At 62.9% G+C, this 56202-nt stretch carries 58 protein-coding genes (2 of these 58 cut by a window edge); 20 read left to right on the top strand and 38 right to left on the bottom strand.

The features are described from left to right. The 18 genes from ssb to ACF07D_RS07630 all read right to left on the bottom strand — a co-directional run. Positions 1 to 99: the 5' portion of a single-stranded DNA-binding protein gene (gene ssb / locus ACF07D_RS07545; protein WP_391504472.1), read on the bottom strand. 399 nt of this gene lie to the left of the window's left edge; the window shows 99 of its 498 coding nt (coding positions 1–99); its start codon is at positions 97 to 99; the stop codon falls past the left edge of the window. Then, positions 96 to 350, bottom strand: coding sequence for a glutaredoxin domain-containing protein (locus ACF07D_RS07550; RefSeq protein ID WP_391504473.1), 255 nt, complete (start codon positions 348 to 350; stop codon positions 96 to 98). Before ACF07D_RS07550 ends, ssb begins: the two co-directional genes overlap by 4 nt. Further along, positions 351 to 584: a hypothetical protein gene (locus ACF07D_RS07555; RefSeq protein WP_391504474.1), complete on the bottom strand. Its 234-nt coding sequence runs from the start codon at positions 582 to 584 to the stop codon at positions 351 to 353. It lies immediately after the preceding gene. Next, the gene (locus ACF07D_RS07560; protein WP_391504475.1) at positions 577 to 1122 is read right to left on the bottom strand and encodes a hypothetical protein; all 546 of its coding nucleotides are present in this window, start codon (positions 1120 to 1122) and stop codon (positions 577 to 579) included. Before ACF07D_RS07560 ends, ACF07D_RS07555 begins: the two co-directional genes overlap by 8 nt. Positions 1123 to 1139: 17 nt before the next feature. Next, positions 1140 to 1805, bottom strand: coding sequence for a hypothetical protein (locus tag ACF07D_RS07565; protein WP_391504476.1), 666 nt, complete (start codon positions 1803 to 1805; stop codon positions 1140 to 1142). A gap of 18 nt (positions 1806 to 1823) precedes the next feature. After that, the gene (locus ACF07D_RS07570) at positions 1824 to 2369 is read right to left on the bottom strand and encodes a hypothetical protein (protein ID WP_391504477.1); all 546 of its coding nucleotides are present in this window, start codon (positions 2367 to 2369) and stop codon (positions 1824 to 1826) included. A gap of 1013 nt (positions 2370 to 3382) precedes the next feature. Next, on the bottom strand, positions 3383 to 3628 hold the full coding sequence (locus ACF07D_RS07575) for a hypothetical protein (protein WP_391504478.1): 246 nt from the start codon (positions 3626 to 3628) through the stop codon (positions 3383 to 3385). Continuing rightward, a complete protein-coding gene (locus tag ACF07D_RS07580) occupies positions 3612 to 4040 on the bottom strand; it encodes a hypothetical protein (protein WP_391504479.1) in 429 nt (142 codons plus the stop codon). The genes ACF07D_RS07575 and ACF07D_RS07580 overlap by 17 nt, the downstream gene beginning before the upstream one ends. Further along, a complete protein-coding gene (locus tag ACF07D_RS07585; protein WP_185986381.1) occupies positions 4033 to 4332 on the bottom strand; it encodes a hypothetical protein in 300 nt (99 codons plus the stop codon). The genes ACF07D_RS07580 and ACF07D_RS07585 overlap by 8 nt, the downstream gene beginning before the upstream one ends. A gap of 106 nt (positions 4333 to 4438) precedes the next feature. Next, positions 4439 to 5209, bottom strand: a complete 771-nt coding sequence (locus tag ACF07D_RS07590; RefSeq protein ID WP_391504480.1) for a recombinase RecT — start codon at positions 5207 to 5209, stop codon at positions 4439 to 4441. Beyond that, on the bottom strand, positions 5202 to 5435 hold the full coding sequence (locus ACF07D_RS07595; protein ID WP_391504481.1) for a hypothetical protein: 234 nt from the start codon (positions 5433 to 5435) through the stop codon (positions 5202 to 5204). The genes ACF07D_RS07590 and ACF07D_RS07595 overlap by 8 nt, the downstream gene beginning before the upstream one ends. Beyond that, positions 5435 to 6400 carry a YqaJ viral recombinase family protein gene (locus ACF07D_RS07600; protein ID WP_391504482.1) on the bottom strand — a complete coding sequence of 322 codons (966 nt, stop codon included), beginning with the start codon at positions 6398 to 6400 and terminating at the stop codon, positions 5435 to 5437. Before ACF07D_RS07600 ends, ACF07D_RS07595 begins: the two co-directional genes overlap by 1 nt. After that, entirely contained in the window at positions 6393 to 6680 is a 288-nt protein-coding gene (locus tag ACF07D_RS07605) for a hypothetical protein (RefSeq protein ID WP_391504483.1), read from the bottom strand. Before ACF07D_RS07605 ends, ACF07D_RS07600 begins: the two co-directional genes overlap by 8 nt. Before the next feature lie 134 nt (positions 6681 to 6814). Beyond that, entirely contained in the window at positions 6815 to 6997 is a 183-nt protein-coding gene (locus ACF07D_RS07610) for a hypothetical protein (RefSeq protein ID WP_391504106.1), read from the bottom strand. 315 nt (positions 6998 to 7312) lie between these two features. Then, positions 7313 to 7624: a hypothetical protein gene (locus ACF07D_RS07615; RefSeq protein WP_391504484.1), complete on the bottom strand. Its 312-nt coding sequence runs from the start codon at positions 7622 to 7624 to the stop codon at positions 7313 to 7315. Positions 7625 to 8074: 450 nt separating this feature from the next. After that, positions 8075 to 8506 (bottom strand): hypothetical protein, encoded by a 432-nt coding sequence (locus ACF07D_RS07620; protein ID WP_391504485.1) that lies wholly within the window; start codon positions 8504 to 8506, stop codon positions 8075 to 8077. Further along, positions 8503 to 9348: a phage antirepressor KilAC domain-containing protein gene (locus ACF07D_RS07625; RefSeq protein ID WP_391504486.1), complete on the bottom strand. Its 846-nt coding sequence runs from the start codon at positions 9346 to 9348 to the stop codon at positions 8503 to 8505. Before ACF07D_RS07625 ends, ACF07D_RS07620 begins: the two co-directional genes overlap by 4 nt. Further along, a complete protein-coding gene (locus ACF07D_RS07630; RefSeq protein WP_391504487.1) occupies positions 9345 to 10217 on the bottom strand; it encodes a hypothetical protein in 873 nt (290 codons plus the stop codon). Before ACF07D_RS07630 ends, ACF07D_RS07625 begins: the two co-directional genes overlap by 4 nt. Positions 10218 to 10710: 493 nt before the next feature. On the opposite strand from ACF07D_RS07630, the gene ACF07D_RS07635 reads away from it, so the two are divergent. The 5 genes from ACF07D_RS07635 to ACF07D_RS07655 all read left to right on the top strand — a co-directional run bounded on the left by ACF07D_RS07635 (position 10711) and on the right by ACF07D_RS07655 (position 14857). Beyond that, entirely contained in the window at positions 10711 to 11040 is a 330-nt protein-coding gene (locus ACF07D_RS07635; protein WP_391504488.1) for a helix-turn-helix domain-containing protein, read from the top strand. A gap of 1 nt (position 11041) precedes the next feature. Then, on the top strand, positions 11042 to 12163 hold the full coding sequence (locus ACF07D_RS07640) for a tyrosine-type recombinase/integrase (protein ID WP_391504489.1): 1122 nt from the start codon (positions 11042 to 11044) through the stop codon (positions 12161 to 12163). 685 nt (positions 12164 to 12848) lie between these two features. Continuing rightward, entirely contained in the window at positions 12849 to 13067 is a 219-nt protein-coding gene (locus ACF07D_RS07645; RefSeq protein WP_391504490.1) for a hypothetical protein, read from the top strand. 59 nt (positions 13068 to 13126) lie between these two features. Beyond that, positions 13127 to 13690, top strand: coding sequence for a DUF4352 domain-containing protein (locus ACF07D_RS07650; RefSeq protein ID WP_391504491.1), 564 nt, complete (start codon positions 13127 to 13129; stop codon positions 13688 to 13690). Positions 13691 to 13921: 231 nt separating this feature from the next. Next, positions 13922 to 14857, top strand: a complete 936-nt coding sequence (locus ACF07D_RS07655) for a threonine/serine dehydratase (protein WP_391504492.1) — start codon at positions 13922 to 13924, stop codon at positions 14855 to 14857. Positions 14858 to 14955: 98 nt separating this feature from the next. Here the strand turns inward: ACF07D_RS07655 and ACF07D_RS07660 are convergent, their stop codons facing one another. Beyond that, a complete protein-coding gene (locus ACF07D_RS07660) occupies positions 14956 to 15228 on the bottom strand; it encodes an Rv0909 family putative TA system antitoxin (RefSeq protein ID WP_119284286.1) in 273 nt (90 codons plus the stop codon). Positions 15229 to 15481: 253 nt separating this feature from the next. Here ACF07D_RS07660 and mgtE point away from each other — a divergent pair, with 253 nt between their 5' ends. After that, the gene (mgtE, locus tag ACF07D_RS07665) at positions 15482 to 16834 is read left to right on the top strand and encodes a magnesium transporter (RefSeq protein ID WP_119283819.1); all 1353 of its coding nucleotides are present in this window, start codon (positions 15482 to 15484) and stop codon (positions 16832 to 16834) included. Here the strand turns inward: mgtE and ACF07D_RS07670 are convergent. Then, entirely contained in the window at positions 16831 to 17499 is a 669-nt protein-coding gene (locus ACF07D_RS07670; protein ID WP_391504493.1) for a TetR/AcrR family transcriptional regulator, read from the bottom strand. The two genes, mgtE and ACF07D_RS07670, sit on opposite strands and share 4 nt — an antisense overlap. A 145-nt stretch (positions 17500 to 17644) precedes the next feature. Between ACF07D_RS07670 and ACF07D_RS07675 the strand changes: the two genes are divergently transcribed. Then, the gene (locus tag ACF07D_RS07675; RefSeq protein WP_391504494.1) at positions 17645 to 19099 is read left to right on the top strand and encodes an MDR family MFS transporter; all 1455 of its coding nucleotides are present in this window, start codon (positions 17645 to 17647) and stop codon (positions 19097 to 19099) included. 5 nt (positions 19100 to 19104) lie between these two features. On the opposite strand, the gene ACF07D_RS07680 is transcribed toward ACF07D_RS07675, so the two are convergent. The 3 genes from ACF07D_RS07680 to ACF07D_RS07690 are packed head-to-tail and all read right to left on the bottom strand — an operon-like array spanning position 19105 to position 21996. Further along, complete coding sequence (locus ACF07D_RS07680; protein WP_391504495.1) at positions 19105 to 19707, bottom strand: type II toxin-antitoxin system PemK/MazF family toxin; 603 nt, start codon at positions 19705 to 19707, stop codon at positions 19105 to 19107. 2 nt (positions 19708 to 19709) lie between these two features. Beyond that, positions 19710 to 20774 (bottom strand): cell division protein ZapE, encoded by a 1065-nt coding sequence (gene zapE / locus ACF07D_RS07685; protein ID WP_255809708.1) that lies wholly within the window; start codon positions 20772 to 20774, stop codon positions 19710 to 19712. 10 nt (positions 20775 to 20784) lie between these two features. Then, a complete protein-coding gene (locus tag ACF07D_RS07690) occupies positions 20785 to 21996 on the bottom strand; it encodes an alpha/beta hydrolase family protein (RefSeq protein ID WP_391504496.1) in 1212 nt (403 codons plus the stop codon). 87 nt (positions 21997 to 22083) lie between these two features. On the opposite strand from ACF07D_RS07690, the gene ACF07D_RS07695 reads away from it, so the two are divergent. The 4 genes from ACF07D_RS07695 (at position 22084) to ACF07D_RS07710 (ending at position 27327) form a co-directional block, all read left to right on the top strand. Beyond that, complete coding sequence (locus ACF07D_RS07695; protein ID WP_119283825.1) at positions 22084 to 22704, top strand: DUF3000 domain-containing protein; 621 nt, start codon at positions 22084 to 22086, stop codon at positions 22702 to 22704. Further along, positions 22701 to 23867 (top strand): HRDC domain-containing protein, encoded by a 1167-nt coding sequence (locus ACF07D_RS07700; protein ID WP_391504497.1) that lies wholly within the window; start codon positions 22701 to 22703, stop codon positions 23865 to 23867. The genes ACF07D_RS07695 and ACF07D_RS07700 overlap by 4 nt, the downstream gene beginning before the upstream one ends. 126 nt (positions 23868 to 23993) lie before the next feature. Then, complete coding sequence (locus tag ACF07D_RS07705) at positions 23994 to 25187, top strand: thiolase family protein (RefSeq protein ID WP_391504684.1); 1194 nt, start codon at positions 23994 to 23996, stop codon at positions 25185 to 25187. A 4-nt stretch (positions 25188 to 25191) separates the two neighbouring features. Further along, the gene (locus ACF07D_RS07710; RefSeq protein WP_391504498.1) at positions 25192 to 27327 is read left to right on the top strand and encodes a 3-hydroxyacyl-CoA dehydrogenase NAD-binding domain-containing protein; all 2136 of its coding nucleotides are present in this window, start codon (positions 25192 to 25194) and stop codon (positions 27325 to 27327) included. 293 nt (positions 27328 to 27620) lie between these two features. On the opposite strand, the gene dxs is transcribed toward ACF07D_RS07710, so the two are convergent. The 6 genes from dxs to dut form a co-directional block, all read right to left on the bottom strand. Further along, positions 27621 to 29552, bottom strand: a complete 1932-nt coding sequence (gene dxs, locus ACF07D_RS07715) for a 1-deoxy-D-xylulose-5-phosphate synthase (protein WP_391504499.1) — start codon at positions 29550 to 29552, stop codon at positions 27621 to 27623. 67 nt (positions 29553 to 29619) lie between these two features. Beyond that, positions 29620 to 29919 carry a hypothetical protein gene (locus ACF07D_RS07720; protein WP_391504500.1) on the bottom strand — a complete coding sequence of 100 codons (300 nt, stop codon included), beginning with the start codon at positions 29917 to 29919 and terminating at the stop codon, positions 29620 to 29622. A gap of 216 nt (positions 29920 to 30135) precedes the next feature. Then, positions 30136 to 32805, bottom strand: coding sequence for an aconitate hydratase AcnA (gene acnA, locus ACF07D_RS07725; RefSeq protein WP_391504501.1), 2670 nt, complete (start codon positions 32803 to 32805; stop codon positions 30136 to 30138). Between the two features lie 66 nt (positions 32806 to 32871). Further along, positions 32872 to 33651, bottom strand: a complete 780-nt coding sequence (locus ACF07D_RS07730; protein ID WP_391504502.1) for a DUF3159 domain-containing protein — start codon at positions 33649 to 33651, stop codon at positions 32872 to 32874. Continuing rightward, entirely contained in the window at positions 33648 to 34298 is a 651-nt protein-coding gene (locus tag ACF07D_RS07735) for a DUF3710 domain-containing protein (protein ID WP_391504503.1), read from the bottom strand. Before ACF07D_RS07735 ends, ACF07D_RS07730 begins: the two co-directional genes overlap by 4 nt. A 19-nt stretch (positions 34299 to 34317) precedes the next feature. Next, on the bottom strand, positions 34318 to 34779 hold the full coding sequence (gene dut / locus ACF07D_RS07740) for a dUTP diphosphatase (RefSeq protein ID WP_119283834.1): 462 nt from the start codon (positions 34777 to 34779) through the stop codon (positions 34318 to 34320). A 106-nt stretch (positions 34780 to 34885) separates the two neighbouring features. Here dut and ACF07D_RS07745 point away from each other — a divergent pair, with 106 nt between their 5' ends. Beyond that, positions 34886 to 35350 (top strand): DUF3093 domain-containing protein, encoded by a 465-nt coding sequence (locus ACF07D_RS07745; protein ID WP_391504504.1) that lies wholly within the window; start codon positions 34886 to 34888, stop codon positions 35348 to 35350. Here ACF07D_RS07745 and ACF07D_RS07750 read toward each other — a convergent pair. Beyond that, entirely contained in the window at positions 35347 to 35640 is a 294-nt protein-coding gene (locus ACF07D_RS07750) for a DUF4193 domain-containing protein (protein ID WP_119283836.1), read from the bottom strand. The two genes, ACF07D_RS07745 and ACF07D_RS07750, sit on opposite strands and share 4 nt — an antisense overlap. A 187-nt stretch (positions 35641 to 35827) precedes the next feature. Here ACF07D_RS07750 and sepH point away from each other — a divergent pair, with 187 nt between their 5' ends. Beyond that, positions 35828 to 37165 carry a septation protein SepH gene (gene sepH, locus ACF07D_RS07755; protein ID WP_391504505.1) on the top strand — a complete coding sequence of 446 codons (1338 nt, stop codon included), beginning with the start codon at positions 35828 to 35830 and terminating at the stop codon, positions 37163 to 37165. 15 nt (positions 37166 to 37180) lie between these two features. Here the strand turns inward: sepH and ACF07D_RS07760 are convergent, their stop codons facing one another. Then, a complete protein-coding gene (locus ACF07D_RS07760) occupies positions 37181 to 38422 on the bottom strand; it encodes an alkaline phosphatase family protein (protein ID WP_391504506.1) in 1242 nt (413 codons plus the stop codon). 9 nt (positions 38423 to 38431) lie between these two features. On the opposite strand from ACF07D_RS07760, the gene ACF07D_RS07765 reads away from it, so the two are divergent. Beyond that, the gene (locus ACF07D_RS07765) at positions 38432 to 40903 is read left to right on the top strand and encodes a DNA topoisomerase (ATP-hydrolyzing) subunit A (protein ID WP_391504507.1); all 2472 of its coding nucleotides are present in this window, start codon (positions 38432 to 38434) and stop codon (positions 40901 to 40903) included. A gap of 107 nt (positions 40904 to 41010) precedes the next feature. Here the strand turns inward: ACF07D_RS07765 and ACF07D_RS07770 are convergent, their stop codons facing one another. The 3 genes from ACF07D_RS07770 to ACF07D_RS07780 all read right to left on the bottom strand — a co-directional run bounded on the left by ACF07D_RS07770 (position 41011) and on the right by ACF07D_RS07780 (position 45046). Further along, positions 41011 to 41898 carry an ankyrin repeat domain-containing protein gene (locus tag ACF07D_RS07770; RefSeq protein WP_391504508.1) on the bottom strand — a complete coding sequence of 296 codons (888 nt, stop codon included), beginning with the start codon at positions 41896 to 41898 and terminating at the stop codon, positions 41011 to 41013. A 130-nt stretch (positions 41899 to 42028) separates the two neighbouring features. Beyond that, positions 42029 to 42940, bottom strand: coding sequence for an SMR family transporter (locus ACF07D_RS07775; protein WP_391504509.1), 912 nt, complete (start codon positions 42938 to 42940; stop codon positions 42029 to 42031). 12 nt (positions 42941 to 42952) lie between these two features. Further along, positions 42953 to 45046 (bottom strand): type IIA DNA topoisomerase subunit B, encoded by a 2094-nt coding sequence (locus ACF07D_RS07780; RefSeq protein WP_391504510.1) that lies wholly within the window; start codon positions 45044 to 45046, stop codon positions 42953 to 42955. Between the two features lie 199 nt (positions 45047 to 45245). On the opposite strand from ACF07D_RS07780, the gene ACF07D_RS07785 reads away from it, so the two are divergent. Further along, positions 45246 to 45470, top strand: a complete 225-nt coding sequence (locus ACF07D_RS07785; protein WP_119283842.1) for a hypothetical protein — start codon at positions 45246 to 45248, stop codon at positions 45468 to 45470. A 138-nt stretch (positions 45471 to 45608) separates the two neighbouring features. Here ACF07D_RS07785 and ACF07D_RS07790 read toward each other — a convergent pair whose 3' ends face one another. Together ACF07D_RS07790 and ACF07D_RS07795 are read right to left on the bottom strand one after the other, a co-directional pair. Continuing rightward, positions 45609 to 46865, bottom strand: coding sequence for an RNA polymerase sigma factor (locus ACF07D_RS07790; protein WP_119283843.1), 1257 nt, complete (start codon positions 46863 to 46865; stop codon positions 45609 to 45611). Between the two features lie 112 nt (positions 46866 to 46977). Further along, positions 46978 to 47913 carry a proteasome assembly chaperone family protein gene (locus ACF07D_RS07795; RefSeq protein WP_391504511.1) on the bottom strand — a complete coding sequence of 312 codons (936 nt, stop codon included), beginning with the start codon at positions 47911 to 47913 and terminating at the stop codon, positions 46978 to 46980. Positions 47914 to 48073: 160 nt separating this feature from the next. Here ACF07D_RS07795 and lpdA point away from each other — a divergent pair, with 160 nt between their 5' ends. Together lpdA and sucB are read left to right on the top strand one after the other, a co-directional pair. Beyond that, positions 48074 to 49447, top strand: a complete 1374-nt coding sequence (gene lpdA / locus ACF07D_RS07800; protein WP_391504512.1) for a dihydrolipoyl dehydrogenase — start codon at positions 48074 to 48076, stop codon at positions 49445 to 49447. 47 nt (positions 49448 to 49494) lie between these two features. Further along, on the top strand, positions 49495 to 51285 hold the full coding sequence (gene sucB / locus ACF07D_RS07805; RefSeq protein WP_391504513.1) for a 2-oxoglutarate dehydrogenase, E2 component, dihydrolipoamide succinyltransferase: 1791 nt from the start codon (positions 49495 to 49497) through the stop codon (positions 51283 to 51285). 128 nt (positions 51286 to 51413) lie between these two features. Here the strand turns inward: sucB and ACF07D_RS07810 are convergent, their stop codons facing one another. Beyond that, positions 51414 to 51974: a hypothetical protein gene (locus ACF07D_RS07810; RefSeq protein WP_391504514.1), complete on the bottom strand. Its 561-nt coding sequence runs from the start codon at positions 51972 to 51974 to the stop codon at positions 51414 to 51416. Between the two features lie 184 nt (positions 51975 to 52158). Between ACF07D_RS07810 and ACF07D_RS07815 the strand changes: the two genes are divergently transcribed. The 3 genes from ACF07D_RS07815 (at position 52159) to glnA (ending at position 54862) form a co-directional block, all read left to right on the top strand. Then, entirely contained in the window at positions 52159 to 52848 is a 690-nt protein-coding gene (locus ACF07D_RS07815) for a DUF4191 domain-containing protein (RefSeq protein WP_119283848.1), read from the top strand. A gap of 3 nt (positions 52849 to 52851) precedes the next feature. Next, positions 52852 to 53268 carry an RDD family protein gene (locus tag ACF07D_RS07820; RefSeq protein ID WP_391504515.1) on the top strand — a complete coding sequence of 139 codons (417 nt, stop codon included), beginning with the start codon at positions 52852 to 52854 and terminating at the stop codon, positions 53266 to 53268. 169 nt (positions 53269 to 53437) lie between these two features. Continuing rightward, positions 53438 to 54862: a type I glutamate--ammonia ligase gene (glnA, locus tag ACF07D_RS07825; RefSeq protein ID WP_119283850.1), complete on the top strand. Its 1425-nt coding sequence runs from the start codon at positions 53438 to 53440 to the stop codon at positions 54860 to 54862. 258 nt (positions 54863 to 55120) lie between these two features. Here the strand turns inward: glnA and ACF07D_RS07830 are convergent, their stop codons facing one another. Next, positions 55121 to 56202: the final stretch of a bifunctional [glutamine synthetase] adenylyltransferase/[glutamine synthetase]-adenylyl-L-tyrosine phosphorylase gene (locus ACF07D_RS07830; RefSeq protein ID WP_391504516.1), read on the bottom strand. It continues 1939 nt past the right edge of the window; only the last 1082 of its 3021 coding nucleotides appear in the window; its start codon lies beyond the right edge, outside the window; the stop codon is at positions 55121 to 55123.

Consider the following 56202-nt stretch of genomic DNA (forward strand, 5'->3'; position numbering starts at 1 on the left):
CGACGCGACGCGGACTTGGCACCAGGGTTTCCCGGCCTGCGAGATCCTGGGCTCGATTTCTGAGACTACGTTCCCAATGATCGTGCTGATGGTTGTCATGCGTTCTCCTTCTCGAATCGTGCTGCGGTTTCTTTGATGCGGTCGGGCTGGAATCCTGACCACATGTCGTCTGCGCTGTCGCCTACGGTGACGACTGGCGCGGCGAGGAACCCGAGTTCTTTAACGGCGGCGAGGTTGCCGGGCTCGGTGATGTCCTCAAGCACGTATGGCACTTCGAGGGCGTCGAGCAGGGTCTTCGTCATGGTGCATTGCACGCAGTTGGGTTTCGAGTAGACGCGAACGGTCGTCATTCAGTGGCCTTTCTTTCGTGTTGTGTGTCGCGCCCACCCAAAGCAGGCAGCGATAGTGGCGGCTGCCCCGAACGGGAACAGGCCGTGGGCGGGCGCCGGGATGACCGGCTGCCCTGTGATGTGGAGGATCACCGTTGCAAGCCATGCGGCGAGGATGACCGATGAAACGATGAAGGCCACGACAGCTGCTGCTCTCGTGGCCTCACGCTCGCGCGGGGTGATGTGGTCATTCACTGGGCACCTCCGGCCAGATCTGCGTCCCACCGACGATGCTGCTGTCTTTCAGCGTCGCGGTTCCTTCGTGACAGCGATCGTTGTAGACGAACCTGCCGCCCTTCACGAGCGCGGAAACATCTGTGTCGGGGAAGTCGTCGAAGCGGATAAGCCAGAGCTGGCCGTCTCGAGCGTCGTGCCAGGAGCGAGATTCCGGGTGAGCAGCGAAGTAGGTGTGAGCAGCGTCCGCCATGTCGCCTCGGTACTCGCTCATCTGCCCTTCAACGTAGAGCTGCGAGACACCAGTTAGCTCGTCCAGCACCCGGACACATCGCTCAGCATCGCAGAGGTAAACAACGATGTCCGGCCGCTCGGGGTCGCGCCAGCGTCCGAGTTCCTTGTCGCGTTCATGCTGGAAGAACTCACGCAGCGTTTCCACGTCTCCGAGGTCGACCGTAGTTCGTGCGCCAAGGCCTGATATTTCGAGGACGGTGCCTGTCATCGATCGGGATTTGATCGCGACGGTACGCCCTGTTTTGGCTGTGAATGTGTCACTCACTGGTCTTCTCCTGTCCTTCAACGAACCAGAAGGTTTGGCTGGATGAGCCCGTTGAACTTACCGATGCTCACACGGACCACACCAGGCTTGTTCGGGTTGTCTGACTTTCCCGCGGTGAACCGAATCGGCACGCCACGGCGCCACTTCTTCGCATAGCCAGTCACCCGCTCGATGAACTCTGGCCCCAGATTGACCGGCACCACTTCGGTTGCCATCTCGTGCACGTCAAGAAGACGCTCCGCGATTGGCGGGAAGGTCCCCGTCACGGGCCTGAATTGCTGCATGCGCTCAGGCTTTCCCTCAAGCAAGATCTCGACCATAACGGCCTCTTCCAGCAGGTCTGGGCCACTGACACCAGGGGTAAGCCCCGTGATGCGAACTTGGTAAGCCTCCGGGCGCATCCCAGCAAAGTGCCCCACAAGCGTTCGCGGATTTGTCCTCGCAATCCAGTCGAGAGCTTGCCGCGGCACCATGATCGGCCCCGATGCTTTCTGGCTCAGCGTGAACGCCCCCACTGTGTAGCGGTCAGTAGCGACAATGCGATCCCCTTCAAGGTTCGCGGTCGTAATGACCGGGGTTACGTCATCCTTCGACGCGTGCGGCAGCACGGCAGCGCAAGCCTCGATCGCTTCCATGAGTGGCAGCGTGACGCTCGGCTTCTCGGTTTCCTGTTTCTTGGTCACGATTGTTCTCCTGTCTGTTCAGAAGGCCGCGCGGGTTCGCACGGCCTCGACTACTTCTTGCTGGGCCACAGTCAGCGGCCCGTTAAACGGCTCACCCATCACCGCGGCACCGATCGCCGCGAGCACGAGAGCGTCCGCCTGGTCGTTCCCGGAAACGTCAACGTCTGGATAGCGTTTGAAGACCGAGGCGAGCACCGCATCTTTCGCCGCGTTGCCCTTCCCCGTCGCGTACTTCTTCACCTGAGCCGGAGTGACCAGCAACGGCGGCTCAAACCCGCACCCCGCTAACGCATCAACGAACATCCACCAGCCACCAAACATGCGGTCGAGCGACGAGGACGTTGCCGCGAACGCTGGCGTCTCTAGAACGACTTGAGCTCGTTCTGGTTCGACTCCGGGGTTCGCCCAGAAGTCGATCTCGTAGGCGATCCCGTTCACCCGTTTCGGGAACTCATGCCAGACGGCCTCCTTCTTGGATTTCACGGTGATGCATTCGGCTTCTCCGTCCTGGATCGAACACACGCCAGTAGACGTGAGACTGAAATCAACGCCCAGAATCGTCATGCGCTCCTCCTCCCTTTCGTTCTCTTCATTCGTTCGCGGGTCTTGCGCTGATATGCCGCACGTCCCCGGATGCTCCTGCAGGTCTTGCACTGCTTGTACGTCACCGCACCCTTGACGTACTCGTCGTATGCTCCGGGAATCAGGCGATGCCCCTTGCTGCACAGGGGGAACCCAGAAACCCAGGTGGATGCTTCCTCTGTCAGGTGCTGGAGGCGTGCCGCTCCCGGGGAGCGCAGCGATGGCCGTTCGTGATGGAGGCTGGCGCTTCCAACTGGGAAGCGTTCTTGTTCGAGGGCGGATGCGTCGCGAGTTTCGAGGAACAACGTGAATGCGTCTTCCTCGGAGTGGCTCATGATTCGTCCTCCTCTCTCGCTTCGCACGTGTTACACGTTCCGTCTTTGAGCCATTTGTGTTCGTGGGGCTTCGGTGGTCGCGGGCGTGCGTCCTCGGCTGCTTCCCATTCCTCGAAAGCGCGACGGTCACGCCCGCACGGGCCGCAGCTTTCCCCGTGCTCCCAGTGGGGATGCTTTTCGCAAATGGGGGTGGGTGGCCCCCCTCCCGAAGAATCTTTAGATTCTGAGGGGGTCGGGCCGGGCCGGGTCGGGCCGGGTCGGGTAAGAGCGGACTCCGGCGGGACTGACGCGTCTGTCACATCGGTGTCCCGTTGGGACTCTTTCGCTTTCCGTTCGGCGTCCCGACGAGCCTTCTCCGCACGCCAAGAAGCCTTCCTCTCACGCTCCTTCTTCCGGCCTTCCTCAAGCTCCGCCTTCGTCGGCTGATACTCACCCCAATTCGTGAACCGAGCACCATCCTCATACCGCTCCCAAAGACCAGAACGCACAAGCCACTCCACAGACTCAGGCCGAGCGCCCCACTCCTCGAGCATGAACTCAGGCACAAGCCCATCAAGCTCCTCCTGCGCAGACCAAGTGCCAGAAATCACCCACAAACCGGCAGCCTCAATACGATGGGACCGCGGGATCTGCATGAGCTTCCGCGACGAGTGGAACCCGTCATCGACCTTGAACCACGCCAACGTCTTCCTCCTTCCTTTCGATTGATGCGAGCATCCCCGCCTCGATCAGCGACCCCCAGTGCCCGTACCAGACCGCCTGATACCGGAGCGCGTACAGATAGACGGCGACCTGGCTATCGCGGCGGGCGCGAGCATGATGGGTCGCACCTTTCACGAGCTCGCTAGTGCGGTGCGTGCAAGCGAGGACGCGGGCGTAAGCGGCCTGCCTATCGGTCAGGGTCACGGTGCTCCTCCTCTCCTGCCATAAGTGCTCGAGCTTGTTCCTCAGTGATTGGTTTCCACCAGGCGCCGTCGACGGGTGCGTCGTAGTAGAGCACCCAGCCGACGCCGTGCCGCTTCGCAGGCCACTCGGCAGGGTCAGCCCACCTGGGTGCAGAGAACCCCGCCGCAATCGCTTGGGCGGGGTTCTCCGTCTTCCAGATGTGACAGCCACAGCCAAAGGCACTGCCGAGCAACTGCAGATTCGCGACGGTGGTGTTCCAGGCGTCCCGGTTCTGCCGGTGGTCCCGGTCGGTGGGACCAAAACGCCCGCACCGCTGGCACTGGCCAAGGTCACGGGCGGTCACTATCTTGTAGGCGTCTTGCTCCTGTTTCCGGGTGAGCTTTGGACGTTTCTGCGTCGGCGGCCTACTCACGGAGCCCCAACGCCTCACGGATCTCAGGACGAACGTGCAAGCCCGCGAACTCGTCAAACGGCTCCGCATTGTTGTAGCCGTAGATCGCATCTAGCGGTTCCGCAGCCTGCCACCCGTTGCCATCCAGAGCCTGCGAAAGTGCGATCAGGTTGGCGATACGCTGCTGCTCCACCAGGGCGAGTACGGCATGAGCAATCGCCGCATTCGACGCGTCCGTTGCGAAGTTCCGTCCGTCCCCCGAACCACGCAACGCCTCTCGCGCTTCTGCCGCGTGGTCGATTCGTTCGGTCATGATTCCTCCATTGGTTTGTGCCTGCACACGCAGGTAGACGAAAGGCCCGGGTCGATACCCGAGCCATCACATGTGCTGCACGACGGCAGCGGCGTATACGGAGCACTCACTCGCCCACCACTTCCGCGTCCTCGACGTCATGCTGGATCGTGAGGTCTTCTACGCCGTCGACCTTCTTCACCGACGCTTGATCGGCAGAAGCAGCCAACGCGATGCTCTGTGCTTCGACCTGTTTGGGGAGCATCTTCTGAAGCATCCGCAGCCCGGTCTTCTTGAACATCTCGCCCTCGTCAGACTTCCATGGGGTCTTCTCCCAGAAGCGCGGCCGGTGCCGTTCACGCATCGTCTCCGCGTCGAGGTAGACATACTGTGATTCGTCGTACCCCTTGACCTTGACGTAGGCGACCACGCCGACGACAGCACCCCGATCGGCGCGCGCTTTCTTGAAGTCGTAGAACTCGCCGCGTTCGCTGTTCGCGCCCTCATCGAAGTAGTCCGCCTCGTGAACGAGAAAGGCCCCTACTTTCGAGTAGAGGCCTGTGTTCATGATGAGCTGGATGTATCCGCCGTAACCGATGATTGGGAGCACTTCCCACACGTCACCCCGTTTGCGTGGCGTGAGGTGGAACTGCGCGAGCGGCCCACCAACAGGGAGCTTCAACTGGGCCGCGAGGAACAGCGCCCCAAACAGTGTCCGGGTGTCGCACTCACGTAGTTTCGGTGTCTGCTTGATTGCGGTGAGCGCGTCCTGTGAGAACTTCGCCGCATCCATCGTTTTCCCGAGCGCACGCTGAAACTCAGGCTCATACTTCGTGAGGTAGTCCTCAATGGTCGGGTTCTTCTTGACCGCTACAGCGGCCTGCGTGAGGTCACTCATTGGTATCTCCAATCGGCTCGAACCCGAGCCACCCGTCGTACAAAACAAAATGCCCTATCTGGTCACCTTCACCGTCGCTGAACGGGCGCGTGATCTCGATGCGAGTGACAATGTCCGCGCGCTGCTTGTAATCCCCAGCGTCACTACAAAGCAGGCGCTCCCACTCGCGGAGCCGTCTTGCAATTTGCATCAGCTCTTCAGCATTCAGAGGAATGTTTAGCCCCATTACTTCTTAACCTTTCTAAGTACGTTCCGGCCTGCACCGGTTTTCACGAGCTCGTCATACAGCTCAGGATGGAGATTCTCTACGTCAGCGACAGACACCGACCGGCGCCCCTTGACAGGCTTGATCTCGTAGATTGGCTCCCCCATGTGCGTGATGTTTTGGGCGGCGCCGGCATAGTTCAAGACCGCGACCTGTGTCTCGTCGGCCTCTGCCCGCAGCACTTTCGCTTCCTTCTCGAGTGCGAGCGCATCCGACAGCAACACATCACGTCGGTCGAGCGCCTCCACCAGCAAGTCAGTGAGTTCCACGTCACGGTCGGGGTCTGGTGTGTGGAGCGACGCATGCTCAGCTGTCGTCGTTGCTGGCGGCGGCACGTCCTTCAACACGTGCTCGTGCCAGAACTCGCGTGTCGCAGGGATGAGGTGGTTCTGAATGAACTCGTCATCCCGCTCCACACGGAAGAGCCTGAACCGCATGTCCCCACCCAGCAGAGCCGAGTACCCAAATGGGCGGTTATACACGAACATCTCGGTTTGCAACTGCGCCTGCACAAGGATCGGCGTGCCGTCCTCCCAGTCCTTCACCCCGTAAAAATGCGCAGTCTTCATCTGCACTGGAACATCGATTCCGTCTACGGTGAGGCGGCGATCCAGTGAAGCATGCAGCCAAGGGCACTCAACCGAGCGAACCATCTGAGCAGGCAGCACGGGCGTAAACTCCGGCCGGAACTTCTCGATGATCGTTTGCATCAGCTTCTCGGCCTCATGCCCGATTGCCGCGCGCTCCGGGTCGAAGAACGTGTCTACGCCCTTCTTCGACCGGTACACGTCCAACGCGGTCGCGTACGGCGACAGCCCGAGAACCGCGGCGACCTCAGACGCCCCAAGGCTGTTGCGTCGCTCCTGCGCCCACTCAGGCGAATCAGACACGACTTCTACGACCTCGTACTTCCTCGGTTCAGTCATTGAATGCCCGCTCCTCTCTCATCTGGTCGCCCTCGTAGTCGTTCTCGGCAGGCCACCAATGCTCATGCTCAGAGACAGGCAGGTCGGCCTCGAGGTCTGGCTCCGCGTACGGGATCACCTGCGACGGACGCTCTCGTGCAGCCCACCCGCATTTGCAGTCGGGGTGATGCCCGAACGGGTTGTTCGACTGCGGGCACTGCGTCTTGTGCGACGGCGGCGGCGCACCATACAGGCCAGCACCGTGTTTACCTTCGGTTGAGATTGCGTCTTCAGCGGTCATGCCCGCCTCCTAAGAGTGTGTGGAGGACTGTCTTTGTCCTCGAAATAAGAAACCGCCCACGTGCTTGCTTGTTTTCGAGCAGCAGGTAGGCGGCAATAATCGGGATAAGCCACAACATTTCCGGTGGCGCATAATCAGGCAAGGTCGATCTCCATCCCGTCAGCGACGCTCAGCAGCACCGCTCCAGCAAACGCCTCGACCGTGTCGTACTGCAGGCGCCGCTCCACCGTCGCGAGTACCTGCTCAGCTACCCGATCGTTGTCGAGCTCTGCGACCTTCCCGACCAGCCGGGCAACATTCGTCATCATGATGTCCATGTGTGCACTCCTTCCAATACGTGTGGTCCTCTTGGCGGGTGTCGATCCCGCATCGCAGCCGGATGGTTGCTGGCGTCCATGTGCGCCCCACTTCTAGGTCAGTGAGGGTGGCTGCGACCACAGCTGGTGCAAGAGGGTGTTGTGCGGGCGGTGCCGGTCAGAGTCGTTCCATCCCTGACCGGCTTGTCTAGGCGATCCCGCATACGCAGGCGTTCCCGTCAGCGGCCACCCGACCGCTCGCCCCGTGGGGGTCTTTCGTGCCCGTGGGAGGTACTCCGCCTCCACAACCGATCACAGGCTCACGGGCTGCGCGGACTAGATACGCGGAGGCCAGCTCCACTGACCATCTGCATGTCCCGCACCAGCATCCGGCACCCACAGCACGTCTGTACCGTCGAGAAGTACCTTCAGGTTTGGATTGCCGCTTACTGCGATGCCTACAATGATTGCTGCCTGCGCGTCCCCCGCAACTACGGGGAACCCCACATGTACCTGAACGCCAGTCGCAAGTTCGCGGTGTTCTTCGAGATGCGCTTCGGTGTCGCTTCGACGCTTGTTCACCGATTCCGCATCCTCACGGCTCAGCCGATAATGCACGACGCGCCCAATCGTTGGGTCTTGACTCATGACAACCTCTTTCTCTTTGTTTTCTCGCTGTCGTGGCGGGCGAGGGTTCGAACCTCGCGTGTGACCGGGTAGCCCAGACATCACACGGCACCGTGCACCGCCTGGCCGAACGAACGGCCATAAAGCTCTAGACGCTTCCACCCGAAGGTGTCCACGGCGCGACAGCGATTCCGCCGCGACTCGCCTGATTACCTCTCCCGAGGTTCGGCATCCCAAACGCTTCAAGCTCGCACGGTGAGTCACTACCCTCACCGCGCCATCCGCGCCGGTTATCTTCTATTCAGTTCAATGCCCGATATGTCAGTCATGGGACGCCCGGTGAAGGGGGCCCTCGTGACGGTGGGCGGCTGTTTAGGCCATGTCGTGAACCGGACGGTTTTGAGGCCGACCGGCCCGATTTTGGGTAAAGCGTGGCTAGCCCTATATCGCAAGGGCCAAGAAAAGGTCGTGTTAGGCGGCGTAGCCGAGAGCTACGTCGCGCTGCCGCGCGAGCTCCTTAACCTCTGCCTGCTTCTTCGCGATCCGCGCCTCGAAGCGTTCAGCAGTCCGACGCATATTCGCAGCCGTCACGGACTCCCACACAGGCGTGCACTCGACAACGATCGCCTTGCCACCCCAGTAGTTGATGATGTCGACGCGACGCTGGGCCGTGCTGCGTGACTTGTAAGGCACGTTCGTTTTCGGCCAGAAGAACGGCTTATGACCATCCGGCCACACCTCACCCTCGCGAGGCTCCGTGCCCCACCTCTCGAGCGCGTACTCACGCCAGCCCGCAGGCTCAGAGACAGGCTCGAAACAGTCGCAACCATCGTGGTCGTAGCACTCCTCATACTCGACACCCGTGTCGGCCCACACAGCCATGTACAGTTTCTGCCCGATCATGCTGCGATCTCCTTCTTCGGAGCGAGCACGCTCCCATAGTTCTTCAAATGAGCGACTGCGGCGTCCCAAAGGCGTCCGTACCCGCGCGGAGTCAGCCTTGCCGACACCTTCACGAAGGATCCGTGATTGTTTGTGTCGACAGTGGTGTCCTTGGGTTTCACCCAGCCGGCCTCAATAGCTCGGGCTGTTGGCTGGTTGTTGCGCACCGTGTTCCCTCGAATGATCAGGCCCACGTAGCCGGCGAGGTCGAACACGTCGCCCTGCAGCACCTTCACTCCGGGGTAGTTCGATGCGGCATGCACCTTGAGGTCGTTCGCGAGGTCTGTGATTGTGCGCAGCCCGTCGGCCTGCCTGAACGTGTCAGCCTGCGCGGCCTTCGGCTCAAGCTCTGTCACCTTCGCTTCGAGGGCCTTCACCCGATTCGTCGTGATCGCGAGCGCCTGAGCCACGATCTCGTCCTCACTCATACGAGGCGCAATCTCGGCTGCGCGGGTCTGGATCGCAAAGTACTGCTGCGCAGCCGCCACTTCCGGTTTCGCGCCGTCAGCGTTCTGGAAGAGGATGTAGCAGGCATACCGTGTGAGCTCGATATCCTCGACCTCACGGCGGGCACTCTTGCCTGTCTCGATCATCTTGGTGACCCCAACGAAATGATCCGCGGCGTTCAATCCGCTCGCATTCACCGATGCCACAGCACGGTTGATCGCCTTCGTCCAGTTGCGCCAGTCCGCGTACCCGGCGAACGGCATCAGATCGCGTGCCGACCACACCTCACCGTCTGTGAGAGTGATGACCTTGAGCTGGTCTAGCTGGGCTTCAAAGCCGCCCTCGATCGCGTTCACTTTGCGCTCTCCCAGTAGAAGCCAGCGGTTTGGCCGTAGCCCGCGTTCAGTTCGTCTGCAACCGACCGCGCCGCGGCTGGGCTTGTGCAAGAAACAGCTTTGTTTGCATCTCGGTCATAGACCAGCGCGCCCAGCACAACAAACCTGGGCGTGGAAGATGCAGGAGACACACCCTCCACACCAGGGGCAGCATCACTGCTGCCGCCCTCCTGTACGGTCATGGCAGGAGCATCGGAAGTGCCAGCTTCCGACTCCGCTACGACAGGAGAAGAAACATGAGTGCAGAGACGAGCATCACCCAGAGCCTCGAAAAGGTCCGAGAAGAGGTCACCCGCGCAAGCGAATCGATCGCGGGAGCAGCGTCGATCATCGAAGACCTCTCGGACGATAGCGCCGAGAAGGCCGCCCTCGAGAGCCTGACCGAGGCCGTCGCCGCTCTTCGAGACGCTTTCAGGGAGCTCGCCGGAGAGTGACTCGGGCCGGCGGGTGCCACCTGCGTGACTCCTGTGGCGCCCGCCCCAGCCCTGCCCCCGTGCGACCTCAGCGGCAGCGGCATCAACCTCGGCTTCAGCTTCCTTGGCTGCAAGGTAGGCTTCTGCGGCTTCACGCTCGAGCGCCATCGCGGCCTCAGCGCGGGCAACCCCGGCAGCTTCGAGAGCTTCCTCTGCTGCCGCTCTTGCCTCTTCCGCGAGCGCCCTAGCAGCATGATCTTCAGCTGGCTTGGCGACATACCTCGAGCGCACGCCACCCGGCCCGATCACGCGCACGTGCTCCGAAATCAGGCCTGCGGATTCGAGCACCCGAACGGTCTCGTTCTCCGCGATCTCCCGCATTTCTTCGAGCAATGCGTTACGCTTTTTCTTGAACATGATTCTCTCCCTAGGGGTTTGTGTTCTGGCCCGGTGTGACAGCACCGGGCTTTCTGCTTCCGCGACGCTCATGCGGAGAGCCGCGGAAGCTCGATGGGCTCGGCGACCTGCGACATGTGTTCGCATTCTTCGCCTTTCGACCACGCATCCGCACAGGGCTCTTCAATTAGCCAGCGGCCTCCTGGGACCCGCTGCCGCCCATGCAGGAGCCCCTCATTTAGGGATATGCGCACGGTAACTGGATGCTTCCGGTACTGGTCGGCGACCTCTTTGGAGGTCAAAAGGTTTGGCTTCTTCAGCATGGATACCCCTTGTCTGAAACTCGATTCCGCTACAGCAACTTGCTTGCGTTACCGAAACCATACACAGCATGCTTCCGCAAACGCAAGCTGATTCCACTTTCGGAACAGTGGAGGCGGGGCAACTCGCGAAAACCAAACCGAATACGGGAAATCATTTGCGTTTGCGGAATTTCGTGAGTACTCTTATCCACATGGCAAAGAAACTCGACTGGAATCGCTACCTGGACAACCTCGCCGGGAACCCGAAGGACAACCAGATTGCAGCGGCCACCAAGCTTGCACCTTCAACGATTAGCCGCTGGCGAGCTGGCCAGGCACCAAATCCTTCGCACGCCGTGGCAGTCGCCCGCGCCTTCGGAGGGCACCCTCTTGGCGCACTAGTTGCCGGCGGCTACCTAACCAACGACGATCTCGACGCCATCTTTGACGGAAAGGCGATCGCGCAACTCATGTCCGTGGATGACTTCGACACCGCGTTCCTTGCGGCCGAGGTAGCGCGCAGGCTGAATCAGGCGAAGTAGCATGGCGTGGACAGTCAAGCGCGACTCTGGCAAGTGGCAAGGCAAGTATCGCGACCGCGAGGGCAAGGAACGTTCCGCGGGAACGTTCTCGACCCGAAAGGCGGCGCGTGATGCCGCCACACTGGCGGAAACTGGCCCCGACCGGAGCACCATCACTTGGGGTGCGTGGACGACGCAGTGGTGGCCGACGCGCTCTGTTGAGCCTTCCACGATCGATACCGAGAAGCGACTGCTGCGGAAGCACATCGAGCCAAAATGGGCAAAAGTTCGCCTTGCGGATATCACCCGGCACGAGGTTCAGGCTTGGGCAACTGGGCTGGCTGAAGACCCACATAATCTCGCGCCAGGATCAGCTCGGCGAGTACTGGGGATCTTTGTATCGTCGCTCAGCGGCGCAATAGACGCTGGCCTCTTGGATTCGAATCCAGCGGTGAGGATCAAGATGCCCCCCGCGCCGCAGGGGCGTGAAGTGTTCCTGACGCACGAGCAGTTCGATCTGTTGCTGGACAAGATCCCGCACCAATCCGACGCAGCTCTTGTGCTCTTCCTCGCAAGCACCGGGCTTAGGTGGGGTGAGGCGGCAGGCTTGCACTGGCACAATCTCGACACCGAGCGAGGGATCGTCACGGTATCTGACACCCTCAGCCTTGGAGAGATCAAGCCTTACCCCAAGGGCAGGCGCCAACGCCACGTGCCTGTGTTTGACTGGGTCACCAAGAGTATCGAGCGGCCAGCAGAGATTGCGCCTTGCAAGGTGCCACACCGCGAGGGGAAATGCAGATCGGGCCTCGTCTTCCCCAACGCGGACGGGAAGGCGCGCGATGACCGCAACTTCTCGCGCCGTGTGCTCGCCCCAGCTTTGAAGGAAGCGAAGCTTGCCAAGCTCGGGGTGACCCTCCACGACTTGCGGCACACGTACGCATCGTGGCTAGTGCAGGGAGGGGTGTCTCTCGAAAGGATTGCGGACCTCTTGGGCCACGCGTCACTGACCACCACCCAGATTTACGCACACTTGGCCCCGGCCAAGCACGATGAACTGGAGAACGCCCTGCGGCCGAAGCGGGTCGCAAACGGGTCGCAAACCTCGAAAACACCGCAATATTCGGGACTACGCGCCGTTTGAGCCAGGGCGCACAAACACCTGGTCAGGAGCCATAAAGAAACACTGCAATACTTCCGACTCCAGTACCGTGTTGTCATTCACACGGAAGAGGTCGTCAGTTCGAGTCTGGCATCGCCCACAAGTGAAAGCCTCCGGTACGCCGGAGGCTTTTTGCGTGCGGACAATTGCGTGCCCGTGACAACCCGTAACTCGTTGTAACGCGGCAGACGCGCTCTTCCGACTGAATGTCAAGTGCCAAAGAAGTCTTCGAACATGGATTGCAGCCAAGCCTGAGTCGTGCGCCCTTCGCCCTGTCGGGGGCAAAAGAGGGCGTTTGACGCTTCTTCCACACCGCGAGGCGTTGATCCTGGCGGCAACGTCCGCCTAGGCCCCTGCAACAGTAGAAGTCTCAGCTTCCGGACGCACACCGTATCTGCGGATACGCTTGTCCGTACCTGTCGAGCACCAGGGGCCATTGCTTGAGGAAGTTGAAGCGGCCTGTCTGTGCCCCGTGATCCAACATGGAGCCACGCCCGTCCCATGCGACCTCGCAGAGGTCGTGGGACGGTTAGTGTCCGACTTGTCTGATCCAGCTGAGCTCTTCCAGAGCCAAGTCGCTGAACTCACAGCCAAGGTGCTCAGTAGACTACAGGTGGCGAGCTGCCCATGGACTCGCAGATCCATCCGATCCGTCCGCCGTTTGTGTGTGGAGGCAGCATACAAGCTGAGCGTTGCACTTCTCACCGGGCTTCGCGCAGCCGCACCAGCGACTACTCCCGTATCTCTTGAGACATCTGGAACCTACGGCATCGCGCTGTACCAGATGATCGGGCTCTTTGTTGCGGATGAGATCAACATCGAGTGCGGCCAGCGGGTCTTCACAGCGACCGCGGAGTTCTCGAGGCGGACCATCTCCGATTACTAACAGATAACTATCTTGCCGCAACGCCTAGGGCCACTCAGCGGGGCTGACAGCATTGAAGTATGGATAAGAAACTCATTGCGACTGGTCTCGTTGGTCTTCTACTCCTCTCTGGTTGCTCAAGCAGCCCTTCAGTGGAACAGCCGTCTTCATCAGAACAAGAGCAGACCGCCCCCGAAGCACAAGAAGCCGCGAAGGAAGGCACTCGCGACAACCCATTCCCGATTGGCTCGGCCGTGACAGACGGCGACTGGACTGTCACCGTCAACAGCGTCACGCTCGACGGCACCCAGGCGATCGCCGACGAGAACCCCTTTAACGAGGCCCCGGCTGAGGGGTCGCAACACATGCTTGTCAATGTAACAGCGACGTACAATGGCGATGACGCGGACGGCGCGATCCCTATGCTCACGCTCGAATATGTCACCAAGGACGGCAACACGATCAACAGTTTCGACAAGATGATCGTCCCACCCGAGCAGTTCAATTCGATCGAAACCCTCTACGCAGGGGCTTCAACGACTGGGAACTTCGCTTTCGAGATCCCTACCGCAACCGCGGGCGAAGGGACGCTCGCGTTGAAAGCAGACATGCTCGGCGACAAGGTGTTTGTCGCAGTTCAGTAACCGTGTTCGACAAAGCCCCGCTCTTATGGGCGGGGCTTTTCGGTGGGAGAGGGGCGGGACATCCTTCCGAGCCCACAGGCCATCCACAGCCCCTGGGTTGCCGGTCTCATCGCTCAGCCACTGGCTACGGGACTTGCGGCAAATATCCACAAGGATGCTGGCAGCCCGAATCAGGCGACTTTGTAGACTGGGTCGCGACGAATCACGCCGCGCTGCACGCAAAGGAGCACAATGATCACTCGAGCCGATGTTGAGGCCGCTCAGGCGCGGATCGCCGGGCTCACGCGGCGCACTCCCCTTGTCGCAGCTGAGCCAGTTGGCGGCGAGAAACTGTGGATCAAGGCCGAGTATATGCAGCACTGCGGAGTCTTCAAGACTCGTGGCGCGTTCAACCGTCAGCTTGCCGCCAGAGAGCGAGGGGAGCTCGACCCGGCAGTTGGCATCGTCGCGGCGTCAGGCGGCAACGCCGGCCTCGCGAACGCGTTCGCCGCGACACGGCTCGGGGTGCCTGCCACGGTTTTTGTGCCCGAAAATGCGCCAAGCGTGAAGGTTGAGAGGCTGCGCTCATACGGCGCCACTGTCGTGCAAGCGGGAACCGAGTACGCGGAAGCGTACGAGGCCGCGCAGGATCGCGTAGAGAATACTGGCGCGCTGTTCTGTCACGCCTACGACCAGCCAGAAATTGTGGCGGGTGCCGGCGTCATCGGTCTTGAGGTGCTCTCCGATTTGCCGGACGTTGACACAATTGTCGTCGCCGTTGGCGGTGGTGGGCTATACGCAGGCATTGAGGCGGCTGTCGCCGAGGCTGACGTTCGCATCGTTGCGGTTGAACCCGTCGCGATTCCGACCCTCCATGCAGCGCTCGCCGGCGGGCCCGTCGATGTTTCCGTGTCTGGCGTCGCGGCTGACTCCCTTGGCGCGCGCAGGATCGGCGAACACGGTTGGGCGGCTGCCACTTCGAGGCGCCCACGCAGCGTACTTGTCGAGGAGGAAGCGATTCTGGAGGCCCGACAGCATCTCTGGTCTGAGTACAGGATGCCTACTGAGCCGGGGGCTGCGGCAGCGTACGCAGCGCTCTTGGCGGGTGCATACATTCCAGCCGCTGACGAGCGCGTTGTCGTGATTGCGTGCGGCGCGAACACTGACCTCGCGACGCTGGCTCAGTAGCCTACGCAACAACGACCTCGCCGCTCCCGCAGCAGGGAACGGCGAGGCCGTGTGGTTCGCTTGGAAGGACCGAGTTACCGGTCCCCCATCAGTGCGTGTTACTTCTCGTTACCGAATGAGTCGTCGAGCTTCTGCTTGATCTCGTCAACCTTGTCGGCGTGCTGGCCTCCGGTGACCTTGTTCGCGAAGTCGGCGAGCGAGCCGAGCACCTTGTCACTCACTTCCTCTGCCTTGTCGCTCTGGAGCGCTTCCTTCACCTTGTCGGCGTTCTCACCAATGAACTCCTTGGCTTTGCCAGCGCCCTCGGTGACGAAGTCCTTTGCTTTTGCCGCTGCGTCGGCTGCCTGCTTGCCCAAATCTTCATTCGCCATGAGTGAATAGTCCTTCCCAAATGAGGCGTCGAGCACCCCGACGCGTTGATTGCATTATGCACTGCGACATTGCCCTTCAACAAGGATCAATATGTGACCGCCGAGTGAAGAGTTTGTGCGACCGCCGATCGTATGCGGATGCGGATCCGTGGTCGCGCCCGGAACGAGGCGCTCTGATAGCGTTAAGGCGCTCGATCGCGCCGCCTGTGGCGCCGGAGCCACGACCGCCCCCTGGGGCGAAAGGGGCAGGACAGTGCATCAGACGGCCGACCAGCGAGAGCTCGAAACCCGCATCATTAGGCTCCTCGCTGAGGAAGACTTGAAACAGCTCGGCCACGAGCTTGAAGGTGTGTCTTCAGACGACGCTGTGCTGATCCTCGAACGCCTTGGCGCAAAGCAGCGCGCCGTGGTGTTCAGGCTGCTCCACAAGGACGAGGCACTCGATGTGTTCGAAGCGCTCGACCCGAGCGTCCAAAGCGATCTCATGCGAGGTCTACGTGATGCCGAGGTCGCTGAGATTTTCGAGGGTCTTGACCCAGACGACCGTGTCTGGCTTCTCGACGAGCTTCCTGCAACACTCGCCCCCAAACTTCTCCACGGACTGTCGGAGCGTGAGCGGCGCCTGACCTCCGTCGTCCTCGGTTACCCGCAAGACTCGGTCGGGCGGCGCATGACTCCCGAGTACGTCACGACACGCATGGACTACACAGTCGACGAGACGCTCACGCGCCTCCGAGACCGGATAGCCGACGCTGAGACAATCTATTTGCTGCCAGTCCTCGATGACGCAAGGCACATCGCCGGGGTCGTCAGCTTGCGCGATCTCATCGCAGCTAGGCCCGATGAGATCATCGCTTCGATCATGAGTGAGGCGCAGAGCATCGAAGCGACCGAAGACGCCGAGCGGGCTGCTCGAAAGCTCACCGAGGCGGGCTTCGTTGCGCTCCCTGTCGTAGATCGCGAGCGACGCCTCGTCGGCCTTTTGACTTTCGATGATGCAATGCGAATCATCGAGCACGAGGAAAGTGAGGACGCTGCGCGACAGGGTGGCGTTGAACCACTTCGGCGTCCGTACTTCACCACGCCGATCATGCAACTCGTGCGGTCGCGCGTGGTCTGGCTACTAGTGCTCGCCGTTGGGGCGACACTCACCGTCCAGGTGCTCGACGTGTTCGAAGACACACTCGCCGAGGTGACAGTGCTCGCGCTGTTCGTTCCACTCCTCATCGGCACCGGCGGAAACACTGGAAACCAGGCGGCGACGACAGTGACCCGCGCACTCGCGCTTGGCGACGTGCGAGCGCGGGACCTCGCGAAGGTGCTCGGGCGCGAGGCTCGCGTTGGCCTCATGCTCGGCCTGCTTCTCGGTTCGCTTGGGTTCGTCCTTGCGGGGCTCGTCTACAGCTGGCAGATCGGTGCGGTTATCGGACTCACACTCATCGCGATTTGCACTGTCGCAGCGACAATTGGCGGGATCATGCCGCTCATAGCTCGGTGGGTGAAGGTTGACCCAGCAGTCTTCTCGAACCCGTTTATCTCGACATTCGTTGATGCGAGCGGACTCATCATCTACTTCCTCATCGCGCGGGCTATTCTCGGGCTCTAGCCGTCTCGAGGCCCTTTCGCGCTGGCAGCGTCAGCTGGAAGTGCAGCGATGGCGATGTCGCGAAACAGTGCTCGCACCGCTGCATGGCTCTGGGCAGGAGTCTCGGTTGCGTCGGTGCCTGCTTGGCTACTCCACCGGATCCACCCATTTCGCCAGATCGTGACGCCGATGTCTGCAACCAGTTCAATCGCCGCGGGATTCTCCCCCGGAAGCTGGAGCCCGATCCTGTCTCGAAGCATGTCGGCGATCACGCGGTCCTGAGAGACTGCGTACGCCCTGATCGCAGGGTCGTTCGCGATCAGGAGCGCGACGCGGCGATGCTCCGCGAGATCAGGCTCCCCCTCCCCCACGAGCACGACGTCGCCGAGGGCATCGATAGCGGCAAGAGCATCGCCAAGGCTTGTGACTGTGAGCGGGTGTGTCGCCACCGCCGCGAGGTAGCGACTATGCCCGGAAAGCACGGCCTCCTCTTTGCAGCCGAAGTGTCGGAAGAAGCTGCGCCTTGAGATTTCTGCGGCAGTGCTGATCTGTGCAACAGTGACCGCACCCATCCCGTACCGCTCCGCGAGGTCGAGAGCCGCGAGGTGTACGCGGGTGCGAAGCTCACGCGCGCGGCGCTGCCGCACACCCTCGTCCGGCTCTGGCTCGGGTTCGGCTGCGTGCATACTGGCTCCTCGAAATCCTTCATGTGTGGGCGTGTGAGCCCCGCAAAATCTATCGCGCAACACACGGACTCGCAAAATTGTGGCACTGTGTGCCACAATCTACTGTCGGCCGAACGTCGCCGGCCAGAAAGCGATTCCCGCACACGTGTCTTCTCAGAACACCGGCAGCGTCACGCTGCCGCCAGCTCCAACCCCCGCCCGCACTGTCACCGCCGTGATTGCAATGCTTGCAGCCTCGGCCTTCGTCATGATCCTCAATGAGACAGTGCTGAGCGTCGCACTGCCGCCCCTCATGACTGAATTCGGCGTCGGCGCGACGACAATCCAGTGGCTCACCACCGGGTTTCTCCTCACCATGGCCGTCGTCATTCCGACCACAGGCTACCTGCTCAGCAGGTTCACAATACGGACGCTTTTCATCGTCGCGCTCACACTGTTTCTTCTTGGCACGAGCCTCGCCGCCATCGCGCCAAGCTTTGGCGTGATGCTTGCCGCTCGCGTCGTGCAGGCCGGCGGTACCGCAATCGTGATGCCACTACTTATGACGACGACGCTCACGCTCGTGCCGCCCCAGCACCGCGGGACAGTCATGGGGCTGAACTCAATTGTCATCTCAGTCGGCCCCGCCATTGGCCCCACACTGTCGGGAGTCGTTATCGAGGCGCTTGGATGGCGCTGGGTGTTCGGGCTCATGGTGCCGATCGCACTTGTCGCGCTGATCGTCGGGGCGATTCTCGTGCCGCGGCTCGGTGGTGGCGGGCGCGCGCCACTCGACGCGCTATCAGTGCTCCTGTCGCTCCTGGGCTTTGGCGGCATCGTGGCCGCTGTGTCGTCAGCGTCCGATCTCGCTCACGGCTCCCTCGTGCCGCCAATCGCGCTCGCGGTCGGAGTCACTTCACTCGCCGTGTTCACGATCAGGCAAAAGCGTCTGCAATCTACAGGCAAGGGGCCGCTACTCGATCTTCGTCCGTTCAAGGAGCGCAACTTTAGGCTCTCGGTGACGGTGCTGACAGTTTCATTCGGAGTGATGCTCGGTACCGTTGTTGTCCTGCCGATCTATGCACAGTCGGGCCTCGGCCTCACCGTGCTCGCGACTGGTCTGATCATGCTTCCCGGCGGGATCACACAAGGCGTTCTCGCGCCTGTGGTTGGCAGACTCTACGACATGCTCGGGCCGAAGCCGCTCGTCATTCCGGGTGTGCTCATCATCTGTGGATCGCAATGGTGGCTGAGTACGATTGGGCCTGGCACAGCGACGAGCAAGCTTGTTGCGATGCATATGACGTTCTCGGCAGGCATGGCACTTGTGCAAACGCCGATGATGACCCACGCGATGAGTTCGCTCCCATTGCCGCTCTATGGGCACGGAAGCGCAATCCTCAACACGCTGCAGCAGCTCGCTGGCGCGGCGGGAACCGCCGCGCTGATCGGCGCGCTCGCGATCGGAGCCTCGCTGTCAGACCAAGACGGCCCAGCCGCCCAGGTAGCTGGCGCCAAGATCGCGTTCGCGGTCGGCGGATCACTCGTGCTTATAGCTGTGATCTGTGCGCCGTTCGTCACCCGGCACGCACGGCCGGCCGAAGCGTCGACTCTGAGCTAAGGCCGCTAGCTGAGGCCGTGAAAATCAAGCACGCCACGCACGGCGGCAGTGAAGCGATCCTTTGGGATCGTGGCGCCCTCGCGGCGCATGCCGTCGTGCGTGACACGCAGGATGCGTTCAGGTGAGACGAAGCTCTCACGCCCCTGCGAGTCCCATGCGCCGCTGCCGATGGAGATGAAGTCCCGGTGGTACTTCGAGCTGACGTAACAGCCGAAGACCGTCGTGGCATCGATCCGGCCGATGATGAGCACAGGCCTATCCTTGCCGCGGCCGTCATTCTCAACGTATGGAACCCATGTCCATACGATCTCGCCGGGATCAGGATCGCCGTCCATGCTCGGCGAGTACTCAAGCCTCGCACCGGCGAGTTCGCCGGGCGCAACATCGCGAGTCGCGCCCGGACCGAACTGGCCCGGACTTTCTGCGTACTCGCCGACTGAGCCTTGCTTCTGCTGAGGCCTGTGCTTTGGTTGCTGCTTGGCCTCTTGTCGGGGCTGCTGCTCCGGCTTTGGCTTCAGTGTCGCCTGTGGCCTCGTACCCTGTTTGTCCAGCCCGAGGATGCGTCGGAGCGCAACTCCGATCTGGTACCAAATGTTGTCGTTCGCCATGGCTAGTCGAGTTCGTGGGAGGTAAGCGCGTTGAGGCGGGACTGGCAGCGCTGGTACTTCTTGCGGTAGCCGCCATCAATCATGCCGCCGCCAAAGATCTCGGTGAGTGGCAGCCCGGTTGCACGGATAGGAATCTGTGCATCGTAAACGCGGTCGATGAACGCGACGAACCTGAGCGCCGCGGACTGATCGGTGAGCTCGTGGACTCCACGAAGCCCAATGGTCTGAACGCCCTCAATGAGGCCAATGTAGCTCGACGGGTGGACAGTCGCGAGGTGAGCGATGAGCTCGTCAAACCCGTCGTCGGTCATGCGGACGCCAGAGGCTGCGACGTCAGCGAGAGCAAACTTGTACGCCTCGTCGGTGAGGGCGACCGCTGCCCCCTCGAGGTCGCGCTGGCGGTAGTCCACGCCGTCGATCCTGATCGTCGTGAAGCGATCGGACATCGCCTGAATCTCGCGCATGAAGTCAGCAGCTGCGAAGCGCCCTTCGCCGAGGGCGTTTGGCGGCGTATTTGAGGTCGCGATGAACTTCGAACCGGTCTTCGTCAGGTCGCCGATGAGGCGGGTCATCAGCATGGTGTCGCCCGGGTCGTCAAGCTCGAACTCATCAATGCAGATCAGCTGGGCGCCCTGCAGCACACTGACCGCGCCGGCGTAGCCCAGCGCGCCGACAAGCGCGGTGTACTCGATGAACGTGCCGAAATACTTTCGGCCCTGTTGCGCGTGCCAGCTCGCCGCGAGCAAGTGGGTCTTACCGACACCGAAGCCGCCATCAAGGTATACGCCGGGCTTTGCTGCCGCCGTTGGCGCGGGTTCAGTTCTCTTCTTCCCGAAACCAAAGAAGCCGCCCTTTGCGGAGGCGCCACTTCCACGCGGAGAAACGAATGCACGCAACAGGTCGCGTGCCTCTGCCTGAGACGCATAATTCTCATCGGGCACGTACGAGTCGAAACTCGCGGTCGCAAACTGCGGAGGGGGCGTAAGTGTGGCGACAAGTTCAGTCCCCGAGATCCGTGGGTTCCGGTCAACGAGGCTTGCGAAACTGTGCGAGTGCGTAGCAGACATCCGCAATAGTCTACTGCCCTCGCCACCCCGGTTTGGGTAGCCCAGCAACGAAGCGCAGAACGGTGCCCTCCCAGCGCTCGGGGTCGACGTTCCAGAGACGAACGTGACCAGCGCCGGGAATGCTGACGAGCTCCACAAGATCCGGTCGGGCGTCTGCGATTGCACGGGCACCGTGCCACGGCACAAACCGATCGTCGGGGCTTGCGAGGATCAGCGTTGGGACGTCAAGCGACCTCGCGAGTTCTTCCGGAGCAAGCGCAGCGAAGTCGATCCCGTCTTCCTCACCTGACGAAACAGTGCCGCATGCGAGCAGCATCATGCCCGCTGTCGCGATCCAGCCAGGCAGCCCTGCCTCGCTTGCTTTGTCTCGGAGAATGCCTGCCCAGTCAGCGCCTGGAGACTCAAGCACGAGTCCGTCGATGACCGCGCGGTGCGAGCCGTTGGCAACTGAGACTAGCGACGCGGTTCCGCCCATCGACCACCCCATAAGCGTCACACGTTCGGCGCCGCGTGAGCGCGCCTCAGCAATTGCCGCGTCGACGTCGCGGCTCTCACTGAGTCCCATGCCGTATCGACCGTTAAGCCCTGCGGGCTGGCCCAGGTCGTTCCGGTAGGTCACGATGAGGCTCGTGATTCCCGCGCGTGCAAATGGCTCTATCCCTCTGAACGTCTCGGCCGGGGACGCCCCGCGCCCGTGCACGTGCACTGCCCACCGCTTCTTCCGTGGGCGCCGCGGGTGCACAATCCACGCATCCATCGGCCCAAGCTCCGTGTCGTATCTGATGGGTTCGACGCGGTATCCAGGTTCGGCCGGGTCGGTGTACCACCAGCCGACCATCCTGCCAGTGCACCCGGCGACAAGGGCTCCGTTGTCCACGGCAACCACGGGCCGAAGCACGTCGGCGCCGTTTCGAGCAAGCACGGGGCCGAGCCGCGCGTGGCCTGTCGGTGCGGCACCGATCCCCTCTCCAGGCACAGTTCCGGGCGCATCGAAAAGCAGCGAGTGCTGACCGCGGGCGCCAGCCCCCTCGCCCCTGATCCACACTCGCGGCTCGTCGCCGGTCAGCACTGTGCGAACTGTGACGGGCCGCTCAAGCCCGCGATCGACTACTACCGAGCGCCTCCCGAGATAGGCTGCCAATCCAGCCGCCGTGCCGACGACGCCTCCGGCGAGTCCAATGGTGGCGGCTCCGGCAAGGGCAATTGACTGCGACGTCCTCATGTCGACTCCATCCCTGAGTGGGCGTGTATTTGGGCGGCCCCGGCGTGGCAGCCAGGCGGGGCCCACGGAGAACTCTAGTCTTCGGGTGTGTCAACACCCTCAACGGCAGCGCCAGCCGTCTTTGTGAACGCAGCGAGCGTGCTGCGTGGCGCAACGCTGCGTCAGGATCTTGTCGTGCGCGAGATACCACCGCCTGAACGCATCGCCCCGCATTCGGTCGCATTCGCCGCAGGCGTGCGTGAAGGAGTTGGCCCAGACCCAGAATCAGTGCTCGACTCGCCCGCCGGAGCAGGCCGATTCGTGCTGATGCACGATCCGAGCTCGGCCGCGGAATGGGGCGGTGAATTTCGGATTGTCTGTTACGCACAAGCTCCCCTCGAGCTTGAGATAGGCGTCGACCCGTTCATCTCAGACGTCGCGTGGTCGTGGCTCACCGATGCGCTTGACTCCCGCTCGGCTCGGTACACTTATATTTCGGGCACCGCCACGAAAGTGCTCTCGAGTAGCTTCGGAGCGCTCGAGTCCCGTGGAGACGGCGCCCAGATCGAGTTGCGCGCCTCCTGGACCCTGCTCGGTGACGACTTCGCTTCGCACCTCGAAGCATGGTCTGAATTACTTTGCCTCCTCGCGGGGCTTCCGAACGAAGAAGGGGTCGCGTCGCTCACGCAGCACCGCGTTAGAGCGCAACGCTCGGCAAACAACATATGACATCTGCAGCATGGTCAATGGTCACCGACGATGCGGAACTTCGGCGCGCGAGCGCCCTGATCGCTGAGGGGACCGGACCGTTTGGTGTCGATACCGAGCGCGCCTCGGGCTTCAAGTACAGCAATCGGGCATACCTCGTCCAAGTATTTCGGCGCGGCGCGGGGACTTTTCTCTTCGACCCTGTCGCCATCACCGACTTTGCCCCGCTCGCCGCGGCGTTAACTGGTGACGAGTGGGTGCTGCACGCCGCAGATCAGGATCTCCCGAGCCTCGCGGAGATCGGCCTTGTGCCTGAGCGGCTGTTCGACACCGAACTCTCGTCCCGTCTCCTTGGGCTTGAGCGTGTCGGGCTCGGCGCGGTCACTCAGGAGCTATTGGGCATTGAGCTAGCGAAGGCACACTCCGCCGCCGACTGGTCGACGCGCCCGCTCCCCGAGCCGTGGCTCGAGTACGCGGCCCTCGACGTGGCGCTGCTCCCCGATCTTCGCGACGCCGTGCTCGCTCGGCTCGTGGACGCGGGGAAGGTCGAGTTCGCCGAACAAGAGTTCGAGGCAGTCCGCACGCGCCCGCCCAAGCCGAAGGCCGCGGAGCCCTGGCGCAAGCTGTCCGGCGGCAACCGCCTCCGCTCCCCGAGACAGCTCGCGATGGCGCGCGAGCTGTGGATTGCGCGCGATGACTTCGCGCGGAGCACAGACGTCGCACCCGGACGGCTGCTGCCCGACGCCTCGATCATTGCCGCAGTATCAGCGAATCCACGCTCTGCTGGCGAGCTCGCCTCGCTCAAGACCTTCCGTGGCCGGGCGAGCCGCTCCGAGCTCGATCGGTGGTGGAAGGCGATCCTCCGCGGCAAGACGACCGAGAACCTGCCAGGCCCGAAGACACGGGAGCCAGGGTCGATCCCGAGCCATCGCAGTTGGGCGCAGCGCCATCCGGAGGCCGCTGACCGCCTGACCGAGTTGCGGGCAGTGGTGACAGCGGAGGCGGAGCGGCAACACATGCCGCCGGAGAACCTCATCTCCCCCGCTCTCGTGCGCGAGCTCGCCTGGCAGCCGCCCGCTGATCCATCGCCCGAGGGCGTCGCGAACCGCCTCGCTGACCTCGGCGCGCGTCCGTGGCAGCTTGCACTTGTGGCACCAATTCTCTCAACCGTTTTTGTAGACTAGCGATAGTTTTTTGGCTTGAGCGTCGGCGACGCTCGGGCGATCCACGCACCAGGCCTGCAGCTTTCGGCGCACCTTCGTAGGATGAGAGCATCCAACACACCACATGATGGAGGCGAAGTGGCCACAATGAGAGAAGTCGTGTTCGTAGATGGGGTTCGCACCCCGTTCGGGCGCGCCGGAGACAAAGGCATGTACGCGGGCACCCGCGCCGATGATCTCGCCGTAAAGGCGCTCCAGGGACTCATGGAGCGAAACCCTGAGGTTCCGCTCGACAGAATCGATGATGTTGGCATCGCCGCGACGACCCAACAGGGTGATCAGGGACTCACCCTCGGGCGCTCGGTTGCGATCCTCGCAGGCCTCCCGCAAACGGTCCCAGGGTTCGCCCTAGACCGCATGTGTGCAGGCGCGATGACAACCGCATCGTTTATGGGCGCTGCTATCGGTGCGGGTCAATACGACCTCGCCGTCGCCGGCGGCGTCGAACATATGGGCCGCCACCCGATCGGCGAGGGGGCAGACCCGAACCCGCGCTTCGTCGCAGAGAAGATGGTCAGCCCCGACGCCCTCAACATGGGCATGACCGCCGAACGCCTGCACGACAGGTTCCCGGAGCTCACCAAGGAGCGCGCGGATCGATTCGGCATGCTCAGCCAGCAGAAAGTGCAGGCGGCATACGATCGCGGCGACATCCAGCCCGACCTCGTCCCTGTTGCGTTCCAGTCGAGTGAGGGCTGGGGCGTCGCGACTGAGGACGAGGGGCGTCGTCCGGAGACGACAATGGAGGGGCTCGCGCAACTGAAGACTCCGTTCCGCCCGCATGGCAGGGTTACTGCCGGCACCGCATCACCGCTCACTGACGGCGCAACCATGTCGCTGCTCGCCGGTGGCGACACAGCCAAGGAACTCGGCTTGAAGCCGAAGATGCGGCTCGTCTCGTTCGCATTTGCTGGCGTGGAGCCCGAGGTCATGGGCCTCGGCCCGGTGCCGTCGACCGAGAAGGCGTTGAAGAAGGCAGGGTTGTCGATCAGCGACATCGGACTCTTCGAGTTGAACGAGGCGTTTGCTGTGCAGGTGCTCTCGCTGCTCGATCACTTCGACATCGCGGACGACGACCCGCGAGTCAACATGTGGGGCGGCGCGATTGCGCTCGGCCACCCGCTCGCCGCGACCGGTGTGCGACTCATGATCCAGCTCGCGCGGCAGTTCGAGCAGCGCCCCGACGTACGCTACGGTGTCACCGCGATGTGCGTTGGCCTGGGCCAGGGCGGCACCCAGATCTGGGAGAACCCACACTTCAACGGCAAGAAGGGCAAGTAACGCCATGACCGACTACAGCAAGATCGACTTCTCCCCCATCATCGAGGCGTCTGCCGACGAGGTCGTCACCGCGTCGTACGTGCGCGACGTGAAGCTCCCCTCGGGCGGGACGCTCGCCCTCATCACCCTCGACAACGGGCGCGACTACACCCGCCCGAACACCCTGGGCCCTCGGACACTGCAGGGCCTCGAGCGCTTGCTCGACGAGCTCACGACGCGGGCAGCGGCCGGCGAGATCCAGGCCGTCGCAGTCACGGGCAAGCAGTTCATCTTCGCCGCGGGCGCCGACCTTTCGAAGGTCTCGACGCTCGCGACGAAAGAGAACGCGCGGCTCATGGGCCAGTACGGCCACCGCGTGCTCGGCAAGTTCAGCACGATCGGCGTGCCCTCGTTCGCATTCGTCAACGGGCTCGCGCTCGGCGGCGCGCTCGAGATCGCGCTGAACTGTACCTACCGCACCGTCGACTCGTCGGCGGCCGCGATCGCGTTCCCTGAGGTCTTCCTCGGCATCATCCCAGGTTGGGGCGGCGCGACGCTCCTCCCCAACCTCATCGGCATCGAGAACGCGCTCAAGGTGATCGTCTCGAACCCACTGCAGAACAACCGGATGCTGAAGCCGCAGCAGGCCCTCGAGCTTGGCATCTTCGACGAGATGTTCGGCGCAGCGAGCTTCCTCGAGCAGTCGGTTGCGTGGGCTGACGGGGTACTCACTGGAAAAACCAAGGTGGAGCGCCCGAACGAGCCGGGCAAGATCGAGCGCATGACCAAGTGGCCGATCGCGATCAAGGTCGCGCGGGACACCGTGAAGGGTCGCCTCGGCACGGCAGCGAAGTCGCCGTACGCCGCGATCGAGCTCCTCGCAGCAGCGAAGGATAACGACGTGGCCGCTGGCTTCGCTCGAGAGGACGAGGGGCTCGCCGAGCTCATCTCGGGAGACCAATTCGCCGCGTCGATCTACGCCTTCGACCTCGTGCAAAAGCGCGCGAAGCGGCCCGCCGGCGCGCCCGACAAGGAACTCGCGAAGAAGGTGCAGAAGGTCGGTATTATTGGCGCTGGCCTGATGGCGAGCCAGTTTGCACTGCTCTTCGCGCGCAAGCTCCGCGTTCCCGTTGTCATCACCGACCTCGATCAGAGCCGCGTTGACAAGGGAGTCGCCTACATTCACGGCGAGATCGACAAGATGCACGGCAAGGGCAGGCTCTCGAACGACGATGCCAACCAGGTGAAGGCGCTCGTCACCGGCACCACCGACAAGTCTTTGTTCGCGGACTGCGACTGGGTCATCGAGGCCGTATTCGAGGAGCTGTCGGTGAAGCAGCAGGTCTTCGCGGAGATCGAACCGATCATTGCGGAGGACGCGATCCTCGCGACGAACACCTCGTCGCTGTCGGTCGAGCAGATCGGCGCAAACCTGAAGCACCCGGAGCGCCTCGTCGGCTTCCACTTCTTCAACCCTGTCGCGGTCATGCCCCTCATCGAGGTCGTGAAGAGCCCCGCCACCGGCGAGGGCGCGCTCTCGACCGCAATGGTCATCGCGAAGAAGCTCGGCAAGAGCGCTATCATCACCGCGGACCGCCCAGGCTTCGTCGTGAACCGCCTCCTCGCAAAGGTCATGGGCGAGGCGGCACGCGCGCTCGACGAAGGCACGCCGCTGCCCGTCGTCGAGCAGTCGCTCGCGCCGATTGGCCTGCCGATGGGCCCGTTCGAGCTCATCGACCTGGTCGGCTGGAAGGTCGCCGCGCACGTGCAGGACACGATGGTTGGCGCGTTCCCGGATCGCTTCTACGCCTCGCCGAACATGCACGCGATCGCTGAGCTCGACGAGCCGCTCGTGAAGAACAAGCTCGGCAAGGTCGAGGACCTCTCCAAGGCTGCCAAGAAGGCGCTGAAGTTCGGCAAGACCGCCGTAGCGCCCGAGGAGATCCTGCGCCGCGTCGAGGACGAGCTCGCGAACGAGATCAAGATCATGCTCGACGAGGGCGTGGTCCATGCAGCCGAGGACATCGACCTCGGCCTGATCCTGGGCGCCGGCTGGCCGTTCCAGGCGGGCGGAGCAACCCCGTATCTTGACAGGGTCGGGGCCTCCGAACGCGCGTTCGGCGGCGCGTTCCACGACCCACGGATCGCTGCAGTGTCCTAGACCGGTTCGCTGCTCCCGCAGGTTCGCCTCGCGCCCCACTCACGAATGACGCGCGGGGCGAACTGCGTTCTCACGGGATGCCTGTGCAAGCCGCAACGTCCGGTGCATGCCTCGCGGGGAGCCTCCAGAACGGTGAAACCGGCCCGAACCTCCGAGCGCGTACCGCAGCGCCCGATAGTTGACGCGTGTTCGGCGGTTCGGCACGTTCTCACCTTGGCCGGCTCACGCTTGCCGCGTGATGTCCGCATGCTGGCCGGGGCACCTTAACCGTGTCGTGCTGGTCCTCGGGCGTGCTATTCGGGGCGGGCGGCCGGCAGCCGGGTCCCGCGCACCTGCTCGACGATCTCGGCGGCGATCTGTGGTGCGGTGAGGCCGGCGTCTGCAAGCAGCTCGTCTCGGCTCGCGTGCTCGAGGTACTCGTAGGGCGTGCCAAGCTCGGATACGGCCGTGTCCACGCCAGCCTCACGGAGCTCTTGGCGGATCGTCGTGCCAACACCGCCGACCCGCAGGCCGTCCTCAATACTGACCACGAGACGGTGTGTTGCTGCAAGATCGACGACGGAGCGCATGACCGGGATGACCCACCGGGGGTCGACGACAGTCGCCGTGATGCCCTGCTCTGCAAGAATGGCTGCTGCGTCGAGCGCGGTGCGCGTCATCGGCCCGACGGCGACAAAGAGCACATCGGCCGAGACCGAGAGCGCGCCCGTGGCAGGCTCAGAGACGTTGTCGCCTGCGTAGAGCACATCAACGCCGTCCGAGGTCCGCCACAGGCCGGGCAGCGGCTCGCCCACCGAGCCCTTCGGGTAGCGGACAACAGTCGGCGCGTCCTCCACCGCGACTGCCTCTCGGAGTGTCTCCCTGAGCGTTGCTTCGTCGCGCGGCGCAGCGATCCGAATTCCGGGTACGATCTGCAGCATCGCGAGATCCCACACGCCGTTATGACTTGCGCCATCAGGGCCAGTGATTCCTGCCCGGTCAAGCACGAACGTCACGCCAGCTCGATGCAGGCCGACGTCCATGAGCACCTGGTCGAACGCGCGGTTCATGAATGTTGCGTAGATCGCGACAACAGGGTGCAGGCCCCCATAGGCTAGGCCAGCCGCCGTCGTCACCGCGTGCTGTTCAGCGATGCCGACGTCGTACACGCGCTGCGGGAAGGCCTGCGCGAACCCATCGAGACCCGTGGGCCTGAGCATCGCGCCGGTGATCCCGACGAGCTTCGGGTTTTGGTGCGCGAGCGAAACAATCTCCTCGCGGAAGACCGACGTCCAACCACGCTCGGACGAGGCGGAAAGCGGCGCGCCGTTATCTGGATTGATCTGACCGATCGCGTGGAACTGGTCTGCCTCGTCGTTCACCGCTGGCGCGTAGCCCCGCCCCTTCTCGGTGATGACGTGCACGAGCGCGGGACGACCGTACGCCTTCGCCTGCTTGAGGGCGACCTCGACTGCTTCGAGGTGATGCCCGTCGACGGGGCCGACATACTTGATGTCGAGGTTCGCGTAGAGATCCTGATTGCCAGATGCGCGCGAAACAAACCCGCGCAACGCACCACGCGCGGCCCGGTATACGGTGCGTCCCGCCGCGCCGAAGTTATTGAAGAGTCGCTCGCTCCCCTCTTGCAGGTCGCGGTACCCACCGGTGACGCGCACGCCATTCAAGAATCGGGCCATGCCGCCGATTGTCGGCGCGTAGGATCGGCCGTTGTCGTTTACGACGATGATGAGGTTGCGGTCATTGTCGTCGGTGATGTTATTGAGCGCTTCCCAGGTCATGCCGCCAGTGAGCGCACCGTCGCCGACCACGGCGACGACGTGGCGATCCTGCTTGCCGGTGCTCGCGAAGGCGCGCGAGATGCCGTCGGCCCAGCTCAGCGAGCTCGAGGCGTGCGAGCTCTCGACAACGTCGTGGACGCTCTCCGCGCGCTGCGGGTAGCCGGCGAGTCCGCCGCGCTTTCGCAGATCGGAGAAGTCCTTGCGTCCCGTGAGGAGCTTGTGCACGTAGCTCTGGTGTCCCGTATCCCAAACGATCGGGTCGTTCGGCGAGTCGAATACACGATGCAGCGCGATCGTCAGTTCGACGACACCAAGATTTGGGCCCAAGTGCCCGCCAGTCTTTGAGACCTCGGAAATCAGAAACTCACGAATGTCAGCGGCGAGCTCGACGCACTCCTCTGGAGTCAACGCGTCGAGATCTCGGGGTCCACTAATTCGCTCAAGCACCCAGCCAGTCTACTGAACAATGCCGAGCGCACTCCGACCGGCGGCGGCGCTGCCTGAACTGGGTGCCTCACAGTCCTGGGTCGGTATCCTCCTTGACCTCGGGAAGAGCCCTCAGGCGCCGCACCACTACATCAATGAAATCGTCAACGTCATCAACGAGATAGCCCTCGCGAAACCAGGGAACTACCCGAAATGTCGATTTGATTGCGGCCCGAGCGAGTTCACTTCCATTGCCACCCGCCACCACCTGGCTCGCGAGGGCGTCAAGAAGGCGGTCTACGTCGTCGAGGTTGTATCGGCCACCATACCTCGAAAGTCGAAATCTCTGATCGATGATGTTCTGCGCGAGAGTGGCTCGTGCATTCATTGCGGCCCTCCTGTGTAGTGGTGCATTCCATCTTGATCGTACTCAGCCGCGTTGGCAGCGTGCCCGAGTCTGGTCAGGAGGCATCAAGCAATGCCTCGCCTGGAGGCCACCCGACGCGAATCCAGGTAGCCTCCAGACGAAATGCAGAAAACCCCGTGCCTAGTGGCACGGGGTTCCCTGACAGCGGGCGGGCTCGAAGAGCCCAGTCGTTTGCGTTTAGACGAGCGAACGCAGCACGTACTGCAGGATGCCGCCGTTGCGGTAGTAGTCCGCCTCACCCGGGGTGTCGATGCGAACGACAGCGTCGAACTCGACGACAGAGCCGTCTTCCTTCGTCGCCTTGACGCTCACGGTCTTCGGGGTGACGCCCTCGTTGAGCTGCGAGACACCGGTGATGTCGAACGTCTCGGTGCCGTCGAGGCCGAGCGAATCAGCGCTCTTGCCTGCGGGGAACTGCAGCGGCAGCACACCCATGCCGATGAGGTTCGAGCGGTGAATACGCTCGAAGCTCTCGGTGATGACAGCCTTGACGCCGAGCAGGCTCGTGCCCTTAGCCGCCCAGTCGCGTGACGAGCCCGAGCCGTACTCCTTGCCGCCGAGGACGACGAGCGGGGTACCGGCTGCCTGGTAGTTCTGCGATGCGTCGTAGATGTACGACTGCGGGCCGCCCTCCTGCGTGAAGTCACGAGTGAAGCCACCCTCGACGTTGTCGAGGAGCTGGTTGCGCAGGCGGATGTTCGCGAACGTACCGCGGATCATGACCTCGTGGTTACCGCGACGTGAGCCGTAGGTGTTGAAGTCGCGAACCGCGATGCCGTTCTCGACGAGGTACTTGCCTGCCGGGGTCTCGGCGCGGAAGCTACCTGCGGGGCTGATGTGGTCCGTCGTGACCGAGTCGCCGAGCTTCGCGAGGACGCGGGCGCCGGTGATGTCGGTGACGGGCGCTGGGGTGAGCTCCATGCCGTCGAAGTACGGTGCCTTACGAACGTAGGTCGACTTGTCGTCCCACGCGAACGTGTTGCCCTCGGGGGTGGGAAGCGCGGTCCAGTGCTCGTCACCGTCGAAAACGGTGGCGTACTTCTCGCGGAACATGTCGGAGTCAATGGACGCGTCAGCGATCTTCTGCACCTCGGTCGGGTCAGGCCAGATGTCGCGCAGGTAGACGTCGTTACCCTCGGAGTCCTGCCCGAGCGACTCGTTCTCGAAGTCGAAGTCCATTGTGCCGGCAAGCGAGTACGCGACGACGAGCGGCGGGCTCGCGAGGTAGTTCATCTTGATATCCGGGTTGATGCGACCCTCGAAGTTACGGTTACCCGAGAGCACGGCAGTGACGGCGAGGTCGTTGTCGTTGACAGCCTGCGAGATCTCGTCGTTCAGCGGGCCAGAGTTACCGATACAGGTCATGCAGCCGTAGCCGACGAGGTAGAACCCGAGCGCCTCGAGATCCGAGCGCAGGCCCGACTTCTCGTAGTAGTCCGTGACGACCTTCGAGCCCGGCGCGAGCGTGGTCTTGACCCACGGCTTCGCATGGAGGCCCTTCGCGACGGCGTTGCGTGCGAGTACGCCGGCCGCGAGCATCACCGACGGGTTCGAGGTGTTCGTGCACGACGTGATCGACGCGAGCGTCACTGCGCCGTGGTCGAGCTCGAACTCACGGCCCTTGTCGTCCTTCACCTTGGCGGGGTTCGATGCCTCGGTGTAGTTCTTGAGATCGGTCTCGAACTGAGTCTTGGCGCTCGTGAGCTCGATGCGGTCCTGGGGACGCTTCGGGCCGGCGATCGATGACACGACGGTGCTGAGGTCGAGCTCAAGGTACTCGGAGAACTCTGGCTCGTTCGCAGGGTCATGCCAGAGGCCCTGTGCCTGCGAGTAGGCCTTGACGAGCTCTACCTGCTCTTCCGAGCGCCCGGTGAGGCGCATGTAGTCGAGGGTGACCTCGTCGACGGGGAACATTGCAGCGGTCGAACCGAACTCGGGGCTCATGTTGCCGATGGTCGCGCGGTTTGCGAGCGGTACGGAGCCGACGCCCTCACCGTAGAACTCGACAAACTTGCCAACGACGCCGTGCTGACGGAGCTGCTGGGTGATTGTCAAGACAACGTCAGTTGCGGTCACGCCTGCGGGAATCTTGCCCGAAAGCTTGAAGCCAACGACGCGCGGAATGAGCATGGAGATGGGCTGGCCGAGCATTGCGGCTTCCGCCTCAATACCGCCAACGCCCCAACCGAGCACGCCGAGACCGTTCTGCATCGTGGTGTGCGAATCGGTGCCGACAGCGGTGTCGGGGTACGCCTGCGTCACGCCGTCTACGTCGCGGGTGAAGGTCACCCGAGCGAGGTGCTCGATGTTTACCTGGTGAACAATGCCAGTCCCCGGCGGGACGACCTTGAAGTCATCAAACGCACCCTGGCCCCAGCGGAGGAACTGGTAGCGCTCGCCGTTGCGCTCGTACTCCATGGCCACGTTCTTCGCGAACGCTTCCTTGTTGCCGTACGAGTCGGAGATGACCGAGTGGTCGATCACGAGCTCCGCGGGAGCGAGCGGGTTGATCTTGTCGGGGTTGCCGCCGAGATCGGTGACTGCCTCGCGCATGGTTGCGAGGTCGACGATGCAGGGAACGCCGGTGAAGTCCTGCATGATGACGCGTGCTGGGGTGAACTGGATCTCTGTGTCGGGCTCTGCCGACGGATCCCAGTTCCCGAGCGCCTCGATGTGCTTCGAGGTCACGTTCGCGCCGTCCTCAGTGCGGAGCAGGTTCTCGAGGAGAACCTTCAAGCTATAGGGAAGCCGCGCGCTACCGGCGACCTCAGAAATCTTGAAGATTTCGTAGTTCTTGTCTCCGACGGCAAGCGTGTCGCGTGCGCCGAAGCTGTTGATCGATGCCATGAGGTTCCTCCAAAGTCTCTCGATGTCAAGATAAATCCTACACCCAAACGGAGGCCTCCGCTGCCACTACGACGGGGTGTTCTCCCCCGAGATTACGCCTTTTCCGCTGCCCGAATCATCTGATGAAGATCGGAGGCGCTGAACCACAAACCACGTGACGACGATGATCGCGGCGAACATCGGCACGCCCATCACGATTCTCGCGACCCCGAGCGCCTCAACGCGCTCCGACATGTACATCGGCAGCTGCACGGCGAGCCGCGCAACGAACAGCCCGAGCCACATGACCGTCAGCCAGAGCGCTGTGCGCCTGACCCGCACGTTCCCCCGCCAACTTCGCATATCACCGTCGAGCATCCCGATGAGCAGTCCGATAGCGGGCCACCCGACAAGGATCGAAATGAGCAGTCCCAGACCCCACGCGATGTTCACAACGAAGCCCGAGAGGAAATAGTCGACTCCGCGCCCAGTGATGAGAGTGATGATCACCGCTACGCCGACACCAAGCATTCCCGAGAGCGCGGACACGATGGTTTCCCGCCGCACAAGCCTCACGAGCACGAGGGCAAGCGCGAGCACCCCTGGGACGAGCGCAGAAAGTCGAGCATCTTTGGTGAATACAAATAGCACCACGAAGATCAGGCTTGGAACGACGGCTTCAAGTACCCCACGCACGCCACCGATCGCTTCGAAGACGCCCTGGGCAGTGAGCTCCTCCCCCTCGGCCCCAGCCCGAACCGCGCGCGCGATCCCACCATTGAGCCCAGGGATGCGAGCACCTGCGGGCGCCACCGCGTCCTGCGCCGCCTCCGGCAAGTCATTCGGATCGGGGCGTACGTCACTCACGCGTCGACAGCCCCAGCGCCGGGGGCACCCGGCTGCACGCCAGCGGGTACCTTCAGCGGCAGCAGGTCACCTGGAGGCATCGGGAGATCGCCGCGAACAACGACAATTTCACGAAAGAGTTCGACTACGCTCGCGCGTGCCTCAGTGTCTACTGCCGCCTTGCCCATGAGGATGCCGCGAAGGACCCATCGTGGGCCATCGACGCCAATGAAACGCGCCTCCCGCGTTCCGCCGCCCTGATCGGCAGGCACAGGTGTCGCGGTAACGAGCTCAGCGCCGAGTGCGCCCTCTTCCTCGGTAACCTTGGCACCTTGCGCCGTGAGCTGCGACGTGAGGTCACGACGAATTTGATTCCACATGCCGCTTGTCTTCGGGGCCGAGAACGCCTGCACCTGCAGCAGGGAGTCGGCGTACTCAAGCGAGACAGCCACGACGCGCTTAGCTCGCTCATCCACCTCGAGGCGCATCTGCAGCCCCTCGCGCGGAGCAATCTTAATGCCACCAAGGTCGACGTATGGGCGCATCGTAGGCACCTCGGAGAAGTCAAAGGGCCCTGCAGTTTCGCGATCCGCGGGCGCGGACTTCGTAGTATCGACGACGTCCGCCTCGGCCGACTCTGTTACTTCGCTCGTGTCGTTTTCGTTCATTGTTGTGTCTCCTCAATCCTTATGCGGTCGCGGTATGTGCGGCGCCGCTCACACCGGTTGACCCAAATCCATTTGCCCCGCGAGCCGAATCGTCGGGAAGGTCGTCGACCGGCACGAACACCGCGCGGCTGACTGGCATGACGATGATCTGGGCGATCCTGTCTCCGGTGGCCACCTCGAACGGTGTTCGCGCGTCGGTGTTCAAGAGGGTCACCTTGATCTCGCCGCGGTAGCCTGCATCGACTGTTCCAGGTGAATTGACGACGGTGATTCCGTGCTTGGCGGCAAGGCCGCTCCTTGGCACAACGAAGGCCGCATACCCCGCGGGTAACGCGATCGACACGCCAGTCCCAATGAGGGCACGCTCCCCTGGATTCAGTGTCACGCTTTCAGCGGCGCGGAGGTCGGCTCCGGCGTCGTCAGCGTGGGCATACAGCGGAGGGTGATCCGCAACGATGGGCACATGTACTACATCAGTCACGTGCTCAGGTTATCGGATCGATAGACGAACGCGCTCGAATGGGCAGGATTCGCCTGCCCCGGCGCTCCACACCGAATCATCATCAGGGAGGCGCGATAATGGGGCCATGACCGCACACACTACGGATGTTCGCTACCGCGAGCGTCTTCTCCCGGGGCCCGGCTTTTTTGGCGCTTGGCTGCTTCTCATTCCGGCGACAGCCCTCGTGATGACACCGATCAACAAGTCGGCCGCGATCCCGGTAGCCGTGGGGATGTACCTGGTTGTCGCGCTGATCTTCTTCGCGTTGAGCCCAGTCATTGAGGTCGAGAACGGCGAGCTTCGGGCTGGGCGCGCCACGATCCCAGTCTCCTACATCGGCGCCGTCGAGGCGCTCGGCACCGACGCACTGCGCGATGCAATTGGTCCTGGCGCCGACGCCAGAAACTACATGGTTGTGCGTGGCTGGATCCACCGTGGGTTGAAACTTGAAATCACTGACGAAAGCGACCCGACGCCGCACTGGATTCTGACAAGCCGAAAGCCCCTCGCGCTTGCTGAAGCGCTCGGGGCTCGGGGGCGTGAAGACTAGGCGTCACACTCGACACAGATCGGGCCGAGGTCAACCTCTCTCGACAGCTGCGACCGGTGCCGAACAAGGAAGCAGTTCACGCATGTGAACTCGTCAGCCTGCTGCGGGAGCACGACGACGTCGAGTTCGACGTCGGAAAGATCCGACCCACCGAGATCGAAACTTGGATTGTCCGCGTCCTCCGAGTCGATCGATGACGGACCCTTCGAGGGGCCGCGCTCCTTAAGCGCTTCAATCGACTCGGCTGTTTCGTCGTCGTTCTTACGAGGTGCGTCGTAATCAGTTGCCATGTTTCTCCTGCTTTTCGTCGCGGCTGGCTTTGGGAGCGGCCATAGTCTGCCTCATAGAACGTTCGAACGCAAACCAATATTGCTGAGAGCGATCTTTGAACCCAAAGTATCCTCCCAATCGCCGGGTCAATGCACCATTCATTTGCGAAGCTGTGGCACTCTTGAGCGAACGTCGAAGGGATCTGCAATGGATGAATTGCGCGTTGTACGGCGCGAGGACGGCTCGCTCATCCTCGCGAACGAGCTCGGCGAGGAGTACCGACTCGCCGTCGATGAGGCGTTGCTGCAGGAGGCACGCCTCGCGCTCCCGCGCGCCACGAGTTCGGTTCCGGTGAGGCCACGAGAGATTCAGGCACTACTTCGCGCTGGCAAGAGCCGCGCGGAGGTTGCGGCTGAGACTGGCCTTGACGAGGGTGATGTCGAGCGATTCGAAGAACCTGTTCGGGCGGAGAAGCGCTACATGCTCGACCTTGCGCACGCTGTCGTCGTACGCACCGACCCCGCGCAGAATGGCGGTTCGCCATCCGCGAACGCTGGCGACGACCAGCGTTTCGGTCAGGTTATTGCCGAGCGTTTGATTGCTCTCGGTAACACCACGAACGAGTGGCGTTCCTGGCGGGATGAAGAGACCGGGTGGCTCATTGGTCTCGCGTTCGATTCGCGGGACGGCGACCACGACGCGATTTGGAGCTTCGACCACAAAAAGCGCGTGCTGAGCCCGCTCACACCCGACGCAACCAATCTGTCGAAGCTTGGGGAGATCGGCGACAGACTCATCCCGAAGCTGCGCGCCGTCGACAACACGCAGGGGGAAGACGCCCATCAGGATCGGCGGGAGCAGGCCCCCTTCGACCCTGACGGCCTCCTCGCGCCAACTGCGGAAGTTGAGCCGCTTCCCGCTGTGCCCTCGACCGGCGACGACGGCTCAAAGCCTGAACCAGAAAGCGCCGACGCTGAGTACGAGCGCCGACGCGAGATCGACCAGTTGGCCGTGAAAACAACCGGCGACGAAGAGACTGACCTCAGCCAGACCGCGGATCTCCTTGACGCGCTTCGGCGTCGCCGAGGCGAACGCTCGCGCGAGGTGGATCCATCGGCACCAGACGTTGCCTCCGACAACTCCGGCCGAACGGCACCCGATGCTGGCGGGCCCACCTCGATCGATGCGCTGGGGCTCACTCCGGCGGCCCCAGAACAGCGTCGAGGCGCTGGAGCGAACATTTGGGGCACTGCTGGTGTCTCGGGTGATTCTCATGGGGGCGGTTCTGCCGAGGGCGGCGCTGATACGGCGCAACTCAGGGCTGTGCCACCCACTCGCGAGGACGCGGCAGGCGCACAGGACTCAGCTGAGCCTGCGGAGTCGGATGACGCCAGTACGCGACCGAGTTCAGCTGACGTCTCAGACCACCCCAACGATACAAAGGCGGCAAAGCGTGACGCCCGCGCGGCAAAGCGCGGACGCTCGTCTATTCCGAGCTGGGACGACATCCTCTTCGGCACGCGCAGCGACGACGACCCCGTCTAGCCCGTCCGACGGCAACTAGCCGTGCGCTGCGGCGAGCGTCTCGACGGCTTTCGCGAAGCCTGAGCCGGCGAGCGCGCCCGCGAGCACCAGCGGGATACCTCGTTCCTCATCCGTCAACGACCCGTGCTGGCCGACCATCTCGAGTGATTGTTCGTCGTCCGTTGTCATGTAGTAGGCGCACTGACCCCGAGCTGCGAGGATCACGTCTCCAACCCGTTCAACAACCCCGGGCGTGAGGTGATCACCAAACAACCCGGCTGCGAACGCCTCATCTCTCGTCCCGATCCACGCACGCTTGCCTTCTCGGGCTTCGAGCCAGGCTGCGAGAGCAGCGACGTCGCCAGCAGGATCCATAAAGAACGTGCGGAATCGTGGTTCTCCGCCGACCGCTGTCACGTGAGCGAATGCGGGCTCCCTATGATCGAACACAATCTGCTGGTGGCTTTCGATATCGACCATTCCATGGTCGGCTGTGAGGATCACGCCCGTGTGCGGTGGGAGGCTTGTCAAGAAATCCCCGAGTGCGCGGTCGAGCTGTTCGAGCCTGTCTGACCATTGCCGGCTTTGCCAGCCGTTCTGGTGCCCGGCCCGATCGAGCTCGTCGACGTACACGTACGCAAACAGCGGCGACGGCGACCTCAGATCGCGGGCCGCTGCCGAAAGCCTGTCGGCGATCGTGTCGCCACCGACATACTCGGCTCCGCTCAGGATGGCGCGAGTGAGGCCGCTCTCCGAGTGCGCAGGACGCCCGTACGTGCGCGCACGGAGGCCAAATTGAGACGCAAGCTCGAACAGCGGCTTGGCGTGTTGCCAACGGCGAACATCGGCAATCCCGTCCCAATCTCGCAGCGGCGACAGCAACCCGAGCGTCGGATGCATGATGCGATACCCAACCAGCCCGTGCTCCGCTGGCAAACGCCCAGTCGTCAACGTAGCGAGAGCCGCCCCCGTCGTCGATGGCGTGACAGTCGTGATGCGACGTTGAGGGAGCGCAGAGAGATTCGGGGCGTGACCTCTGCGCGCTTTGAGGTTCGCGCTCCCGAGGCCGTCAACCGCGATCACCACAAGCGAGCGGAGTGGAGGAATTAGCGCGAGCGTGCGAGATTCTCGCTCGACTGCGGCAGCAGTCGCTTCGCCACCCACAGCGGTTCGAAGCATTTCGGCTGCTGGCAAGTCATTTCCGAGAGCGAGCGCGGCAAGCCCAGTCGGCACAATCGCGGCAAGCCTCCCGCCGTTGTCGGTGGCAGTCGGTAGCATATTCCCATTATGGCCGACGTAACCGACATGGATACTCCAGACGCAGCACACGAGACTGCCGGTGAGCGCATCGAAGATATTGACATCTCTCACGAGATGGAGGGATCGTTCCTCGAGTATGCCTATTCCGTTATCTACTCCCGAGCCCTCCCCGACGCACGCGATGGGCTGAAGCCCGTTCAGCGCCGCATTCTCTACATGATGACCGATATGGGGCTACGCCCCGATAAGGGTCACGTAAAGTCTGCCCGCGTCGTCGGCGAGGTGATGGGCAAGCTTCACCCACACGGCGACTCGTCGATCTACGACGCGCTCGTGCGCCTGTCACAAGACTTCGCGATGCGCCTGCCGCTTGTCGACGGGCACGGCAACTTTGGTTCGCTCGACGACGGGCCGGCAGCGTCGAGGTACACGGAGGCCCGTCTCGCTGGTGCTGCCCTCGCAATGACCGAGGCGCTCGACGAAGACGTTGTCGACTTCATTCCCAACTACGACAATCAATTGCTACAGCCCGAGGTGCTGCCATCGGCTGTACCCAACCTGCTCGTCAATGGCGCGAGTGGAATCGCAGTCGGCATGGCGACGAACCTTGCCCCGCACAACCTCGTTGAGACGATCGAGGGCGCGAAGCATCTGCTCTACAACCCTGACGCGTCTGTCGAAGAGCTGATGGAGTTCATCCCTGGCCCCGATCTTCCGGGCGGCGGCACGATCGTGGGCCTCGATGGGGTCACCGACGCCTACCGTACTGGCCGCGGCGCGTTCCGCACTCGGGCAAAGGTATCGATCGAGCAGATCGGCCCGAGACGCACAGGACTCATCGTGACCGAGCTGCCCTATCTTGTCGGCCCTGAACGGGTGATCGAGAAGATTAAGCAGGGTGTCGAGAGTAAGAAGATCACGGGCATCACCGACGTTGTCGACCTGTCGGACCGCAAAAACGGCCTGAAGCTCGTCATCACGTTGAAGACTGGCTTCTCCCCCGAAGCCGTACTCGAACTGTTGTATCGGTACACCCCGCTCGAAGACTCCTTCAGCATCAACTCCGTCGCGCTCGTCGACGGTCAGCCCCAGACGCTGAGCCTGCGCGAGATGCTCCGCGTGTTCCTTGATCACAGACTGTCTGTCGTGACACGCCGCAGCGAGTACCGACTACGGAAGCGGCGCGAGCGGTTGCACCTGGTCGAGGGGCTGCTCATCGCCATCCTCGATATCGATGAGGTCATCCAGGTCATTCGCACGAGCGACGACGCCGAGGAAGCCCGAACCAGGCTCCAGCAGGTGTTCGACCTCTCCGAGCTGCAGGCCGAGTACATTCTCGAGCTGCGATTGCGCAGGCTCACGAAGTTCTCGCGCGTAGAGCTTGAGGCTGAGCGCGACCAGCTCAATGCAGAGATCGCTGCGCTGCTCGAGATTCTCGGCAGCAAAGAGCGGCTGCAGGCCGTCGTCGCTGGCGAGCTCGATCAGGCCTCGGCTGCGTACGGCACTCCCCGTCGTACACTACTCACCGGCGCCGTCGCTCGTCCGTCTCGCGCAGCAGTCTCCCCTGACGCCATGCAAGTTGCAGACACGCCCTGCACCGTGCTCCTCTCGGCCACCGGCCGAGCCTTGCGCGTTGACCGGGATCCAGAGGCGCCCGACGCTCCCCGCGCCGCGCCGCGAGCCACTAAGCACGGAGCCGTCGCCGCGCGCGTCGCGACAACGGTGCGCGGTGAGCTCGGTGCGATCCTCTCAGACGGCACGCTTCACCGCTTCACGCCCGTTGATCTGCCACTCGTTCCCGGGGCATCGATTGCCTTCTCCGCGGGAGTGAAGCTCACTGAGTACATCGGTCTGAGCGACAAGAAGGTCAGGATCGTCGGCGTCGTGCCGCTGGATTCTGAGGAGCCCGTTGGCATCTTCACAGCCCAGGGAATCGTCAAGCGCGTCGTGCTGACGGAGCTCCCCGCACGCCCCGAGTTCGAAGTCATCACGCTCAAGACTGGCGACGCGGTTATCGCTGCGTTCCCAGCGCCTGATTCCGCCGAGTTCGCAGCGGTCACGAACGACGCGCAGCTGCTCCGGTTCGCGGCGTCGTCTGTACGACCCCAGGGCCGCCCCGCGGGCGGCATGGCCGGCATGAAGCTTGGCGCAGACGCCCGCGTCATTTTTGCGTCGGCAATTGCAGCAGACACGGAGGCGCGCGTCGCAACCGTCGCCGAGGGCTCGGACGAGAACGCACTACTCAGCACAGACGCCGCCTCTGCGAAGGTGTCAGACTGGGCAGAGTTCCCAGCCAAGGGACGAGCGACAGGAGGCGTTCGGGCTCAGCGCTTCCTCAAGGGCGAAGACAAGCTCGTCGTGGCGTGGGTGGGCACCGGCGAACCTCGGGCACTCGCCGCCGACGGCGCCACCCGGAAGCTGCCAGAGGAGCTCGGAAAGCGCGACGGCTCCGGAAGCGCGCTCGAACACAGTGTGGCCTTTATCGGAGAGGCGCCTTAGCCCAGAGCGCGAATGTAAGTGCGGGGTGTGCGAAATCAAATCTCGCACACCCCGCAGAGCCTTCGACCGATCTCGCTTTCCGCTGATCTCGCTTCCCATCGATCTCGCTATCCACCGAGGGCGCGAATGACCTGGGCCGCGGCCACGTGCCCGCCAGCCTCCGCGAGCGCGACTGCGGTAAGTCCATCGCTCCCTGCCGACCGGGGATCGGCGCCAGCCCGCAAGGCTGCAACGACCGCGGTCGTATCCCCAGTCCGGGCAGCTTCGACGAGCGCCGCACCGGGATCAGACGGCGCGGCCGCGGCCGCCAACGACCGCAGCACCTCGGCCTGGCCCGAGAACCCACGCTCCTCCGCCATTTGAAGCGGAGTGAGGCCCTCGGATACCGACAGCCTGTCAAGCTCTGCACCCCCGGCGACTAGGACGTGCAGTGTCGCCAGGTAGGTTGGGTCATCGCGGCCGAGCCACACGGCCTCATGAATCGCCTGATATCCGATGTTGTTGACATGGTTGACGTCGACCCCTGCCCGGATCAAGGCGCCCGAGACGTCCCAGTGGCCCCGCTCGGCCGCACGAATCAGTCCAGTTCCCTGCCAGCTGTCAAGTGCCTTTACGTCGCCGCCGTGCTTGAGGGTCAGACGCAAGAGCTCGAGGCGCCCCTCGCTCGTCGCGATAAGGTATGCCGACTGAACGGTGTCGTCTGCTGCATTCACGTCAGCGCCCGACTCGATCAGCTGCTCGGCCGCCACGACGTCGTTGGCCCAGGCAGCGTCCCGAAGACGCTGGTCAAGTTCAGCCTGGGTGAGATCTGGCTTCTCTGGGACTTCTGGCTCTGCCGGGACCTCCGGCTGTGCGCTCTCAGACGGAGCAGGCTTTGGCGTCCCGGTCGTCGTCGGGGGTGTCTCACCGGGCTCGGGAGCACAGGCAACGAGTCCGGTGAGGCTCAGAGCCGCAAGCGCACTAGCGGCAATCGCCGCGCGTAGTCTGGCATTCATCAGTGTTTCTCCTCGGTCTTCTTCACCCAACCGTAGACGGGATTGGATGGGCATGTCTGGTCGTTCGCGACGGTCAATCGTGAGCAGTCCCGGCATTGGTATCGCACAGCTCGTGTGTGGGAAGGGCGGCCTACAGCCCGATAAGTGCGACGCCGCAGACCACAACCGCCGCCGCCGCGAGCCGAAGTACTGGGTTGCTTTCGCGGAATCTGAAGACACCATACAGCCCAACGAGCACGACGCTCGTTTCACGCATGGGTGCGACGAGAGAGAGTGGTGCGATCGTCGCCGCCGTCAGTACGAGCACGTACGAGAGCGGCGAAAGCACGCCGAAGGCGAGGAGGCTTCGCCAGTTCGCCCTGAGCTCGCCGCGAAGCCGCCGAGCAGGCTTCAACCCGCGAAGCCCCTCCGCGCCCATCATGCCTCCAAAAATGACTGCCTCCGCTGCGCTTGTACCGACCATGAACGCGACCGGAGCGATGCCGAAGCCGTTCACCATCGATACGTCCCAGAGTGTGTACGTGGCGATCGCGACCCCAGTCAATAAGCCAAACACAATCGACGGGTCGAAGCGCGCTTGGCGCTGGCCTCCGGCGAACTCTGCTCCTGCAGCGGACCGCGACCGGCCGATGAGGCCGAACGCGGTAACGCCGACAACCACGAGCAACACGCCCCCGAGCGAAAGCAGTCCGGGGCGTTCGCCGAACAGCAAGATCGACACGACCACGGTGAGGACGGGTCCGCTACCGCGGGCAGTCGCGTAGACCGTGCTCAGGTCTCCCGCGCGATAGCCGCGCTGCAGAACGAGCATGTAAAGCACGTGCAACACGCCAGACACGACGACGGCGCGCACGAACTCCCAGGCGCCGCTCGAGCCGATGCCGCCGGTAAACGGGATCGCCGCTGACCAGACAATGGCGCTGACAACGGCGCCCCACAAGAGGAACGGCACGCCAGACCTGCTCGACTTTGCAGCAAGTATGTTCCAGGCGGCGTGCGCGACGGCGGCGGCGAGTACGAGACCGAGGGCTGTGAGACTCATCGAGCGTTGACGCTAGGCGTCAATTCGCTCGCGGTCGAGATCATCGGCGTTCTCAATGATGAACTCCTTGCGTGGCGCGACGTCGTTCCCCATGAGCAGCTCAAACATTTGTGCTGCGGCGTGAGCGTCTTCAAGGCGCACTCGCCGAAGTGTGCGGTGCTCTCGGTCCATCGTTGTCTCAGCGAGCTGATCGGCATCCATCTCGCCGAGGCCCTTGTAGCGTTGGATCGGCTCCTGATACTTCTTCCCCCGCTTCCGGAGGTCGGCGAGCAGGGTCTGCAGTTCCTTCTCGCTGTACGTGTAGATCACGTCATTTGGCTTCCGGCCGGAGTTCTGGACGATGACCCGATGCAGAGGCGGGACAGCGGCGTAAACTCGGCCGGCCTCAAGCATCGGCCGCATGTAGCGGAAGAATAGAGTGAGCAGAAGGGTGCGAATGTGCGCGCCATCGACGTCGGCGTCGCTCATCAAAATCACCTTGCCGTAGCGGGCAGCATCTAGATCAAAATCGCGGCCCGAACCCGCTCCAATCACCTTGATGATTGCCCCGCACTCAGCGTTCGAGAGCATCTCGGCGAGCGATGCCTTCTGCACGTTGAGAATCTTGCCTCGAATTGGCAGGAGTGCCTGATACTCACTGTCACGCGCAGGTTTCGCGGTGCCAAGCGCGCTGTCGCCCTCGACGATGAACAGTTCAGAGTTCGCGACGTCCTTGGACCTGCAATCGATGAGCTTCGACGGCAGCGACGAACTCTCGAGGGTGCTCTTGCGGCGAGCAGTGTCGCGCTGCGCACGCATCGCGATCCGAGACTTCATCTCGGACACCATCTTCTCAAGCAGCGTCGAGGTTTGCGCTTTGTCGTGCTTCTTGGGTGAGTCGTACCGCTCGCTGAGCGCGCTCGTGACCGCGCGGGAGACAATCTGGCGCACTGCCGCAGTGCCGAGCACTTCCTTCGTCTGCCCCTCGAACTGCGGTTCAGGGACCCGGACGGTAACAACTGCTGTCAGTCCAGTGAGGATGTCATCTTTGTCGGGTTTATCTGAGCCAGCCTTTAGCTTGCGCGCATTGGTCTCGATCTGCTTCCTGAAGAACTTCGTGAGCCCCTGCTCAAAACCAGAGAGGTGCGTGCCACCCTTCGGTGTCGAGATAATATTCACAAAGCTCTGGATCTCCGTGTCGTAGCCGGTGCCCCAACGCAGTGCAATATCCACCTCACACTCGCGTTCGACCTCCCGCGAAACGAGATGGCCCGTCGTCTCGTCCATGACAGGAACTGTCTCCGTAAACTTCCCAGAGTCCTGGACGCGCCAGGTATCAGTGACAGGTGCGTCGAGGGCGAGAAAGTTGACGAACTCGGAGATTCCGCCCTCATAGTTGAAGCTATGCACCGCCGGCGCGCCAGACTCATCGAGAGATTCGGCTCGGTAATCGGAAATGTCGATCGTGAGCCCCGGGACGAGGAACGCGGTCTGACGCGCACGGCCAACCAGTGAATCGACTTCGAAGCGGGCGGTTGGCAGGAAGATCTGGGGATCCGCCCAGTAGCGAACTCGGGTGCCAGTGACACCCTTCTTCACCTTCCCGACGACCCGAAGCTCGGTGGCACGGTCAAAGGGCGTGAAGGGACTATCGGGCCCCTCGCCCGCGAACACACCCGGCTCGCCGTGGCGGAACGACATCGCCCACGTCTTGCCGTCGCGGTCAACCTCGACATCGAGGCGTGACGAGAGCGCGTTCACAACTGAGGCGCCGACACCGTGCAGGCCACCTGAGGACGCGTAGCCGCCACCGCCGAACTTACCGCCGGCGTGCAGCTTGGTGAAGACGAGCTCGACGCCGCTGAGGCCGCTTCGCGGCTCGACGTCCACTGGCACGCCGCGACCATTGTCTGCGACTGTGACTGACCCGTCATCGTGCAGCGTGATCTTGATGTCTGCACCGTGTCCGGCGAGGGCCTCATCAACCGAGTTGTCAATGATCTCCCAGAGGCAGTGCATAAGCCCGCGTGAATCGGTCGTGCCGATATACATGCCGGGTCGCTTGCGAACTGCTTCAAGCCCCTCGAGGACAGTGAGGTGCCTGGCGGAGTAACTGGATTCAGCCACGTGAAAGAACCTGCTTTCTTGGAGACTCACCCACTGTAGAACACACCTGCGACAGTCGGGCTGAGCGCGGGCGGCGAGTGAAAAACTCGCTGCCAAATATCCGTTCGCGGTACGCGTTGAGCGAAACAAGCGCAGCAAACAGGGCGCTTGCGGCGTTGGGGTGGTTGGATAGAGGTAATTGAACTACCGGGAGGTGGCCATGAGCACACTGGAACAGACCGCTGACGTAGCGGACGTAACTGCGGCGGACCGTCCGCTCAGTGGACTTGATCGCTGCGATAGCTGCGGCGCACAAGCGTACGTTCGCGTGACACTTGGCGGAAGCGAGCTGCTCTTCTGCGCGCATCACGCGACAAAGCACGAGGCAAAGCTTCGCCCGATGGCTGAAGCCTGGCACGATGAGAGCCACAGACTGAACGCGTAGTTCTGTCCGCTGCAGGAGTGGGCCCGGGAGTTTCCCGGGCCCACTCCTTTTTTCGCGCGATTTGCGAGCCACTGCAGAGCAACGACGAAAGGGCACGGAGGAAACCTCCGTGCCCTTTCGAGCGAACCTCGCTCAGTCTTAATCCAGGTAGTCGCGCAGCTGCTGGCTCCGCGACGGATGGCGGAGCTTCGCCATTGTCTTCGACTCGATCTGACGAATACGCTCACGGGTGACACCGAAGGTGTCACCAATCTGGTCAAGCGTCTTCGGCATTCCGTCACCAAGACCAAAGCGCATCTTGATGACACCGGCCTCGCGCTCTGAGAGCGAGTCGAGCAGCTGCTCGAGCTGCTGCTGCAGCATAGTGAAGCCAACGGCGTCAGCGGGAACGATCGCCTCGGTGTCCTCGATCAGATCACCGAACTCGCTGTCGCCATCCTCGCCAAGCGGGGTGTGGAGCGAGATCGGCTCACGGCCGTACTTCTGGACCTCGATGACCTTCTCGGTCGTCATGTCCAGCTCGCGGCTCAGCTCTTCAGGTGTGGGCTCGCGACCGAGATCCTGCAGCATCTGTCGCTGCACGCGTGCAAGCTTGTTGATGACCTCAACCATGTGCACCGGAATACGAATCGTGCGCGCCTGGTCGGCCATCGCGCGCGTAATCGCCTGGCGGATCCACCACGTTGCGTACGTGGAGAACTTGAAGCCCTTGGTGTAGTCGAACTTCTCTACCGCGCGGATCAGACCGAGGTTGCCCTCCTGGATAAGGTCCAGGAACTGCATTCCTCGCCCTGTGTAACGCTTTGCAAGCGACACAACAAGGCGCAGGTTGGCTCCGAGCAGGTGGCTCTTTGCGCGCTGACCATCGCGGGCAACCCACTTCAGCTCGCGCTCAAGCTTCTTCGGAAGCCCCTTCTCAGTGCCAAGCTTCTCCTCGGCGAACAGGCCGGCCTCGATACGCATCGCAAGCTCGACCTCCTCAGCCGCGTTGAGCAGGGCGACCTTTCCGATCTGCTTGAGGTAATCCTTCACAGGGTCGGCAGTGGCGCCTGGGATCGCGGTCGTGACTGTCGGCACGTCCTCCTCGTCCCCGGCCTTCAGGACGATCGCTCCGGTCGGGAGAGGCTCTTGATGTTCTGCGGCCGGCTGCTCTTCCTCAGCCTGCTCGTCAACCTCAGTCGCTTCAGTATCGTCAGGCGCGTCGACGATTTCATCGACCGCCTTCTTCGCGCGGGTAGCTGGCTTCTTGGCGGGAGCCTTCTTCGCCGCAGTCGTCTTCGCTGCCGACGCGGCCTTCTTCGCCGGAGCCTTCTTCGCGGGCGCCTCGGCCGCGTTCTGTTCGTCGCTCTCAGCCGCCTTCGCCGCGCGAGACTTGGTCGTTGTCGCTGTTGCCACGCAACTTCCTCTCAGATCTCGTCGATGCGCGTCCAAAAAACTGCGCACACCATGAAAACCCATGTCAAGCCCGCGGTATTCCCGCGACGGTTGAATGGGTTCCTACTTTCTATTATTGCACGGCTGGGCCGTCATTGTTTTCAGGGCCCTGCTGACGCTCCGCAAGGAACCGTTCAAGTTCACTCGCGAGCTGATCGGCGGTCGGCATCGTCCCCTCCTCGCCGAGCAAGGACGACGAACGGTCGCCGTGCGCTTCAACGTACGCGTCGAAGCGGCGCTCGAGGTTGTCAAGCATCTCTCGCGACTCCTCGTTCTCGGCGATCTGGCGATCAACCTGAGCCCTGAAATCGTGCGCACGTTCCTTTGCTTCATCAATTGCGAAAAGCAGTCCCGTCGCCGCCATCACGTTCTCGAGTGCTGCGGTGAGCAGTTCGGGGTACTCATTGTTTGCTAGGTAGTGGGGCACGAGATGGGCGAACCCGACAACCTCTTCACCAACACCGTGCAGCCTGTACTCAAGAAGATGCACAATGCTTGCAGGCAGCCGCGTGGTCGGCTTCCACGCCGAACGCTCCATGAGATCTTCGCGGGTGCCGCTCACAGTTGCCACGATCGGCCGCGTGTGAGGCACTGGCATCGGGATCGCCTGAACCCAGGTAGTCACCGACACCTCAAACTCGTGCACAAGCAGGAGGACGGACTCAACGAAGGCCTCCCACCGAAAGTCTGGCTCGAAGCCTGAAAGCAGCAGGAATGGCGCACCGAGCTCGTCGCGAGCGAGGCTCAGCGTGAGTTCTTCGGGGCTGTAGTCAGAGAAATGATCCTCATCAAACGTGATGAGGGGGCGACGGGCCCGGTAGTCGAGAAGGGCGTCAGTGTCGAAGCGGACGATCTCTTCGGGCGCGCACCGTTCCCACAGGTATTGCTCAAGCTGCGAGACCGCGTTTCCAGCGTCTGTCGAGCCCGAGAGCGCGACAACAAGAGGGAGGCCCTTGGCGACACTCGCACGGCGCTCCGCGTACACGGCAGAGAAGAGGTTTTCAGTCACGGTTCCATTCTACGAAACCAGGCGCTGAGCGGGACGAAATGCGCGAAGAGCGAACACTTGAGGTTCCGCTGCCGGAGATTCGCAGAAGTAGTAGGCTAAACGATGCGCACCGCATACCGCGCGGATCAGGCACAGTATTGAGACCCGAGGGAGACCCCACTTGGCCGAGCACCAGTTTGACATCGTAGTTCTTGGTGGCGGAAGCGCCGGATACGCGACCGCAGTCAGAGCAACACAGCTTGGAATGACCGCAGCGATCATTGAGAAGGACAAGCTCGGTGGCACATGTCTCCACCGTGGCTGCGTGCCAACGAAGGCCCTGCTTCATTCTGCAGAGGTCGCAGACGTAGCCCGCGAGGGCGCAACCTACGGCATCAACTCGTCCGTTGAGTCGATCGACATTGTCGCAGTGAACGCTTTCCGCGAGAAGCTCGTTGCAGGCAAGCACAAGGGCCTCCAGGGCCTCATCAAGGCGAACGGCATCACGGTCTTTGAAGGCGAGGGCCGTCTGGCTTCGCCGAACACTGTCCAGGTCGGGGCAGACACCGTCGTTGGTAAGAATGTCGTACTTGCTTCCGGCTCGTACTCGCGTTCGCTCCCGGGCCTCGAGATTGGTGGCCGCGTCATCACCAGCGAGCACGCACTCGAGCTGCAGGAGATCCCGAGCAAGGTCATCGTGCTCGGCGGCGGTGTCATCGGCGTCGAGTTCGCAAGTGTGTGGCGCTCGTTTGGCGCCGAGGTCACCATCGTTGAGGGCCTCCCCCACCTTGTGCCGAACGAAGAGGAGTCGGTCTCGAAGCAGCTCGAGCGCGCATTCCGCAAGCGTGGGATCGACTACAAGCTTGGCGTCCGTTTCCAGGGCGTCACGCAGGACGCTTCAAGTGTCACTGTGACTCTTGAAGACGGAACGACTCTCAGCGCCGACTACCTGCTGGTTGCAGTCGGCCGCGGCCCGGCAACGGCCGGACTCGGATATGAAGAAGCCGGAATCGAGATGGATCGCGGTTTCGTTCTGACCACCGAACGTCTCGCCACGAACGTTCCAGGCGTCTACGCCGTCGGCGATATTGTTCCCGGTCTGCAGCTCGCGCATCGCGGCTACCAGCAGGGCATCTTTGTTGCCGAGGAAATTGCGGGTCTTAACCCCGTTGTGGTCGCAGACGTCAACATCCCCAAGGTGACCTACTGTGACCCTGAAATCGCCTCCGTCGGTCTGACCGAGGCGAAGGCTACTGAAAAGTACGGCGCCGAGAATATCTCGTCGTACGAGTACAACCTTGCGGGCAACGCCAAGAGCTCCATCCTCGGCACCGCAGGAACGGTGAAGGCCGTCCGACTGAACGACGGCCCCGTGCTCGGGGTCCACATGATTGGCGCTCGCGTCGGCGAGCTCGTCGGCGAGGCCCAGCTCATTGTGAACTGGGAGGCGTACCCCGAGGACGTCGCTCCGTTCGTGCACGGGCACCCGACCCAGAATGAGACCATCGGCGAAGCAATGCTCAAGCTCGCCGGCAAGCCGCTGCACGCCATCTAAGCGGCACCACAAGCTAGATCTAGAAGAAATTTAGAAGGAGAATCACGATGAGTGAATCGGTAGTCCTCCCCGCGCTGGGCGAGAGCGTCACCGAGGGGACGGTGACCCGCTGGCTGAAGCAGGTGGGCGAGACCGTAGCGGTCGACGAGCCGCTGCTCGAGGTCTCGACCGACAAGGTGGACACCGAGGTGCCTTCCCCAGTCGCCGGCGTGGTCGAAGAGATCCTCGTCCAGGAAGATGAGACCGCTGAAGTTGGCGCTGTGCTCGCGCGCATTGGCGATGGAAGCGGATCCGCTCCCGCAGCAGCCCCGGCTCCCGAGCAGGCGGCTCCCGCAGCGCCAGCTCCTGCTGAGCCTGCTGCTCCGGCAGCTCCCGCTGAGACCGCCGCAGCACCTGCTGCCGCTGCATCAGCTCCGGCTCCTGCCGCCGGAGGCGACAGCCAGGACATCGTTCTGCCGTCGCTCGGCGAGTCAATCACCGAGGGTACTGTGACCCGCTGGCTGAAGCAGATCGGCGAGGCCGTCGAGGTCGATGAGCCGCTGCTCGAGGTGTCAACAGACAAGGTCGACACTGAGGTACCGTCACCCGTCGCGGGCATCCTCCAGGAGATGCTTGTCGGCGAGGACGAGACCGTAGAGGTTGGCGCAGTCCTCGCGCGCGTCGGGAGCGGTGCAGCTGCTCCGGCGGCGGCACCTGTTCCGGCACCGGCTGCGCCCGCAGCAGCACCTGCTCCGGCTGCAGCACCTGCTCCGGCTGCAGCACCTGCTCCGGCTGCAGCACCTGCTCCGGCTGCAGCACCCGCACCGGCCACAACTCCGGCAGCACCCGCAGCAGCACCGGCAGCGCCTGCACCTGCAGCGCCTGCACCGGCAGCGCCCGCAGCAGCAGCACCCGCACCGGCAGCACCCGTAACAGCACCCGCACCGGCTGCAGAGACCGGCGGCTACGTCACCCCGATCGTCCGCAAGCTTGCGGGTGAGCGCGGCGTGGACCTCGCTACCGTGGTCGGAACTGGCGTTGGTGGCCGCATCCGCAAGGAAGACGTGCTCGCGGCTGCAGCGGCTGCTCCCGCGGCAGCAGCGGCCCCGGCTGCAGCAGCTCCTGCGCCTCGCGTTGTCTCCGAGCTCCGCGGCACGACGCAGAAGATGAGCCGCCTGCGCAAGGTCATCGCGGAGCGCGCCGTCGCTTCGATGCAGCAGACGGCTCAGCTCACGACAGTGGTGAAGGTCGACGTGACACGCGTCGCTCAGCTGCGTCAGGCGAAGAAGGATGAGTTCCTGGCGAAGACTGGTTCGAAGCTTTCCTTCATGCCGTTCTTCGCGCTCGCCGCTGCAGAGGCGCTACAGGCCTACCCTGTGATCAACTCGACAGTTGAAGGCGACCAGATCGTCTACCCGGCAACTGAAAACGTCAGCATCGCTGTCGACACTGAGCGTGGTCTCCTCACTCCTGTGCTTCGCGACGCAGGAACGAAGAACATCGCCCAGATCGCCGGTGAGATCGCTGATCTTGCCGCTCGCACCCGTGACAACAAGCTCACGCCGGACGAGCTGAGCGGCGGCACGTTCACGCTCACGAATACGGGTTCGCGCGGGGCACTGTTTGACACCCCGCTGGTGTTCCTTCCGCAGTCAGCAATTCTCGGCACTGGTGTTGTAGTGAAGGAGCCCGGGGTTGTTTCGACACCTGAGGGTGACTCGATCGCGATCCGGTCGACGGTGTACCTGGCGCTGTCGTACGATCACCGGACAATCGACGGTGCCGACGCTGCGCGTTTCCTCACGCAGATGAAGTCCCGCCTCGAAGAGGGCAACTTCGGGGCAGATCTCGGTATCTAGTTTCGACGATATGTGAGGGGTTCTGCGGCGCGATGTGCGCCGCAGAACCCCTCACTCGTTTGTGACGTAGTGGATCGTCCGCCCTCAGCTCGGCCTGCAAGCGTTGCCCCCTCGCACCGCCTGCAGCGTCACCGGCGCCTGGATCCATCGGCGAACAAGGCTCGCACAGCGACAAACGATTCCTGTCGCAGAGGCGTCGGGGTGATTCGGCCAGCGACAGCGTGTCTGAGTGTCTCTCCGGCCGCATTCGACTCCCACGCCCTCATGTGAGCGAGTTCTGCAGCGACGTCACCAAATAGCTCGCCGAGAAACTCACTCGCGCCCACCGGGGCAACGCTCGTCGCCACGCTCGACAGCTCCCTGAGCGACACGCCGAAGCCGTGACATCCGGCATCGTGACCCGCCCGAAGATGCGCGACAGCCTGTGCAACGCGCGCAGTGCTCCGCCAGCCTGCTTCTGGGGGCAGCTCGATCAGCGAAACATCCGCCTGTGGGACGAGCCGACGCCGATACTTGCCTTCACCCGGAACGTGCAGCATTAGCGTTCGGGCAACGTCTGCCCCGAGGCATGCCCCGTGCTCCCGCGCGGCGAATCCCGCGAAGCAGACACCAAGCATGAGGCTCGTCGTCTCCCCCGCCGACAGGAGTACTTTGGGCGGTTGACGGGAAGCATCGTTGGAAGTGCGCATGCATCTATCCTCGTCCTCGCTTGGGCCGGGGCACCTAGCATGGGGCAAATCTGTGCTTCTCGGGATAACCGCTGCGGGTGGGACGCCTGTGGGCGAGCCAGCTCAGGAGCGAAAATCGCTCTGCCACGAGCGAACTCAGGCCGGGTTGCTCGATCAGCGCCTGAGAAGCGGTACGATGGAAGGCATGGCAGAGGCGAAGCAGAAGTCCCCGGGTCGCATCAAGCAGATGGTGCAGGTGTACAAGAACACCCGCACCCAAGACAAGCTGCTGACCCCGCTGATGCTGCTCTCCTTCGTCGGCCCGATCCTGGTGGCCGTGCTTCTCGCTTGGCTCCTGCCAGGCAACTGGTTTAGCTGGATCCTGTGGCCCCTCACCGGCATTCTTGCCGGACTGCTCATTGCGATGATCGTTCTTGGTCGCCGCGCCGAGGCAGTCGCATACGCGCAGATTGAGGGGCGTCCCGGCGCGGTTGGTGCAATCGTGCAGAGCGCACTTCGGCGTAGCTGGCGTGGGTCGGAGGTGCCCGTCGCGATGACCCGGCAGCAGGATGCGGTATATCGCGTCATCGGGCGCGGCGGAGTCGTACTCATTTCTGAGGGCTCGCGCCAGCGCACTCAGCGCATCGCGCAGGACGAGGAACGCAAACTCAAGCGCGCGATCTCAAACGTGCCGATCTCACACCTCTACGTTGGCCCTGACGAGGGTTCGGTGGCATTGCCGAAGCTTTCGAAGGAGCTGCAAAAGATGAAGCGTGTACTCAATCGCAACGAGATCGCTGCTGTCTATAACCGGCTCTCGTCGCTACAGGCGAGCCCCGTCGGAATCCCGAAGGGAATCGACCCGAATCGCGTCCGCGCACAGCGCCCGCGCTAAACCATGTCGCAGAAGTTTGGTGACCTCGCCCCCAGCGAGTTTCCGGGTGAGCGTCTCGGTCTTCCCGAGGACGGGCCTCGCTCGGTCGGCCGTGTGGGGCGACGCCTGCTCGCGATCTGCATCGACTGGGCCCTCGCTTCCCTCCCCGCCTACCTCCTCATCGGAGGACCGCAGGCGATGTGGTGGCACTCTCTCATTTTTATGCTCATGCAGATCGTCTTCGTTCCGACAATCGGTGGTTCGCTCGGACATCGATTGGTCGGTCTGCAGGTTGTTCCGATCGCTGGCGGCTGGGTTGGCATCTGGCGCCCCATCGTTCGCGCGGTGCTCGTCACACTCGTGATCCCAGCACTCGTGTGGGACAGCGACCAGCGCGGCTTTCACGACAAGATCGCAGGGACGGTACTGATTCGCGTCTAGGGCGCAGTCAACTCATCATGCGAGAACACGTTGTCACCGTCGACACCGTAGTTCGTCGCGCCGCAATACGTAACACGCCTGAAACACTGCTTCCACGCTCCCGAAACGCTGGAAGCATAGGCTTGACCTACGAAGCGGCAGACCGCCGCACCGAAAAGTGAGGATCCCGATGTTCAAGACTCCCCAGGAAGTCATCGACTATATCCGCGAAACCGACGTCAAGTTCCTTGACATTCGGTTCACCGATCTCCCCGGCGTGCAGCAGCACTTCAACATTCCGGCGAGCACGGTAGATCTCGACTTCTTCGAGGTTGGGCAGATGTTTGACGCCTCCTCGATCCGCGGCTTCGCTACGATCGCTGAGTCGGACATGCAGCTCATCCCCGACGTCACGACTGCGTACATCGATCAGTTCCGCGCCGAGCGCACCCTCATCATGGTGTTCGACATTTACAACCCGCGCACAGGCGAAATCTACTCGAAGGACCCACGCCAGGTCGCGAAGAAAGCCGAGCAGTTCCTCGCTTCGACCGGAATCGCCGACACCGCGTTCTTCGCCCCCGAGGCAGAGTTCTACATTCTCGACTCGGTTCGCTACGAGACCACTCCGCGCCGTACGTTCTTCGAGATCGACTCGGAGGAGGCCCACTGGAACTCCGCCACAGATTACGAGGGCGGAAACCTCGGGAACACGACCGCGCTCAAGGGAGGCTATTTCCCAGTCTCCCCCGTGGACAAGCAGGCTGATCTGCGTGATGACATCTCGCTTCGCCTTATCGAAGCTGGCCTGCAGCTCGAGCGTTCCCACCACGAGGTCGGCGCTCCCGGTCAGGCAGAGATCAACTATCGGTTCGACACGATGGTCTCCGCTGCCGACGACGTGCTGAAGTTCAAGTACATCGTCAAGAACACCGCAGAACTCTGGGGTAAGACGGCCACATTCATGCCGAAGCCCGTGTTTGGCGATAACGGCTCGGGAATGCATACACACATGTCCCTCTGGGCAAACGGCGAACCGCTGTTCTACGACGAGAACGGTTATGCCGGACTCTCGGACACCGCTCGCTGGTACATCGGCGGTATCCTCAAGCACGCGCCGTCGCTGCTCGCCTTCACGAACCCGACCATCAACAGCTACCGTCGCCTCGTGAAGGGCTACGAGGCTCCCGTGAACCTTGCCTACTCAGCAGGTAACCGTTCGGCCGCAATTCGCATCCCGCTCACTGGCTCCAACCCGAAGGCGAAGCGCATCGAATTCCGCGCCCCTGACGCTTCGGGCAACCCGTATCTCGCATTCGCAGCTCAGCTCATGGCCGGCATCGACGGCATTCGTAACCGGATCGAGCCCGGCGAGCCGATCGACAAGGATCTCTACGAGCTTCCCCCGGAGGAGGCCGCGAACATCCCGCAGGTGCCCGGCTCGCTCGGCGAGGCACTCGCCGCTCTCGAAGCGGATCACGCCTACCTGCTTGAGGGCGGCGTCTTCACTGAGGAGCTGATCCAGACTTGGATCAACCTGAAGAACGAGACCGAACTGCTCCCAATGGCGGTTCGTCCCCACCCGTACGAGTTCGAGCTCTACTACGGCGTGTAGGACTCGCTCCGCCATACACGCGAAACCGCTCAGCGTGCCGAGTAGGCATCTGGGCGGTTTCGTTTCGTGTTGGTGCTAGGAGTTGATATCGTCCTCGATATCGGCATCCTCGCTTGCGAGAATGGCTTCGAAGAAGCTTGCCAGATAGTTCATGGTTGTCAGAGTACGCGCCAAGTTGCCCGCTGGCTAGACCTGGCACGGAACAATCACCGGGAGTTCACCGAGCAGACATAGCCCCGACCTGGTGGCACGTGGTGCTTAGGCCTGCACTTCTGGGAAAAGCTCGTCTTCGCGATAGCCGAAGAACTCGCGCTCAAACACGGCGCGGGCGCGCCTGCTCGCCGTGTGCCAGCGCTCAACAAGCTCGCTCGTGCGGTCGCGTCGCTCTCCGAGAACGCCCGCGATGCCGGCGAGATCACGCCAGTCGCGCGGCAGTGAGTCGGCCGCTCTGCCGTTCCAGAGACGCATCGCCGAGCGGAGTGTGCTCGCGAGGCGCCAGGCGTCCTCAAGCGTTGCTGCGTCCTCCTTGTCAATGAGTCCAAGCCTCGCCGCTGCAGCTAGCGCCTCGAGAGTCGACACCGTGCGAAGCTCAGGGTGTGCTGCACCGTGCTGCAGCTGCAGCAGCTGCACAAGCCACTCGACATCGCTGATGCCGCCCGGGCCGAGCTTCAAGTGCATCGCTGGATCCTGCCCCTGTGGCAGCCGCTCCCCCTCGACGCGTGCTTTCATGCGCCGAACATCGCGCAGCTGTTCCTCCCTGAACTCGCTCGGATACCTGATCGGGTCAGCCATCGCAAAGAACTCGGCGCTCAGGCTCGCGTCGCCGGCCGCGTGGCGGGCCCGTAGCAACGCCTGGGCCTCCCACGTGGCCGACCAGCGCTCATAGTAACTCCGGTATGAGTCGATACTGCGAACAAGCGGGCCGTTCTTGCCCTCCGGCCGCAGATCGAAGTCGAGGTCGACTGGAAACCGTGGGTCTGAGACGAGCGTGCGAAGCTCGCTCACGACCTTGGCCGCGGGCGACACAGGCCCACTACCCGTCGCACCACCACGCGCCACCGCGATGAGGTCGATGTCGGAGGCAAAGCCGAGCTCGCCGCCACCGAACCTGCCCATGCCGACGAGTGCAATCTCCGGTGCAGCGCTCTCGCTTCCGAGATGCCCCCGAATCGCAGAGAGCAGCGCGTCGAGCAGAGCGGTGTGCGCCCCGTCAAGGCCCTTCGCGACGGTCTCCTCGTCGAGCACTCCAACGACGCGGCCCATCGCGAGTCTGAGGATCTCGCGCCGATGCACGCGGCGTAGACGCTCCGCAGCGGACTGAGCGGAGGGCCGACGTGACA

The sequence above is a fragment of the Leucobacter sp. NPDC015123 genome (genome assembly GCF_043080205.1).
Lineage (GTDB): Bacteria > Actinomycetota > Actinomycetes > Actinomycetales > Microbacteriaceae > Leucobacter > Leucobacter aridicollis_A.

Excerpts from the sequence above, each read along its gene's own strand:
- ACF07D_RS07660 (WP_119284286.1), bottom strand. The coding sequence starts at position 15,228 with ATGGCGAATGAAGATTTGGGCAAGCAGGCAGCCGACGCAGCGGCAAAA.
- ACF07D_RS07630 (WP_391504487.1), bottom strand. The coding sequence starts at position 10,217 with ATGTTCAAGAAAAAGCGTAACGCATTGCTCGAAGAAATGCGGGAGATC.
- ACF07D_RS07745 (WP_391504504.1), top strand. The coding sequence starts at position 34,886 with ATGACCGCACACACTACGGATGTTCGCTACCGCGAGCGTCTTCTCCCG.
- zapE (WP_255809708.1), bottom strand. The coding sequence starts at position 20,774 with ATGTCTGCTACGCACTCGCACAGTTTCGCAAGCCTCGTTGACCGGAAC.
- ACF07D_RS07815 (WP_119283848.1), top strand. The coding sequence starts at position 52,159 with ATGGCAGAGGCGAAGCAGAAGTCCCCGGGTCGCATCAAGCAGATGGTG.
- acnA (WP_391504501.1), bottom strand. The coding sequence starts at position 32,805 with ATGGCATCGATCAACAGCTTCGGCGCACGCGACACGCTTGCCGTCGGA.
- ACF07D_RS07600 (WP_391504482.1), bottom strand. The coding sequence starts at position 6,400 with ATGACTGAACCGAGGAAGTACGAGGTCGTAGAAGTCGTGTCTGATTCG.
- ACF07D_RS07570 (WP_391504477.1), bottom strand. The coding sequence starts at position 2,369 with ATGACGATTCTGGGCGTTGATTTCAGTCTCACGTCTACTGGCGTGTGT.
- ACF07D_RS07750 (WP_119283836.1), bottom strand. The coding sequence starts at position 35,640 with ATGGCAACTGATTACGACGCACCTCGTAAGAACGACGACGAAACAGCC.
- ACF07D_RS07650 (WP_391504491.1), top strand. The coding sequence starts at position 13,127 with ATGGATAAGAAACTCATTGCGACTGGTCTCGTTGGTCTTCTACTCCTC.
- sucB (WP_391504513.1), top strand. The coding sequence starts at position 49,495 with ATGAGTGAATCGGTAGTCCTCCCCGCGCTGGGCGAGAGCGTCACCGAG.
- ACF07D_RS07655 (WP_391504492.1), top strand. The coding sequence starts at position 13,922 with ATGATCACTCGAGCCGATGTTGAGGCCGCTCAGGCGCGGATCGCCGGG.
- ACF07D_RS07705 (WP_391504684.1), top strand. The coding sequence starts at position 23,994 with ATGAGAGAAGTCGTGTTCGTAGATGGGGTTCGCACCCCGTTCGGGCGC.
- glnA (WP_119283850.1), top strand. The coding sequence starts at position 53,438 with ATGTTCAAGACTCCCCAGGAAGTCATCGACTATATCCGCGAAACCGAC.
- ACF07D_RS07775 (WP_391504509.1), bottom strand. The coding sequence starts at position 42,940 with ATGAGTCTCACAGCCCTCGGTCTCGTACTCGCCGCCGCCGTCGCGCAC.
- ACF07D_RS07620 (WP_391504485.1), bottom strand. The coding sequence starts at position 8,506 with ATGATCGGGCAGAAACTGTACATGGCTGTGTGGGCCGACACGGGTGTC.
- ACF07D_RS07700 (WP_391504497.1), top strand. The coding sequence starts at position 22,701 with ATGACATCTGCAGCATGGTCAATGGTCACCGACGATGCGGAACTTCGG.
- ACF07D_RS07820 (WP_391504515.1), top strand. The coding sequence starts at position 52,852 with ATGTCGCAGAAGTTTGGTGACCTCGCCCCCAGCGAGTTTCCGGGTGAG.
- ACF07D_RS07550 (WP_391504473.1), bottom strand. The coding sequence starts at position 350 with ATGACGACCGTTCGCGTCTACTCGAAACCCAACTGCGTGCAATGCACC.
- ACF07D_RS07735 (WP_391504503.1), bottom strand. The coding sequence starts at position 34,298 with ATGAACGAAAACGACACGAGCGAAGTAACAGAGTCGGCCGAGGCGGAC.
- ACF07D_RS07680 (WP_391504495.1), bottom strand. The coding sequence starts at position 19,707 with ATGGCGAACGACAACATTTGGTACCAGATCGGAGTTGCGCTCCGACGC.
- ACF07D_RS07610 (WP_391504106.1), bottom strand. The coding sequence starts at position 6,997 with ATGGACATCATGATGACGAATGTTGCCCGGCTGGTCGGGAAGGTCGCA.
- ACF07D_RS07595 (WP_391504481.1), bottom strand. The coding sequence starts at position 5,435 with ATGGGGCTAAACATTCCTCTGAATGCTGAAGAGCTGATGCAAATTGCA.
- ACF07D_RS07585 (WP_185986381.1), bottom strand. The coding sequence starts at position 4,332 with ATGACCGAACGAATCGACCACGCGGCAGAAGCGCGAGAGGCGTTGCGT.
- ACF07D_RS07635 (WP_391504488.1), top strand. The coding sequence starts at position 10,711 with ATGGCAAAGAAACTCGACTGGAATCGCTACCTGGACAACCTCGCCGGG.
- ACF07D_RS07615 (WP_391504484.1), bottom strand. The coding sequence starts at position 7,624 with ATGAGTCAAGACCCAACGATTGGGCGCGTCGTGCATTATCGGCTGAGC.
- ACF07D_RS07710 (WP_391504498.1), top strand. The coding sequence starts at position 25,192 with ATGACCGACTACAGCAAGATCGACTTCTCCCCCATCATCGAGGCGTCT.
- ACF07D_RS07720 (WP_391504500.1), bottom strand. The coding sequence starts at position 29,919 with ATGAATGCACGAGCCACTCTCGCGCAGAACATCATCGATCAGAGATTT.
- ACF07D_RS07690 (WP_391504496.1), bottom strand. The coding sequence starts at position 21,996 with ATGAGGACGTCGCAGTCAATTGCCCTTGCCGGAGCCGCCACCATTGGA.
- sepH (WP_391504505.1), top strand. The coding sequence starts at position 35,828 with ATGGATGAATTGCGCGTTGTACGGCGCGAGGACGGCTCGCTCATCCTC.
- ACF07D_RS07760 (WP_391504506.1), bottom strand. The coding sequence starts at position 38,422 with ATGCTACCGACTGCCACCGACAACGGCGGGAGGCTTGCCGCGATTGTG.
- ACF07D_RS07765 (WP_391504507.1), top strand. The coding sequence starts at position 38,432 with ATGGCCGACGTAACCGACATGGATACTCCAGACGCAGCACACGAGACT.
- ACF07D_RS07590 (WP_391504480.1), bottom strand. The coding sequence starts at position 5,209 with ATGAGTGACCTCACGCAGGCCGCTGTAGCGGTCAAGAAGAACCCGACC.
- ACF07D_RS07785 (WP_119283842.1), top strand. The coding sequence starts at position 45,246 with ATGAGCACACTGGAACAGACCGCTGACGTAGCGGACGTAACTGCGGCG.
- ACF07D_RS07640 (WP_391504489.1), top strand. The coding sequence starts at position 11,042 with ATGGCGTGGACAGTCAAGCGCGACTCTGGCAAGTGGCAAGGCAAGTAT.
- ACF07D_RS07670 (WP_391504493.1), bottom strand. The coding sequence starts at position 17,499 with ATGCACGCAGCCGAACCCGAGCCAGAGCCGGACGAGGGTGTGCGGCAG.
- ACF07D_RS07770 (WP_391504508.1), bottom strand. The coding sequence starts at position 41,898 with ATGAATGCCAGACTACGCGCGGCGATTGCCGCTAGTGCGCTTGCGGCT.
- ACF07D_RS07810 (WP_391504514.1), bottom strand. The coding sequence starts at position 51,974 with ATGCGCACTTCCAACGATGCTTCCCGTCAACCGCCCAAAGTACTCCTG.
- ACF07D_RS07605 (WP_391504483.1), bottom strand. The coding sequence starts at position 6,680 with ATGACCGCTGAAGACGCAATCTCAACCGAAGGTAAACACGGTGCTGGC.